The 57,671-nt window shown below is 46.2% G+C and carries 56 protein-coding genes and 2 pseudogenes (2 of these 58 only partly in view); 14 read left to right on the top strand and 44 right to left on the bottom strand.

Annotation, left to right across the window (positions count from 1 at the left end; genetic code table 11):
- A protein-coding gene (locus NSS75_RS04175) for an STAS domain-containing protein (RefSeq protein WP_024120517.1) crosses the window boundary here: on the bottom strand, positions 1-141 show its 5' end (the start). It extends 729 nt beyond the left edge of the window; 141 of the gene's 870 nt are visible here — the first part of the coding sequence; its start codon is at positions 139-141; its stop codon lies beyond the left edge, outside the window.
- A gap of 197 nt (positions 142-338) precedes the next feature.
- Here NSS75_RS04175 and NSS75_RS04170 point away from each other — a divergent pair, with 197 nt between their 5' ends.
- From NSS75_RS04170 to hmoA, 3 genes are all read left to right on the top strand, one after another.
- Positions 339-869 carry a hypothetical protein gene (locus tag NSS75_RS04170; protein ID WP_198097559.1) on the top strand — a complete coding sequence of 177 codons (531 nt, stop codon included), beginning with the start codon at positions 339-341 and terminating at the stop codon, positions 867-869.
- Between the two features lie 95 nt (positions 870-964).
- Positions 965-1,327, top strand: coding sequence for a VOC family protein (locus tag NSS75_RS04165; protein ID WP_024120515.1), 363 nt, complete (start codon positions 965-967; stop codon positions 1,325-1,327).
- A 101-nt stretch (positions 1,328-1,428) separates the two neighbouring features.
- Positions 1,429-1,752 carry a heme-degrading oxygenase HmoA gene (gene hmoA, locus NSS75_RS04160; RefSeq protein ID WP_024120514.1) on the top strand — a complete coding sequence of 108 codons (324 nt, stop codon included), beginning with the start codon at positions 1,429-1,431 and terminating at the stop codon, positions 1,750-1,752.
- Between the two features lie 36 nt (positions 1,753-1,788).
- On the opposite strand, the gene NSS75_RS04155 is transcribed toward hmoA, so the two are convergent.
- The 28 genes from NSS75_RS04155 to NSS75_RS04020 all read right to left on the bottom strand — a co-directional run bounded on the left by NSS75_RS04155 (position 1,789) and on the right by NSS75_RS04020 (position 32,550).
- Positions 1,789-2,484: a DUF421 domain-containing protein gene (locus NSS75_RS04155; protein ID WP_024120513.1), complete on the bottom strand. Its 696-nt coding sequence runs from the start codon at positions 2,482-2,484 to the stop codon at positions 1,789-1,791.
- Positions 2,485-2,559: 75 nt separating this feature from the next.
- Complete coding sequence (gene lplD, locus NSS75_RS04150) at positions 2,560-3,903, bottom strand: alpha-galacturonidase LplD (protein WP_101860604.1); 1,344 nt, start codon at positions 3,901-3,903, stop codon at positions 2,560-2,562.
- Between the two features lie 8 nt (positions 3,904-3,911).
- Entirely contained in the window at positions 3,912-4,799 is an 888-nt protein-coding gene (locus NSS75_RS04145; protein WP_339236101.1) for a carbohydrate ABC transporter permease, read from the bottom strand.
- A 13-nt stretch (positions 4,800-4,812) separates the two neighbouring features.
- The gene (locus tag NSS75_RS04140) at positions 4,813-5,769 is read right to left on the bottom strand and encodes a sugar ABC transporter permease (RefSeq protein WP_095714387.1); all 957 of its coding nucleotides are present in this window, start codon (positions 5,767-5,769) and stop codon (positions 4,813-4,815) included.
- A 52-nt stretch (positions 5,770-5,821) separates the two neighbouring features.
- Positions 5,822-7,330, bottom strand: a complete 1,509-nt coding sequence (locus NSS75_RS04135) for an extracellular solute-binding protein (RefSeq protein ID WP_101860624.1) — start codon at positions 7,328-7,330, stop codon at positions 5,822-5,824.
- Positions 7,331-7,452: 122 nt separating this feature from the next.
- Complete coding sequence (locus tag NSS75_RS04130; protein WP_339236094.1) at positions 7,453-10,026, bottom strand: hypothetical protein; 2,574 nt, start codon at positions 10,024-10,026, stop codon at positions 7,453-7,455.
- Positions 10,027-10,070: 44 nt separating this feature from the next.
- A complete protein-coding gene (locus tag NSS75_RS04125; RefSeq protein ID WP_101860607.1) occupies positions 10,071-12,065 on the bottom strand; it encodes a beta-galactosidase in 1,995 nt (664 codons plus the stop codon).
- A gap of 5 nt (positions 12,066-12,070) precedes the next feature.
- Positions 12,071-12,724, bottom strand: a complete 654-nt coding sequence (locus NSS75_RS04120) for a rhamnogalacturonan acetylesterase (protein ID WP_024120506.1) — start codon at positions 12,722-12,724, stop codon at positions 12,071-12,073.
- A gap of 3 nt (positions 12,725-12,727) precedes the next feature.
- Positions 12,728-13,738 carry an L-glyceraldehyde 3-phosphate reductase gene (gene mgrA / locus NSS75_RS04115; protein ID WP_216394802.1) on the bottom strand — a complete coding sequence of 337 codons (1,011 nt, stop codon included), beginning with the start codon at positions 13,736-13,738 and terminating at the stop codon, positions 12,728-12,730.
- Positions 13,739-13,747: 9 nt separating this feature from the next.
- Positions 13,748-15,586 carry a rhamnogalacturonan lyase gene (locus NSS75_RS04110; protein WP_049809907.1) on the bottom strand — a complete coding sequence of 613 codons (1,839 nt, stop codon included), beginning with the start codon at positions 15,584-15,586 and terminating at the stop codon, positions 13,748-13,750.
- Between the two features lie 49 nt (positions 15,587-15,635).
- Entirely contained in the window at positions 15,636-17,498 is a 1,863-nt protein-coding gene (locus NSS75_RS04105) for a rhamnogalacturonan lyase (protein WP_339236088.1), read from the bottom strand.
- A 121-nt stretch (positions 17,499-17,619) separates the two neighbouring features.
- Positions 17,620-18,249, bottom strand: a complete 630-nt coding sequence (locus NSS75_RS04100) for a YesL family protein (RefSeq protein ID WP_254518095.1) — start codon at positions 18,247-18,249, stop codon at positions 17,620-17,622.
- Complete coding sequence (locus tag NSS75_RS04095; RefSeq protein ID WP_339236084.1) at positions 18,246-18,908, bottom strand: YesU family protein; 663 nt, start codon at positions 18,906-18,908, stop codon at positions 18,246-18,248. The genes NSS75_RS04100 and NSS75_RS04095 overlap by 4 nt, the downstream gene beginning before the upstream one ends.
- A complete protein-coding gene (locus NSS75_RS04090) occupies positions 18,901-19,599 on the bottom strand; it encodes a rhamnogalacturonan acetylesterase (RefSeq protein ID WP_095714378.1) in 699 nt (232 codons plus the stop codon). The genes NSS75_RS04095 and NSS75_RS04090 overlap by 8 nt, the downstream gene beginning before the upstream one ends.
- Positions 19,600-19,612: 13 nt before the next feature.
- Positions 19,613-21,898 (bottom strand): AraC family transcriptional regulator, encoded by a 2,286-nt coding sequence (locus NSS75_RS04085; RefSeq protein ID WP_339236079.1) that lies wholly within the window; start codon positions 21,896-21,898, stop codon positions 19,613-19,615.
- Positions 21,899-21,920: 22 nt separating this feature from the next.
- The gene (gene yesR, locus NSS75_RS04080; protein ID WP_095714376.1) at positions 21,921-22,955 is read right to left on the bottom strand and encodes a rhamnogalacturonyl hydrolase YesR; all 1,035 of its coding nucleotides are present in this window, start codon (positions 22,953-22,955) and stop codon (positions 21,921-21,923) included.
- Positions 22,956-22,970: 15 nt separating this feature from the next.
- A complete protein-coding gene (locus NSS75_RS04075) occupies positions 22,971-23,861 on the bottom strand; it encodes a carbohydrate ABC transporter permease (RefSeq protein ID WP_103672150.1) in 891 nt (296 codons plus the stop codon).
- 3 nt (positions 23,862-23,864) lie between these two features.
- Positions 23,865-24,794, bottom strand: coding sequence for a sugar ABC transporter permease (locus NSS75_RS04070; RefSeq protein ID WP_038954162.1), 930 nt, complete (start codon positions 24,792-24,794; stop codon positions 23,865-23,867).
- Positions 24,791-26,074 (bottom strand): ABC transporter substrate-binding protein, encoded by a 1,284-nt coding sequence (locus NSS75_RS04065; RefSeq protein WP_024120496.1) that lies wholly within the window; start codon positions 26,072-26,074, stop codon positions 24,791-24,793. The genes NSS75_RS04070 and NSS75_RS04065 overlap by 4 nt, the downstream gene beginning before the upstream one ends.
- Before the next feature lie 103 nt (positions 26,075-26,177).
- Entirely contained in the window at positions 26,178-27,293 is a 1,116-nt protein-coding gene (locus NSS75_RS04060; protein ID WP_339236074.1) for a response regulator transcription factor, read from the bottom strand.
- Positions 27,293-29,026, bottom strand: coding sequence for a sensor histidine kinase (locus NSS75_RS04055; protein ID WP_024120494.1), 1,734 nt, complete (start codon positions 29,024-29,026; stop codon positions 27,293-27,295). Before NSS75_RS04055 ends, NSS75_RS04060 begins: the two co-directional genes overlap by 1 nt.
- On the bottom strand, positions 29,023-29,652 hold the full coding sequence (locus NSS75_RS04050; RefSeq protein ID WP_081638248.1) for a YesL family protein: 630 nt from the start codon (positions 29,650-29,652) through the stop codon (positions 29,023-29,025). Before NSS75_RS04050 ends, NSS75_RS04055 begins: the two co-directional genes overlap by 4 nt.
- A 114-nt stretch (positions 29,653-29,766) precedes the next feature.
- Complete coding sequence (locus NSS75_RS04045; RefSeq protein ID WP_049809906.1) at positions 29,767-30,030, bottom strand: YesK-like family protein; 264 nt, start codon at positions 30,028-30,030, stop codon at positions 29,767-29,769.
- 69 nt (positions 30,031-30,099) lie between these two features.
- A complete protein-coding gene (locus NSS75_RS04040; protein WP_024120491.1) occupies positions 30,100-30,645 on the bottom strand; it encodes a GNAT family N-acetyltransferase in 546 nt (181 codons plus the stop codon).
- Positions 30,646-30,768: 123 nt separating this feature from the next.
- A complete protein-coding gene (gene cotJC / locus NSS75_RS04035; RefSeq protein ID WP_024120490.1) occupies positions 30,769-31,338 on the bottom strand; it encodes a spore coat protein CotJC in 570 nt (189 codons plus the stop codon).
- Positions 31,339-31,352: 14 nt separating this feature from the next.
- A complete protein-coding gene (gene cotJB, locus NSS75_RS04030) occupies positions 31,353-31,616 on the bottom strand; it encodes a spore coat protein CotJB (RefSeq protein ID WP_024120489.1) in 264 nt (87 codons plus the stop codon).
- On the bottom strand, positions 31,600-31,848 hold the full coding sequence (gene cotJA / locus NSS75_RS04025; RefSeq protein ID WP_024120488.1) for a spore coat-associated protein CotJA: 249 nt from the start codon (positions 31,846-31,848) through the stop codon (positions 31,600-31,602). The genes cotJB and cotJA overlap by 17 nt, the downstream gene beginning before the upstream one ends.
- Positions 31,849-31,920: 72 nt before the next feature.
- A complete protein-coding gene (locus tag NSS75_RS04020) occupies positions 31,921-32,550 on the bottom strand; it encodes a TetR/AcrR family transcriptional regulator (RefSeq protein ID WP_024120487.1) in 630 nt (209 codons plus the stop codon).
- A 251-nt stretch (positions 32,551-32,801) separates the two neighbouring features.
- On the opposite strand from NSS75_RS04020, the gene NSS75_RS04015 reads away from it, so the two are divergent.
- Positions 32,802-33,785: an amidohydrolase family protein gene (locus NSS75_RS04015; protein WP_216394793.1), complete on the top strand. Its 984-nt coding sequence runs from the start codon at positions 32,802-32,804 to the stop codon at positions 33,783-33,785.
- Between the two features lie 57 nt (positions 33,786-33,842).
- Here NSS75_RS04015 and NSS75_RS04010 read toward each other — a convergent pair whose 3' ends face one another.
- The 8 genes from NSS75_RS04010 to NSS75_RS03975 all read right to left on the bottom strand — a co-directional run bounded on the left by NSS75_RS04010 (position 33,843) and on the right by NSS75_RS03975 (position 39,833).
- Complete coding sequence (locus tag NSS75_RS04010; protein WP_339236065.1) at positions 33,843-34,691, bottom strand: NAD-dependent epimerase/dehydratase family protein; 849 nt, start codon at positions 34,689-34,691, stop codon at positions 33,843-33,845.
- Positions 34,688-35,140 (bottom strand): nuclear transport factor 2 family protein, encoded by a 453-nt coding sequence (locus NSS75_RS04005; RefSeq protein ID WP_024120485.1) that lies wholly within the window; start codon positions 35,138-35,140, stop codon positions 34,688-34,690. Before NSS75_RS04005 ends, NSS75_RS04010 begins: the two co-directional genes overlap by 4 nt.
- An 81-nt stretch (positions 35,141-35,221) precedes the next feature.
- Positions 35,222-35,803 (bottom strand): TetR/AcrR family transcriptional regulator, encoded by a 582-nt coding sequence (locus NSS75_RS04000; RefSeq protein WP_103672145.1) that lies wholly within the window; start codon positions 35,801-35,803, stop codon positions 35,222-35,224.
- Between the two features lie 105 nt (positions 35,804-35,908).
- A complete protein-coding gene (locus NSS75_RS03995; RefSeq protein WP_106021539.1) occupies positions 35,909-36,319 on the bottom strand; it encodes a spore coat protein in 411 nt (136 codons plus the stop codon).
- Positions 36,320-36,455: 136 nt separating this feature from the next.
- A complete protein-coding gene (locus NSS75_RS03990) occupies positions 36,456-37,175 on the bottom strand; it encodes a YebC/PmpR family DNA-binding transcriptional regulator (protein WP_010333282.1) in 720 nt (239 codons plus the stop codon).
- A 169-nt stretch (positions 37,176-37,344) separates the two neighbouring features.
- Positions 37,345-37,524, bottom strand: a complete 180-nt coding sequence (locus NSS75_RS03985; protein WP_095714363.1) for a phosphatase RapH inhibitor — start codon at positions 37,522-37,524, stop codon at positions 37,345-37,347.
- Entirely contained in the window at positions 37,514-38,656 is a 1,143-nt protein-coding gene (locus tag NSS75_RS03980) for a tetratricopeptide repeat protein (RefSeq protein ID WP_101861333.1), read from the bottom strand. The genes NSS75_RS03985 and NSS75_RS03980 overlap by 11 nt, the downstream gene beginning before the upstream one ends.
- Before the next feature lie 154 nt (positions 38,657-38,810).
- Positions 38,811-39,833, bottom strand: a complete 1,023-nt coding sequence (locus NSS75_RS03975; protein ID WP_339236057.1) for a hypothetical protein — start codon at positions 39,831-39,833, stop codon at positions 38,811-38,813.
- A 179-nt stretch (positions 39,834-40,012) separates the two neighbouring features.
- Between NSS75_RS03975 and NSS75_RS03970 the strand changes: the two genes are divergently transcribed.
- From NSS75_RS03970 to NSS75_RS03935, 8 genes and pseudogenes are all read left to right on the top strand, one after another.
- A complete protein-coding gene (locus tag NSS75_RS03970) occupies positions 40,013-41,881 on the top strand; it encodes a T7SS effector LXG polymorphic toxin (protein ID WP_339236054.1) in 1,869 nt (622 codons plus the stop codon).
- Between the two features lie 24 nt (positions 41,882-41,905).
- Positions 41,906-42,112, top strand: coding sequence for a bacteriocin immunity protein (locus NSS75_RS03965; RefSeq protein ID WP_095714359.1), 207 nt, complete (start codon positions 41,906-41,908; stop codon positions 42,110-42,112).
- Positions 42,113-42,357: 245 nt separating this feature from the next.
- Positions 42,358-42,513 (top strand): immunity protein YezG family protein, encoded by a 156-nt coding sequence (locus tag NSS75_RS03960; protein WP_339237555.1) that lies wholly within the window; start codon positions 42,358-42,360, stop codon positions 42,511-42,513.
- Positions 42,507-42,758 carry an immunity protein YezG family protein gene (locus tag NSS75_RS03955; protein WP_339236052.1) on the top strand — a complete coding sequence of 84 codons (252 nt, stop codon included), beginning with the start codon at positions 42,507-42,509 and terminating at the stop codon, positions 42,756-42,758. Before NSS75_RS03960 ends, NSS75_RS03955 begins: the two co-directional genes overlap by 7 nt.
- 73 nt (positions 42,759-42,831) lie before the next feature.
- Positions 42,832-43,224 carry an immunity 22 family protein gene (locus tag NSS75_RS03950; RefSeq protein WP_339236049.1) on the top strand — a complete coding sequence of 131 codons (393 nt, stop codon included), beginning with the start codon at positions 42,832-42,834 and terminating at the stop codon, positions 43,222-43,224.
- Positions 43,225-43,308: 84 nt separating this feature from the next.
- Positions 43,309-43,614 (top strand): annotated as a pseudogene (locus NSS75_RS03945) (hypothetical protein).
- 188 nt (positions 43,615-43,802) lie between these two features.
- The gene (locus tag NSS75_RS03940; protein ID WP_339236046.1) at positions 43,803-44,930 is read left to right on the top strand and encodes a Rap family tetratricopeptide repeat protein; all 1,128 of its coding nucleotides are present in this window, start codon (positions 43,803-43,805) and stop codon (positions 44,928-44,930) included.
- Complete coding sequence (locus NSS75_RS03935) at positions 44,920-45,117, top strand: hypothetical protein (RefSeq protein WP_339192098.1); 198 nt, start codon at positions 44,920-44,922, stop codon at positions 45,115-45,117. Before NSS75_RS03940 ends, NSS75_RS03935 begins: the two co-directional genes overlap by 11 nt.
- 394 nt (positions 45,118-45,511) lie before the next feature.
- On the opposite strand, the gene NSS75_RS03930 is transcribed toward NSS75_RS03935, so the two are convergent.
- From NSS75_RS03930 to srfP, 4 genes are all read right to left on the bottom strand, one after another.
- Positions 45,512-46,549 (bottom strand): PIN domain-containing protein, encoded by a 1,038-nt coding sequence (locus tag NSS75_RS03930; protein ID WP_339236044.1) that lies wholly within the window; start codon positions 46,547-46,549, stop codon positions 45,512-45,514.
- Between the two features lie 748 nt (positions 46,550-47,297).
- On the bottom strand, positions 47,298-48,674 hold the full coding sequence (gene rlmD, locus NSS75_RS03925) for a 23S rRNA (uracil(1939)-C(5))-methyltransferase RlmD (RefSeq protein WP_339236040.1): 1,377 nt from the start codon (positions 48,672-48,674) through the stop codon (positions 47,298-47,300).
- 57 nt (positions 48,675-48,731) lie between these two features.
- Positions 48,732-49,643: a diacylglycerol kinase gene (locus NSS75_RS03920; protein ID WP_010333270.1), complete on the bottom strand. Its 912-nt coding sequence runs from the start codon at positions 49,641-49,643 to the stop codon at positions 48,732-48,734.
- Between the two features lie 151 nt (positions 49,644-49,794).
- Complete coding sequence (gene srfP / locus NSS75_RS03915) at positions 49,795-52,944, bottom strand: surfactin resistance protein SrfP (protein WP_339236038.1); 3,150 nt, start codon at positions 52,942-52,944, stop codon at positions 49,795-49,797.
- A 130-nt stretch (positions 52,945-53,074) separates the two neighbouring features.
- On the opposite strand from srfP, the pseudogene NSS75_RS03910 reads away from it, so the two are divergent.
- Positions 53,075-53,939: pseudogene (locus tag NSS75_RS03910) on the top strand (TetR/AcrR family transcriptional regulator); the annotation flags it as partial.
- Between the two features lie 30 nt (positions 53,940-53,969).
- Here NSS75_RS03910 and gatB read toward each other — a convergent pair.
- The 3 genes from gatB to gatC are packed head-to-tail and all read right to left on the bottom strand — an operon-like array spanning position 53,970 to position 57,177.
- Positions 53,970-55,400 carry an Asp-tRNA(Asn)/Glu-tRNA(Gln) amidotransferase subunit GatB gene (gene gatB / locus NSS75_RS03905; RefSeq protein ID WP_010333268.1) on the bottom strand — a complete coding sequence of 477 codons (1,431 nt, stop codon included), beginning with the start codon at positions 55,398-55,400 and terminating at the stop codon, positions 53,970-53,972.
- A gap of 13 nt (positions 55,401-55,413) precedes the next feature.
- On the bottom strand, positions 55,414-56,871 hold the full coding sequence (gene gatA, locus NSS75_RS03900) for an Asp-tRNA(Asn)/Glu-tRNA(Gln) amidotransferase subunit GatA (RefSeq protein ID WP_339236035.1): 1,458 nt from the start codon (positions 56,869-56,871) through the stop codon (positions 55,414-55,416).
- Between the two features lie 15 nt (positions 56,872-56,886).
- Entirely contained in the window at positions 56,887-57,177 is a 291-nt protein-coding gene (gene gatC, locus NSS75_RS03895) for an Asp-tRNA(Asn)/Glu-tRNA(Gln) amidotransferase subunit GatC (protein WP_024120463.1), read from the bottom strand.
- A 412-nt stretch (positions 57,178-57,589) separates the two neighbouring features.
- On the opposite strand from gatC, the gene opuE reads away from it, so the two are divergent.
- Positions 57,590-57,671, top strand: partial view of a proline transporter OpuE gene (gene opuE / locus NSS75_RS03890; RefSeq protein WP_101861342.1) — the start only. 1,397 nt of this gene lie beyond the right edge of the window; the window shows 82 of its 1,479 coding nt (coding positions 1-82); its start codon is at positions 57,590-57,592; the stop codon falls past the right edge of the window.

The raw sequence follows: 57,671 nt of genomic DNA, 5'->3' as shown, positions 1-57,671 counted from the left end.
CAAAAGCTTTTTGGTTTCTTCACTTAAATGCTCGGCGGAATATAATTCGCCTTGCAGCTGACTTCGTAAACTGAACCATTTCTCAGTAATGTCAGCCGTATGGTCTATGATATATTGATATAGTTTTTGATCGATATTCACGGTCTGTCTCCTTTTTCATAATAGAAGCTCTTATATTATAAAATTATAAATCGGAATTGTGAATGGGACTAGGGAAAAATGGATTGATTCTGCACAATGAGCGCATGCCAATTTCATCCATAGGCAGATTCACCAATATAAGCCCACTCTCATATCCTGTCAAATGTACAGTTTACTATGAGAAAGGACGTTATGATATGTATTATGATCCATATATGTATGATGGGCCGATCTATGATCCATGGTCTCCAGTAGAATATGATTACCGCTACCCAGTTGGATATCCAGGGCCTGGTATCGGCGGAGGCGCCGTACCCGGTATTGGCGGGGGTGCTGGGCCTGGTATTGGCGGGGGTGCCGTGCCTGGTTTTGGCGGAGGCGCTGGGCCTGGTATTGGCGGGGGTGCCGTGCCTGGTTTCGGCGGAGGCGCTGGGCCAGGTGTTGGAGGCGGGGCGCCGCAAGGTCCTCCCCCGCATAAAAAGCCGGCAAAACCGACAAAGCCTCAGGGCTTGCATGGGGCAGCTTATTTAGTTGAACCCGTTCTCATTCAGCCTTGTCTCTTCCGTTTTACCTATGTTTGGTTAACCAACGGCAGCTCATTTTGGTTCTATCCAGTCATTCTTGGAAGAGAATCCGTCGGCGGCTTTTATTGGGATGCCTCACACCACCGCTGGTTTTATTACGCATTGGACACAAAACATATAGATGTCGTAAGCTGCTCATTTTAATGGTAAATCAGCCGGTTCTCCCGGCTGATTTTTCTGTGTTACTTCAGCTTTATAAAGGTTATGATATACATATCTATTGAATTGGAGGTTTCCCTATGATCAAACAAATCGGCACTGTGGCTGTATATGTTGAGGATCAGCAGAAAGCGAAGCAATTTTGGTCGGAGAAGGTGGGTTTTGACATTGTGGCGGACCATCCGATGGGGCCAAACGCAAGCTGGCTGGAGGTCGCGCCCACGGGGGCACAGACTCGTTTAGTCATTTATCCGAAAGCGATGATGAAAGGCGCCGAACACATGAAGGCTTCTATTGTCTTTGAGTGTGAAGACATCTTTGGTACATATGAAAGAATGAAGGCAAACGGCGTAGAATTTCTCAGTGAGCCGAACCAGATGGAGTGGGGCACCTTTGTTCAATTTCAGGACGAGGACGGCAATGAGTTTTTATTGAAAGCATAAGTGTGACGGCGGAGAAAATGCTCCGCCGTGCTCTTTTTTTGACATTGAGAATGAATTTCATTTACAATAACGGATATATGAGCGTGATTGGAGAGAGATAAATGTTTGTTCAGTTAAGAAAAATGACGGTAAAAGAAGGCCATGCTGATAAAGTGATCGAACGTTTCAGCGCTGAAGGAATCATTGAAAAACAGGAAGGCTTAATAGATGTGACCGTGCTTGAGAAAAACGTCCGCCGCGGCGATGAGGAAGTCGTTGTCATGATCCGCTGGCAATCCGAAGATCACTGGAAACAGTGGGAAAAAAGCGATGCGCATATCGCCGGTCATAAAGCGAACAAAGGCAAGCCAAAGCCTGACTATATGATCAGCACTGAAGTGAGCATGTATCACGTGAGAGCTGTTAAACAAGGGACTCATCAATAACGAAATAGAGCTTGGGCTATGCCGCAAGCTCTTTTTTCATGAGGATCTGCTTTCTTCAAATGTGATAGCGTACAGCGGTTTATTAGGATGCCATTCAGCAAATAATACATCCTCAATCTTTTCAATCCCCTGCTTTTTTAGCGTTTGCTTCAGCCACTGTTCGTCTACCCCTGCTTCTCGCAGGTTGTCATACACAATCTCCCCATCAAGAATTAACGTGGTGGGCAAAGACACATTTTGCTGCGGAAGATTCATATCTTTTCTCGTCGGATTGCCAAAATCGGATTTCTGAAGAACGCTGACCATCCCGTTTGTTTCTAATATGGCATATTCCACTTCCTGTATGGAAAAGCAGCCGGCCTGCCTTAAAAGGCTCTGCAGCTGATTAATGTCGAGCTTGTTTTTCTTCAGCATTTCATATTTGAGCTTTCCATTATGGATGACGATATTCGGTTCACCTTCCAGGAATTTTCTGGACCCTTTTACTTTTTGGGTAATGAATTCAATCATATAAATCAGCAGCCCCCACAGCAGCGAAGCGAAAATAATCTCTTTGATCTTAATTTCATGATCGTACACTGCATTTCCGACCAGTTCCCCTAAAATCAATGCAGAAATAAAGTCAAACGGAGTGATTTGAGAGAATTGGGTTTTTCCGAGAAACTTCAAAATGACAAATAAAATGCCCAAACCGCAAACTAATTCTACCGCTACATTGAGATAATCTCCCATGTTGATAGCACCTACTTCTTAAGAGCTACTATCATTATGGTCAACTGCACGTTTTCTAAACGGTCACTGCTCCTATTATAATATCGGCTGGTGCTTTGAAAGCATGTCGTCAAAAAGCTGCTCCGCATCACGGCGGTCGAGCGTGACAAGCGGGTCATTGAGAAACGCTTGAAAAGCGAGGCCGCGGTCCTTTGTTAGCCCCGCTTCCGCCACTGCCTCCTGATTGGATACGTGTCGTGCCGCCAGCATTTCCACACCCTTCGGCAGCGCTCCGGAAACAATCGGCTGGACACGGTTGCGGGTAATGAATGCGTTTGTTTCCACGATCGCATCTAATGGGAGATGAGCGACCTGGCCTTGATTCGGCAGATTCACATTTGTTACAAGTTCGCCCAGTCCGAGGAGCGCCGCAATGATATTCACGCCCTCTTCTCCTGATGCTTTCCTCTCAACACCCTGTTTTTGCTGTGCCATGTGGTCCGTTTCTTTTTGTTTCCGGTCTCTGTCCTGTTTTCTGAAGGATATGGGTGTCAGGTGAAACTTCCATGTCTCAGGCTGTTTGAGATAACAACCGGGGAAAAACTCAGCCAGATGCCTGTCACCGGCAGCGGGGATGGCACCGTACGTTTCAAATAAATCGAATGCAATACGGTGAGCAGAGCGAAATACACTGTCCTTCCAGCTTTCCCCCTCCAGCTCATAGCCGGATTCGGCATAATGCGCACAGAAATCATGGAAAACTGGCAGCAGATCAATATGCCGGTAAGAAGCTGCTGTGACCCATGTAAAATGGTTAATGCCCAGCACATGAACATGGACGTCTTCACGCCGCTTTACCTCTAGTCCAAGCCTATCTGTAACCATCTCCGCCAGCAGTTTTTGCGTGCCGAATACTTCGTGGCAGCAGCCGAACGCTTTTATGCCCGGAAACACTTTATACAGCGTTCTCGTGCAAATAGACATTGGGTTTGTATAATTGATGACCCATGATTCGGGGGCGTAGTCTCTTATTGCCCGGGCAATTTCTGCAAACATCGGAACGGCCCGCAAACCTCTCATAATTCCCCCCGGTCCGACAGTATCACCAACTGATTGATAGATGCCGTATCGCTCAGGCAGATGAACGTCCGTTTCCATGTCATCCAGAGTGCCCGGCAAAATCGAAATAATCACGATATCCGCACCGGATAATACCTTTTTCAAAGTAGAAACCGCCTCGTACCGCCATCTGCCGTCTCCGTTGTTATTGCCGATGATTTCATTTTTCTGCGCCGCTTCAAAATTCAGATCATAGAGCGCCACCGTGCCTGACATTCGGTCATCAAGGGACAAATCGCTCATCAAGCTTCGGGCCCAGCCTTGGGAACCCCCGCCGATATAGGCGATTTTGATCTGATCTAACGTACTGATATGAAACACTCCCTTTCTCAGCCTTTCACAGAACCGATCAGCATTCCTTTGGCAAAATGTTTTTGTAAAAATGGATAAAACGCCAAAATCGGTATGGTCGCGATGACGATGACAGCAAGCTTAATCCCCTGCTCCGGCGGAATGGTATTTTGCATCGTATCGCCATTGGTCGCCGTTAAGTCCGATAAAATCGTGACCTGGCGGAGCACCATTTGCAGCGGCCATTTTGCACTGTCATTGATATATAAGAGAGCATGGAAGAAATCATTCCAAATTCCGACCGCATAAAACAGCGCAAAGGTGGCAATGACCGGCTTCGACAGCGGCAAAGCGATCCGCCAAAAAACGCCGATTTCTGAACAGCCGTCAATTTTTGCTGATTCCTCAAGCTCCTGCGGCAGCTGCTGAAAGAAGTTTTTGATAATAATGAGGTTAAACGGATTGATCGCCATTGGCAGGATCAACGCCCAATAGGAATCCAGCAATCCAAGTGATTTGACAACAAGATACGTCGGAATCATCCCCCCGGAAAACAGCATCGAGAAAATCACCAGGTTTAAAAGCAGATTCCGTCCCTTCACATGCCGCTTCGCCAGCGGATACGCCATCGTAAAGGTGAAAAACAATTGCACGGCTGTCCCGACTACAGTGATGAAGATGGATACGCCCATACTTCTGATAAACGTCGGTGTCGAAAACACATACCGATAAGCGTCAAGGGTAAAGGTTTTCGGGAAAATAAAGAAGCTGCGCTGAGCAAGCTCAGCTTCTGTCGCAAAGGAACCGGCGATAATATACAAAAACGGCAAAATGGTAATCGCGCCGACGCCGCCAAGAAACAAAATGTTGCAGACGTCAAATACCCGTCCGGCTTTTGTGTTGTGCATCGTGTGAATGTCAGCCATACCTCTCCCTCCTCTAAAACAATCCTTCCTGATCGAACTTTTTCGCGATGTAATTGGCACCGAAAATTAAGATAATCCCGACAACCGATTTAAACAAACCGACAGCTGTGCTGTAGCTGTACGCGCCTTGGGTAATCCCCATCATGTAAACGTACGTGTCGAAGATGTCAGCCACGCTGCGGTTAAGCGAGTTTGTCATCAAATACACCTGTTCAAAACCGATATTCAAAAAGCTTCCGATCCTTAAAATCAAAAGAACAATGATGGTGCTTCTGATTGCCGGAAGCGTAATATGCCACATCCGCCTAAACCGGCCGGCCCCATCCATAATCGCCGCCTCATATTGCTCCTGATCCACCGTTGCCAAAGCGGCGAGAAATAAAATCGTTCCCCAGCCTGTCTCCTTCCAGATGCTTTGCATGACAATCATCGGCCGGAACCAGTCAGCGTCTGATAAGAAAGAAATCTGATTCCCTGTCAGGCTCATGACCATTTTGTTGATGACCCCTGTATCGACTGTAAAGAAAACAAAGGTGATGCTGACCACGATTGTCCATGAGACAAAATGGGGCACGTAAATAAGGGTCTGAATGCACCTTTTATACACAGCCTTCCTCAGCTCATTCAACAGCAAAGCCAAAATGAGCGGCGCGGGAAAGGCAAACAGCAGATCAAGGCTTGCCAGCATGAGCGTGTTGCGCAGCAACCGGAAAAAATCCGGATTCATAAAAAAATCTTTAAAATAATCAAGACCGACCCATTCGCTTTTCCAGAAGCCGAGATATGGCGAATAATCCTTAAACGCGATAAGCACGCCCCACATCGGCAGGTATTTGAAAATCAGAAAATAAAGCAGACCGGGAATAAGAAGAAGATAAAGCCATTTGTCTCTTTTGAGCGCAGCCATCCAGCTGATGCCTTTTCCAGCAGTGAGAACTGGTGCGTTTCCCTTCTTCGGCACCGTTTCCATATCTGTTCTCCTTTCGTGATACCGGTGCGCCCTGAACGGCAGGCGCATCGGTTTATTTTGACGATTGATACAATTTGTTTAAGTCCTTCATCAGTTCATTGCCGCCGCTGTTTTCCCAAAGCTTCACCGCATCCTTGAAGCCTTTTTCATCGATTTCTCCAATAATAAATTGCGTTCTCGCATCAAGAATGATGTTGTCAAGCTGGGCTCCTTTTTGGGTATATACATCGGATACAAGCGACTCAGCCGGGTTAAAGACGGCTATTTTTTCTCCTTCAGTGATGATGTCCTTGCGATGCTGGAAGAGCTTTGTTTTCTGATCTTCGATGTAGTACTCGCTTTTCGGGATGGACATGCTGAACTGAGCTAAGCCTTCATGCTCATACAGAAGGGATTTGTTGTTTTTTTCAAGAGAAGTGAATACGCCGTCCTTCAGCTCATAATTACGGCCCTCGACTCCGTTGTTGGTCAGAATCTGTGCTTCCTTATCGTTCAGCTTATCAAGGAAGGACAGCACCTCTTTCAGCTCTTTTTCCGTTTTCACACTTGATTTTGGTATCGCGATCATGCCTGAATATCCTGATGTCGGGAAAGTGCGCTTGCCTTTTGGTCCTTCTACTGTGCCGACGATATCAATGATATCCTTGTTCGACTCATCCGCTTCTTCCATGGCGCTTTGAATTTGCGACGCTCTGGAGCCTGTATCAACGATGACACCCGCTTTTCCTTTTACAACCGGGTCATTCCACTTCGCCGAATCCATAACAGCGAAATCCTTGTTGATCAAGCCTTCATCATACAGCTTCTTAAAGAAGGTGAGCGCCTCCATATATTCCTTCGTTGTAAAATCAGGCACCAGCTTCCCGTTTTCAACGCCGTAGCGATTCGGGGCGCCGAACCAGATTTGCAGAACATCCCACGGGCTTCCGTTGCCAAGCCCCATCCATTTCGGCACGACCATGCCGTACGTATCGTCCTTGCCGTTTCCGTCAGGATCTTTTTCCTTAAAGGCCTTCAGCACTTCATAAAAATCATCAAGCGTTTCCGGCATATCGAGCCCGACGTTTTTGAGCCAGTCGGTTCTGATGATCATACAGGCTCTGATCAAGTCTCTCGATCTGTAGACCCCATACACCTCGCCATTTACCGAGCTGTTCTTGAGTATCTTTTCATCAGCCTGGCTTACATTCTTGTAGTCTTTTAAATAAGGAGACAGCTCCCAAAAAGCACCCGCTTTGACAGACTTAATAAAGCCGGCTGACTTATCTTTAATCACAATCGCATGCGGCATCTCTCCAGAGGCCATGACGATGTTAAATTTATCGTTGTAGGAAGAATCAGGCACCCATGTGACCTTAATATCTTTGCCTGTGTATTTCTCTAACGCTTTTAATGACGGGCTTTTATCACTCGGGCTTTCCGGTGACAGCAGCGGCGCCATGATGTTGATCGTGTTTTTTGAATCGCTCGCTGAATTGGATGTTTCTGAATTGCTGCACCCGGCTATCATCATGGCAGCGAGCGGTAAAGCGAGCCATTTTTTTCGTATTCTTTTTTTCATGATGCGTAAGTCCCCCTTTTTCTCCTTTTTCATTTCTCCTTTGCCACCCCTAATATAAAGCGCTTACATAAATTCTTGCAATCTTCATTTTTTGCATCATTTCTCCTATGAATTGACGGCTGTTATCCTTTTTTGCCGGATGTATCTTTTTTTGCGGGGAGGTATTCACCAATTAATTCAAGTGCCGCAATGACATTTAAACACCATTGGGAGACAGTGTTTGTCGTTACCCACGGAAGCTCTTCAAGCTGAGTCCACGTCTCGATTTGCGCGGGGTTGATCGGAAGCGGCGTATGGCTCAGTTTATGGTCGAGCAAAAGATTCCACGCTTTTTCGGCGAGGTTATGGTCTTGTTTTTTTCTCGCAGCATAGGCTGTCATACCAGCCGCAAACATCGGCCAGTGAAAATGCCCGTCATGGAGCGCCCCTCCGCTTTTTTTGCGTTTTTCTTCATCACTGAATGTGTAAAACTCGCCGAATTCACTCAGCATTTCCTCCCATTCACGGTCATCGAGAAGCTCAGCCAGCTCCATCCACACTTGCGGCGCGCCAAACGCAATGATCATATGATAGCCGCCCGCGATGCCGTCTCCCATGTGATGAAGCATAGATGTCGCCGGATTATATTCAAACGTCGGACCTGATAATAAGCGAAGTGGCAGGCGTTTCAGGCAGCTGATGCCAGTTTGGATTTTCCTGAGATATTCAGGATTCTCAGTCCGCTCCCATTCCGCTATCCAGTTCGAGCAAAACGCCGCCCAGTCCGGCCCCGTTCTGACGTGAGTCGGGTGTTCTCCTTTCTCGTAGAAGGCACGCATCGGATCGGTGTTCACTAGGGCGGCATCGGCGTCCTTCACTTCTGTCAAAAGATCTCCCGTGCGCTCATCCCCCGTCAGATAATAGTAGAATTTATAAAGGCCGGCCATGCTGATTCTCGCTTCCTTGCAGCCGCATCCCCAGTGCACCACGTTATGCCGGGAGCCAAGCCCCGCATATTCTCCGAGATGAAAACAGTCGGTTTCACTTGTATGGCGGGTCATTGCTTCTGCCATTCGGAACAGATCTTCTCTGCCGGAGCGGAAAAACGCCTGCCACAGCCACAAGGTCGGAACGAGCTCATTATTTTGCCACGCGTATCCGCCGAGATCATACCGCCACATATGCCGGACCGGGTCATACGTATGCATGACGTCCCCATAGTTCCAGAACCCGTACCATCTGCGCTGCTCCACTTCTTTTTGATAAAACAAGAAGGCGGCGTCCAGCTGTTCTTCCAGCTCTTTTTTGACCGGATCGGCCGTATCAATTACACTCCAAACGCCAAGCGCTTTTGACTCGTAATAAACGTCCGGCTCACAAATAAGCAATGGCGGTGCCTGCCATTTGTCCGCTAACGCATTCAGCACGTCATCAGACGGCATCTGAGAAAAGCATGACAGGCTGATGTCGTTTGTGTTGGCAATGCCTGTCGGATCAGAGCGCATCTCATCAAACCCTTCGTACGCGCTGACGACATGGGTGTTCCCTGTATAATGCCTGAAATCCATTGCTTCCGCGTCTGGCGGCCAGAGCCAGACGGTCAAGTTCGGTTGATCACCGGCAAGACCTGTTATCTCAAGTGACGACGGATATTTTTCAAAAAAATACCGCAGACCGAGCGCTAAGCCTCCATTTTCGCCGCCCGCATAGCAAAGCCCTTTCGCCCGCGTACCATGCAGCATGTCAACCCACGAATATTCCTTGCCGGTCCGTTTTGCCAGTCGGTAATGATCGCTGGAGTCCTGAACGAGTTTCATATCATTCCAAACTGCGTTCTGTACGCCGTGTGCGAACCAATCCTTGTGCTCTTCACTTGGAGAAATCGGTTCCCCGTTGATGTGCCGCTGATAAAGAGGATGCCGTTCATTCCATTTGCGGGTGCCAAACAGCTGGGCGGGTTCTTTATAAACGCCTTTGTCCCCCGCAAAACGGAAATGGCGGTTGTACGGCTCTCCCTGTAAAAAGAGGTCAAACTGCATGCCAAGCCCTTTGATGAACTCTCGTTTGAAATTCCTGTCGATCAGCTGAGTGTGCATGATATTCATCTCTGAAAGCCCGGCATAAAACGTCAATCTGATAATGAAGGGCAGCCATTCTTCATTTGTCTTTTGGAGTACATGAACCCCCTCAATCTTGATGACAGCTTTTACAGGACCTCTCTGTTCAATGACCGCACGTTTGATAAGACTGACCGATGTTTCATGAAAAAAAACCTTTTCTGCCGCCATCTCCTTTCTCGTTTCCTTTATTGCGGTCAGCCGCCCGCCTGCGGCGATCGGCTTTCCGTTGATCACCAGAGATTGAATGATGTCGGAGCCCGTTTTATTCACAGTGCAGACAAGCGCCCCGGTATCCACTTGGATTGCATCCTTTGACTCGTGGATCATGAGCTTTTTCGCTGGCGGCTGGGTCTCTTCTTTTTGCAGGGTAAAGCCTGTATCGGTTTGTTGACTGAACACAGCCGCATGCTTCGTCCATTTGATGCTCCCGTCCGGCCAATAGGCCGACGGATCGCTTTGCACATAGCGGCTTTCACCCTTTGCATTTACAAGCGCCAGACAGTCTCCCTTTTTCAATTCTCCTCTTTTCCAAGGCACACCCCACGTTACGCCGCTTGTCAGCTTAGGCTGTTCTGATAGCCATTTGATCTTTTTCATCGGTTCTCTCCTTCCATATAAAAAAGCTGATTCAATGCAAAGAATCAGCTGCGATTATCAAACTGAATCACACGGTATTCGTGTTGGCCGACTGACAGTCTCCCCGCTCCGACTGAACGGTTTGCCAAAAGGTCGGTCCCCTCTTCCGGAAGCGTCACACTCCCGCCTTTTCCATTCATATTAACGATAACCCATACAAGGCCGTTTTCTCCTTTTCTCGGGGCAACAATCGTACCGGGGGTGACATCGGACCTGACAGAAACGGCTGCTTCCCCCGCATAGTGCCTGACGAGTGCTTCCAGCATTGCATTCCCTTTTTCGCCTGATGGAAGCGAGCCGAGCATGACCATTTTCCCTTCGCCGTGCTCTCGTTCTGACAGAAATGCATGGCCGGCACCTGGCCCGGATTCAACTGTGCCGAGAGTGTTTCCGCTCTCTATATCAAACACCGCGCTCCACAGCCCGAGCGGCGCCGTCATGCCAAACGCTTTTCCTGTATTGGCATCCTCGTTCATCGGGAACGTGAACAGTGTTTTGATTCCGGCTGTTTTCTCCAGTTCTCCAAGGCCATAATCGGTATGAACCGTATGCTCGCCCGTACGCCCTCCCGTCAGCGGCCCGGCAATCCATATGCCGCCCGCTTCAGCAAATGCGGAAGCTTTTTTGATAAAAGCAGAAGACAGATAAGGCACAAAAGGCGTAAACAGCACACGATAGCCCTCCAGCGGAAAGCCTTCCGGAACGAGATCACGATGAATACCCGTGTTGAGGATGCGCTCGTAAAAGTGTGTGATAAGCGTTCGATGTTGGAGCCCCCGGTGAGGTTCTGTTTTCAGAAACGCTTTCGCCCTGTCGGAATAGGTCATTGCAACCTCAGCCTGAACGGGCACAGTAGAAAGAATGATCGGTTCGATTTCCTTTCTTGCCCGCTCAACCGCCAAAACGTTTTGATAACCAATCGCCGGCTCTCCCCAGGCACTAAGGACGGAACCGTGTGAAATCTCGCTGCCTGAACGCTGCTGGCGCCACAGCCAGTAGCAAAATCCCTCGCTCCCCAAGGCGTAAGAAGACACGGCTTCAGCTTGTAAATATCCATCGGCGTGCGGCATGGCACAGCTTTCGAGCGAGGCTGCATATGACGGGCTTGTTTCCAGAATCCAGAACGGGCGGTCTTTTTTGAAATGCCTCCAAATATCACAATTTAATAAAAATGCAGATGCATTTTCTTGGGAAGCGTACGTATCATAGGAAGCAAAATCGAGATTCTGAAACATCCGTTCATTGTCTGTGCTGAACATGACCGAGCCGTTATGAGTGATTGGCGCATCTGAATAACAGCGGATGATTTTCGCTTGTTCATCCGCAAATTGAGCGATCATCTCCATCGAAAACAGCTGATACATCGTGCGCAATGAAGCGTGATGCAAAAACGGGGCCGGACCCGGCTGCGGCACCTGCTCAAAGGTTTGATAGGTTTCACTCCACACATCGGTTCCCCACGCTTCATTTAACCGTTCAATCACACCGTAACGGTTTCTAAGCCAGTCATGCCATAAGCTTAAGCACGTCTCACACATGCATTCAGCCACATGGCATTTAAATTCATTATCGAGCTGCCAGCCGATCAGCCCCGGCAAGTGTCCCAGCTCTTTGGCGATGCTTGTGGTGATGATGGCGGCTCTTTTTCGGAAATACGGGTTATTTGTACAAGCATGCTGACGGGAGCCGTGTCCCATCACCTCTCTTTTTTCGTTGGTGTGCATTCGCTCAGGCCGGCCGTGCGACAGCCAAATAGGCGGTGTCGGTGTCGGTGTGCACATGATTGTTTCGATGCCGTTTTCATACATCCGGCTGATCATTTCCTTAAAAAAGCTCACGTCAATTTTTCCTTCTTCCGGCTCGATCACAGACCAGGCGAACTCACCAATTCGCACGACATTGATGCCGACCTCCCGCATCCTGTCAATGTCCTGCTGAATCGTCTTTTCATCCCATAGTTCCGGATAATAGCAAGCGCCGTGATATAATTTTCTCCCCAAGTCCTTCACCCTTCTTTGACGATAGATTCTGTTAGTGGCAGGCCCAGCTCTTTCATGCCTTTCGCTACGAGTTTTGCCATTTCATTTGCGCCTTTTTTTGTAAAGTGCGTGTAATCGTCAATCCCTTCTGAAACCATAAAATAGGTGTATACTTTTTCTTCGCCCTTCTCAGTAAAGAAAGCGAGACTTTTTTCCATTAGATCAATGAGCTGGACATTCTCCTCAGCGGCTGTCTGCTTCATGGCAATGCAATAATCAGGAAAGTCGTTCAAAAACACGCCGTTTTCATAATGAAAGCGGGCTACTGGGGTAATGAGAAGCGGATGCGCGCCTTTTTCTCTAGCGCCTGCGATATACTGCTTTAAATATTGTTTATAGGTGGTATAGGGCTCGGTGTAGCGCTCCGGCTTATTTTTCGACGCGTCATTATGGCCCATCTGCACAAACAGCCAATCATCCGGCTCAATCACATCAAGGATCGCCTGAAGCCTGCCTTCCTCCACAAAGGTTTTTGAGCTTCTGCCGCCGATCGCTTTATTGATCACCTGAATATGCTCCGGCAGATGCGAACCGAGAAACTGCCCCCAGCCCCCTTGATTTGTACTTTCTCCATACGTTTGGACAGTCGAATCACCAGCAAGATAAATATGATGTGCCATGTCTCATTCCCCCTCGTTTTTTTCACTTAATATAAACTCAATGGCAAAAAGCTCCTCGTTTGAAAAGTCCGCTGATTGCAAGGCTTGAACGTTTTCCTCTATTTGTTGCGCCCGGCTTGCTCCAATTAAAACGGAGGTCATCCGGGCATCCTTCAAAAGCCATGAGAGCGCCATTTGCGGGAGCGATTGTCCCCGTTCTTTCGCAATATTATTCAGCCTTTGCGCCTTACTGACCGCCCTTTCGGTTATGTGCTCCGTCTGCAGGAATGGACTGTTCGCATCCTTTGCTCTTGAGGTTTCCGGGATGCCTGAAACGTACTTTGTCGTGAGAAGCCCTTGAGCGAGCGGCGCAAACGCGATGCAGCCGGCTCCCTTTTTGTCCAGCACATCAAGCAGCCCTTTTTCCGGATCTCGGTGAAACATCGAATATCGCGTCTGATGGATGGCGAGCCGGACTCCGAGCTGTTGTAAAAGATCGGCGGCGCGCTCTGTCTCTTCAGGGCTGTAGTTTGACAGTCCGACATACAAAGCTTTTCCTTGACGCACAAAGCCCGCCAGCGTCTCCATCGTTTCCTCAAGCGGCGTTTCAGGATCAGGACGGTGCGAATAGAAGAGATCCACATAATCAAGCCCCAGCCGCTTTAAACTTTGATTCAAGCTGGCAGTCAAATGTTTTTTCGAGCCGCCATTGCCATACGGCCCCTTCCACATGTCATAGCCGGCTTTAGTGCTGATGACGAGTTCATCACGGTAAGGCGCAAAATCCGTTTTCAGCATGCGCCCGAACATCTCCTCAGCGGAGCCGGGCGGCGGGCCGTAATTGTTGGCCAGATCAAAATGGACGATGCCTGCATCAAATGCGGCTCTCAGCATGGACCGCGCGTTCTCCGGAGAATAGGCAGCGCCGAACTGATGCCAGAGGCCGAGAGAAATAGCGGGAAGCCTTAATCCGGTTCGCCCGGCTTTGTGATAGGTCATTTTGTCATAGCGTTCAGTCTTTGCTTCGTATCCCATACATTCCTCCTAAAGCGGCGTCTCCGCTTTGTTTCCCGCTATGTACAGAGCGGGCTTCGGCGGTTTTTTCATTCCTGTTCCGAGATAAAAGCTTGTGTGCGGCGGCTGGTTGTACGCGGTGTTCTGCCAAGCGATTCCAAGCCTGTAAACCGGATCGTGCATCAGTGTGTAAAAACGATGGCGGGTAAGGTGTGTCGTTGTATAGATACGGAGCGCACTGCTGTCTTCGGTTCTCCAAATGACCTCTTCCCGCCAGTCTCCGAACAGGTTGGCCTGAAGAACCGGGTTTCCTTTTGTCCCGTTGTTGGACAGCACACCTTCCGGCTGAAAAATCGTATTTAAACAGCGGTTTTCAGCATCCCACTTTTCAATCTTTGGTTTGCCGATCGTTCCATTCCATTCATGATCCAACAGCTCCCTGACCAAGTCCCCGTCCCACCAAATGGAGAAATTGGCGGAAGCAGGCGCTTTGTCGCTGATTTTTTCTCCTTTGCTCGTATAGAGCCCATATGACATTCCTTCATTGCCCGGCGGATCGATTCCCCAGACGAGCGATCCCTTGTACCGAGGGTCAATGTGAGCCGCCATTCCTCTGCCGACATCTGTTCCGGCATGGACGCCCCATAACACCTCGCCCGTTCCGGCATCACGCAGCGACAACCCATACGGCTTGCTTGCGTCCTCATGAACCTGAAACACTTCAAGCCCTTTGCGTGACGGATCTAGATCGCCGACGTGCATGGCGTCTCCGTGTCCGAGTTCCGTCGTGTACAGACCGGTTCCGTCATGATCAACCGCCATGGCGCCGTAAATAATTTCATCCTTTCCATCTCCATCAACATCGGCAACGCTCAAGCTGTGGTTGCCCTGTCCCGCGTATGCTTCATGCCCCGGCTGATTGGAATCAAACGTCCAGCGTTTCTTCAGCCTGCCATTCCGGAAATCATAAGCGACGAGTACTGTTCTCGTATAATAGCCCCGTGCCATCACCAGGCTCGGCCGCTCTCCATCCAAATAAGCGATTCCGGCGAGAAAACGGTCCATGCGGTTTCCGTAGCCATCTCCCCAATCCTCCAGTTTTCCCCGAGGCGGTTCATAATCGACAGTCGTGAGCGCTTCACCGGTTTCCCCTTTAAACACTGTCAAATATTCCGGACCTGACAGAATACGGCCCTGCTCATTCCTGAAATCGGCATGCGCTTCACCGATGATGTTTCCTTTGCCGTCTATTGTGCCGTCGGCTGTTTTCATAGCGATTTCTGCTTTTCCGTCACCGTCTAAGTCATAGACCATAAACTGCGTGTAATGGGCGCCTGCTCTGATATTTCTGCCGAGGTTGATCCGCCACAGAAAAGTGCCATTCAGTTTATAGGCGTCAATGAGGACGTCTCCGGTATATCCGTCGTGGGCGTTATCTTTTGAGTTGGACGGGTCCCATTTCAGGATGATTTCATATTCTCCGTCCCCATCCACATCTCCGACGCTCGCATCATTGGCGCTGTAGGTATACGGTTTTCCGTCCGGCGTCACGCCGCCTTCGGGTTTGTTAAGCGGGAGCTCGAGAACGTTTTCCCGCCAAACGGGAGCTTCTTTCGAAAGCCTTTCTTCCCGGCCTTTATAGACAGCCGCCACTTGATAGAGAGAGTCCTCCGTTCCCTTTTCATCCAGAAAATTGGTGCTATCCGAAATCGGTTTGCCAGTGATCCGATCTCCGTTCCGATAAATGTGAAAAGTAACAGTCTCATGATCGGTTCCGAGAAAACGCCAGCTCACAAATACGCCTTGCTCCGTTTTGACCGCGATTAGGCCTCTGGTCAGGTATTCCATTTGCCTCTTTTTCGGTTTCATTTTAAATGGGAACGGGCCAAGCGTGCGGCCCGTTCCTTCCCCCCTTCTGTTAAGGCGTATACATATTCGGTTTAGACTGTGCCGCCATGCCGTCTCCTAAAAAGAAGCTTGTATGCGGCGGCTGGTTATACGCGACATTTTGCCAGGCAATGCCGAGCCGGTACACAGGATCATGCATCAGCGTATACAGCCTGTGCTCGGTCGGAATTGTGGTGGTGTAGATGCGGAGCGCACTGCTGTCCTCGGTTCTCCACACAGCTTCCTCCCGCCAGTCACCGAGCAGATCAGCCTGAAGAGCCGGTGTTGCTTTTGTAGAGTTATTGGAGGCAGCACCTGATGCAGTCAGCAGGTTTTTAGAAACGCCGTTTTGATAATCCCATTTATCGATCCTGTTGCTGTCCAGCTGTTCCCGCAGCAGGTCACCGTCCCACCAGATGCCGAAATTGGTTGACGATGGCACACTGCTGCCGATTTTGGCGCCTTTCGATGTGTAAAGGGAACCGTTCGCCCAAACCTCCTGTCCCGGATAGCGCGGATCAATATCAGCGGCCATGCCCCGGCCTACATCCTTGCCGGCGTGAACACCCCAAATGATTTTTCCTGTTGCGGCATCCCGGAAAGATAAGCCGTATTGCGCGTTTTTGTCCTCATGAACCTGAAATACTTCAAGCCCCGGACGGCTCGGATCAAGATCTCCGGCATGCAGCGCGTCTCCGTGGCCTAAGCCTGTCGAGTACATGCCTTTGCCGTCATGGTCAACAGCTATTGAGCCGAAGATGATTTCATCCTTACCGTCTCCGTCCACATCTGCAATGCTTAAGTTGTGATTGCCTTGTCCGGCGAAAGCTTGATTACCCGACTTAGAGGAATCCAGCGTCCAGAGCTTTGACAGTTTTCCGTCTCTGAAGTTATACGCAACAAGCATGGTTTTGGCGTAATAGCCTCTAGTCATAATCAGGCTCGGACGCTGTCCGTCGAGATACGCAATGCCCGCAAGAAAACGATCGACCCGGTTGCCGTAGCTGTCACCCCAATCTGATACATTGCCCCGTGCCGGTTCAAAGTTTGAAGTGACAAGCTCTTTTCCCGTTTCACCTTGAAAGACAGTCAGGTACTCAGGACCAGAAAGCACACGCCCCTGCTCATTTCTGTAATCGGCATTCGCATTTCCGATCACTTTTCCCTTGCCGTCTTTTGTTCCGTCAGCGGTCTTCATCGCCACTTCCGCTTTTCCGTCACCATCCAGGTCATACACCATAAACTGAGTGTAGTGTGCGCCCGCTCTGATGTTTTTGCCGAGACCAATTCGCCATAATCTTGTTCCGTCCAGCTTATACGCATCAATAAACACTTCACCCGTATAGCCGTCCTGTGAATTGTCCTTTGAATTGGACGGATCCCATTTGAGGATCAGCTCATACTGCCCATCGCCATCCACATCGCCCGTACTGGCATCATTGGCACTGTAGGTATAGGCTTCGCCCTTTGGTGTCGTGCCGCCAGCCGGTTTATCAAGCGGAACGGAATGATACGGCTGTGCCCATACAGAGGCTTTTTCAGAAGCGGCCTGCTCGGTTCCGTTTACAACAGCCCGAATGAAATACGTTGAGCCCGCTGTTCCGTTTTTATCGATATAATTCGTGGATTTGACAGGCGAAGCATTCAGCTTTTGTCCGTCTCTGTACACATTAAACGTCACAGATGCGTTTTCTGTCCCAAGAAACCGCCAGCTGACAAAAATGCCGCCATCCGTTTTGACTGCCACAAGGCCCCGGTTCAGCGCTTCCATCTGCCGCGCCGCTCCTTCTGCTTTGACAGGAAACACAGAAGCCCCCAGCATCAACAACACCAACAATGTGAGTGTGGTAAACATGCTTTTTCTTCGTCTAATCATCAGACAGCTCCTTATCATTTGTCTGTAAGCGCTTACTTAAATTGGATTTTATGCGCTTGAGGAGCTGTCTTCAATGTCACTTTTTTGCATAAACGTTTTTGATTGGCTGCACTTTTTTGCCCGTTTGTCATTTTTTTGTTTATCCGGCCTGATGGCGGTGCTGCGCCTCTGTTTTTTGAAACCCTCTGAAAGCAAAAAACATCGACACGAGCCCAAATAAACTTGGGCCGTAAAATGGGATCAGGCCTGGAAGCGTATACAGCAAATAAAGCACAAATCCGCAGCCGATCAGCATGCAGCCGGTGGTCAGCGGCCGCATGGCGCCAAACAGCAGCGCTTGCGGAATATATTGGCGAAGCGGAAGCTCGTAATGCACATAAAGAGGAAACACATACATGAGCGCGACGGTGTACAAAAGCCCCGCCAAGAGGGTGCAGCTCGTCACGGTAAAGGACAGCCAATCCGCACTTGCCGAAAAATAATAATAATTAGCCGACAAAATAAGCAAAAGGGCAAAAAACGCAAGTCCAATCGCATTGACCTTCAGAAACTCTTTTTTGTAGGTATCCAGAAATAACGCAAATACCGGGACATCTTTTTGTCCCATCAGCCATTTCCGTATGACGGCACACATCGCGGCTGTGCTCGGCGCCCACCCGAAAAGAACGCCGCCCAAAAGTGTAAACAACAGCCACAGCCCGTTCAGCCACGCGATTTTCACAACCGCTTCACAGCCTGCATAAAGCGCATCCGTCACAGTCGTCTTCATCTTCTCACCGCTTGGTGCACAGACAAATCACGATAAGCGGCTTTCATCGGCGCCATTTGCCTCAGCCCGATTTTTCCTTTTGTTAACACAGGTCCGAATGTGCTTCCGTCATCCTGCCACTCCAGAATGGGCAGATCATTGATCGAAAAATGCACATACCCTTTATCCTTAATAAGCTTCATATGATACGGGGAATCAGCGTCGTCCGGAGAAGGCAGCGGATCAGCTCCCATTGCAGCGAGGTGGAAACCGCGGCTTTTTCTTATATTGCAGGTGCGGAACGCTCTTTCCTCCGGGTATTTTCTGCGGAAATACGACAGATGGAGCGCATTGATGTCTCCGGAATGGTATTCGGGGTACTTTCCTGTTCTTTTCTTGAGTCGCGGGTCAAATAAGTCCTCGCCTCCGATGCCGGCAGCCGCGAAAAACAGCATACACAGCCCCGGCTGTTCAATCGGGTAAAAATCCCACTTCACAATGAGGCCGTCGGGAAATGTTTCCGGGCACCAATAAACAAAGTGCGCTTCGTCCTGTACATGTGACAGGTGCATACGGTGATCTTCGAATGAAACCTGCCCGCCTCCCTCCATCCGCCAGTCCTTCACATCGCTTGCTGAACGGAGCGGATTGCGGTACAGGCATGCGCCTTCTTTATACATGTTCTTTCCCCTCCCGGCTCACGAGATGGTCCTTCAGCGGAAAGCCGATTTCTTCGATGCCTTCAGCAACGAGCTTCGCAACCTCCATGGCCCCTTCTTCTGAAAAATGCGTATTATCCTCAATGCCATCTGGATAATTAGGATGTTCATTCGGCTGAAGCCATACGAACAAACGCTTTGACTCCTCCGGTCCGTATGCTTCATAAAGCGCCTTCGTTTTCGTTAACAAATCAATGACCGGCACATCAAGCTCCTTCGCTAACGCTTTCATCGCATCCGGATACTCACCGAGCGTGTGCTCAATCCTTCCGTTTTCATCAAAGCGGCGGCGCTGCACCGATGTAACGAACACAGGCTGTGCTCCTTTTTCTCGTGCTGTTTCCGCAAACAAAGTGAGAAATTGCTGATACGTCGAGTACGGCTTCGTCCCCCGCGGTTTCTGGTCATTGTGGCCGAATTGGATAAACAAATAATCGCCTTGTGCTATGCACTCAGCAATCGCCTGAAGCCTTCCTTCCTCCACAAAAGAGTTGGTGCTCGCTCCCCCTTTGGCGTGATTGCGCACTTTCACCTGTTCAGTGAACAATTGACCGAAAACCTGCCCCCAGCCTGCCATCGGCGCTTCATGCGGCGGGCAGTCGCTTACGGTGGAATCCCCTGCTAAAAACACCTGAATCGGTTTTTCCATCACATGTCCTCTCCTTTCACGGCGTTTCCTGATACATTTGCCTGAAAACTCCCGGCGGCATGCCGACCTGCTTTTTAAAAATCCGGTTGAAATAATTGTGGCGATAGCCGACTTCTTCTGACACATCATGAATTTTTTTATTCGTATTTACCAGCAGTTCTTTTGCTTTTTCAATTCTGATACGGGTCACATAATCAATAAAATTAACGCCCGTCACTTGTTTAAAGGCCTTGCTCAAGGTGTAAGAATTCATGCCCAGCGCATCCGCACAGCTTTCAAGAGAAAGATCCGCCATATACTGCTCATGAATCATCGCAATCACACGTTCTGCCACCTGTTTTTGCTGTCTGTTTTTCCTGCCTTCAAGCTTGGCGAGGTACGGGGTGACAACCGCATCCATCAGCCAGGCAGCCGCCTGGACAGGCTCATGCAGCTCGGATATTTCCCGAAGCATATCCCTGTTGCCAAACAGCTCGCTCGGATGAAGGCCGGAATGCAGAATATCCTCCTGGATGCGGGAGAACAGCTGAATCAGCGCAGAATGCACTTGTCTGTCGCTGACCGCCTTTTCGGCCAGTTCATCCATACATAAGCGAATCAGCTCTTCTGCTTCCTCTTTTCTTTCCAGCCGAATGGCCTGAACGATTTGCTTTTCAAGTTCAAAAGGATAGCAGGGTGCGGATGGCTCAGCCTGAAAAACATCATCCTGCAAATCTATGATCTGTTGGCAATTGGCAAAACACCTGCGGGACTTGCCGCTTTTCACATCCTTAAACAGAGATGGGATATCCATAATACGGGCCGATTGCCTGCTCATTGTTCCGGTCAGGTTTAGTCCCGTGACAGCACCAAATATGCGGGCCAGCTCTGAAACATATCCCCTCAGATCCGAGCCGCTCGTTTTCATCACAAGCACGGTGACGGAAAGGCGGCCAATATCAAGAATTGAAGGTTGAAAACGGCGGTTTGCCGCAAGTTCCTCATGTAAATTGGTCAGTGTAAACACAGCAAGCTGTTCATCATCGGCATAGAACATGCTCTTATCACCACGAAGCCCTGTCACCTGAAGATCAAGCACGTGAAATACGTGTTCCCCGATGTCCCAGCCCGCATCCTCCATCCGCGATCTGAGACTGTCCTCTGTGTCATAGTAAAAATCACCTTGGAGAAGGTGCTGCAAAAAACTCTTTTTCATATGCGGCGTCTGCCGGAGCAGCTGCTCTTGAAGCTTTCGGCTCTCTAGGGAAAGATCATGCCATCTCTTTTCTATCCACTTAAATTCGTCCTGGCCTGACGCCTGCCATGTTTTCCTCTCTCCTCCCGTAAACAGTCCGAGCAGATGCTGAATCGGGCGATAGATTTTCTTTGAAGCGTACCACGTCATGCACACAGCCAAGCCGATACAAATGACAAGCATCACAATAATCACCTTTGATAAAAACACCATCGGCGCTGTAATGGCTGAAAGAGGCGCTGCAGAAACAAAGGTCCACTTCTGATGCATTCGCTTCATTTCTCCATAGGAGACGGAATACACCGTGCCGTCCCAATCCATCTGAAAATGGCCTTTCTTGTGAGGCTGTTTTTTCACCTCATTCATTAAAGCATTTTCAAAATCCTTTTCTCCTCTATGGAAAAGCACCTCTCGCTTTTGATCCAGAAGAAGCGCGCTGCCTTCAGGGTAAGGAGACAAACTTTGCAGGAGCGCCTCCATTTCTTTCGGATCTACCGTCAGCATGATCGCGCCAAACGGTTTCTCAGCCGCACCCGGAATGAGCTGAATCAGCGCGGCGTCTTTTCCCGATCGGCTCCAATAAATACTCCGATCGGAGTCGAGAAGCGAGCGGTATTTGCGAAGCATATCCTGTTCTGTCAGTGCGCTGTATTCGGGGCTCAGCACAAGAGGCCGGGGGCTGTTCAGGAAGATAGAAGCCTGCTGAATCAGCGGCTGCTGGTCCCGCAATAGAAACAGCTTTTTCGTTAATTGATAGGAGAATGTAAAGTCTTTCTCCAAATCCTTCTCGGCCAACCCGTTCATCAGCGAGGAATCGTATGCCATTTGGGCAAGCGTCAGCTCAAGGTCTTCCAGCTTCTCATCCATCCGGCTGACTTCACGCGCCACTTGTGTTTCATGCGACTTTTGCAGCTCTTTCTCCACCTTATCGATAGACAAAAAGTAGATGGCCCCGCCTGTCAGCAGTCCGGGAATACAGGCAATCAGCAAAATGAAAACAAAGTTTCTTTTGAAATACGTTCCCTTCCAGTGTGAAACCCGTTCTTTCTGTTGAGGCTGTTTTTTCATCCCTTTCCCCCCGCCTCCGTCTTTACTGATATACGCGTTTTTTCGTTCTCAGCACATCAGCGAGAAATGTGAGTGCAAGTCCCTGACCCCAGCCTTGTATTCGTTTGTAAGGCACTTGTTTGTATCCTTCCGCATTTTTCATGACGGCTGTGCCCGCGGATACTTTGCTGACACGTCCGTCCTCTTCCACCGCATCCAAAATGGCGGCAAGTGATTTCTGCGCGTATTTTGTATAGAGCTTCCCGCTCGACAGCAAAGCAGAGGCAATGCCCGCCGATGCGGAAACCTCCAAATACGAATCCGGATCATCCAAAATGGTATGCCACAGCCCTGAATCGTCCTGCAGCCGGACAAGCGCGCTCAGCTGGTCTCTGAGCGATCCGTCAATGATCATAAAAGAAGGATGCGTCACCTCAATGAGCGGGAGCGCTTTTGCCATCGTGAGCGCAGCCCAGCCATTCGCCCGCCCCCAATAAATCCCCGACAGGTGGTTTTGCGCTTTGTTGTCCCAGGCATGGTAATACAGATTGGTTACGGGGTCCTGCAGCACGTCCTCATGTCCATGAAACTGGCGCAGGCCGTCCTCGAAGTAATCCTCACGCTCCATCACACGGCCGATTCTCAGCATAAACAGCCCCGCCATCATCAGCGTGTCCGCCCACGCCTGCTCAGGAAACACATAATCCGCCGAGTTCACCGTATGCTGAAGAATACCTTCTCCAAAGCGCGGCGCATGATGAAGCACATATTCCGCCATCTCGCCAGCCGTTTCCAAATAGACGTGATCTCCCGTCACCTGATGCAGAAACAAAAGCGTATGGCCGATTGATACACCGTTGATCGACAGCGGCGGCAGCCCATCCTCAAGCTGTTCATCCACCCACGTTTTTAACAGTTTGATATACTCCTCGTTTTCCGTCGCTTCATACGCCTCCGCCACGCCGTAAAATGCGACGCCGCCTGGCCAATCCCACGAAAAATCCATTTGAAATGTCCGTTTCACGATTCGGTCAATCACGGATGTGACCTTTTCTTCATCAAAGATAAGCTGTGCCATCTGCAACACTCCTTTTTATTTTAATCCGGTCGTACTGATGCCCTGAACGATATATTTTTGAAACAGAAAGAATACGAGAATCACAGGCAGCAAAGAGACGGCCGACATGGCAAACATCGCGCCCCAGTTCGAAGCGGATTCCGTATCGAGGAAAAGCTTCAGCGCAAGTGAAACAGGATAAAGCTCCGGCTTATTCAAATATAAGAGCGGCTGAATCAGCTCCTCCCACTTCCAATAGAAAGAAAAAATCGCAGACGTCGCAAGCGCCGGTGCAATGAGCGGCAGAATGATCCGCCAAAAACAGGCAAAGCGTCCGCACCCGTCGATTCTCGCTGCTTCATCCAGCTCCTCAGGGATCGTCCGGATAAACTGGATCATCAGAAAGATAAAAAACGCATGCCCGAAAAATTGCGGAACAACAATCGGTTTAAATGAATTCAGCCAGTCTAATTTCGCAAACATAATGTACTGCGGAATCATCAGCACTTCATGCGGCAGCATTAACGTCCCCATCATACAGGCGAACCAAAATGCTTTTCCTTTAAACGGGATGCGCGCGAAGCCGTAGGCAATGACAGCCGATGACAGGACGGCTCCGATTGTAGACAGCCCGACAATGATCGCCGAGTTTTTAATAAAGGTCAAAAACGGCTGACCCGCAATGCCCTTCCACCCTTCAGCATAGTTGCTGAGAATAAAAGGATCCGGAATGAGAGAATGAGAGGTTGTGAAAATACTGGAGCTTTCTTTAAAAGAACTGACAAACAGCCAAATGACGGGATACAGCAATAACACCGCCAGTGACGCCGTAAAAACATGGAACAGAATGCGTTTTGGCCTGATGCGCCCGGCTTTTTTCCCTTCAAACACCGGGGCTTGCCTGACAGGCTGGTTGACCGGCTCCATCCGTTATTCCTCCTTTGATTCGTAGTGAACCCAATATGATGATGTTTTAAATAAAATCAGCGTAATCAGCCCGACAATGATCAGCATGATCCACGCCATCGCCGAGGCGTAGCCCATTTGAAAATAGTTAAACGCCCGCTGGAACAAATAGAGTGAATACAATAGCGTCCCGTCAAGCGGACCGCCCTCGCCTTTTGAGATGATATAGGCTGGGGTAAAGGTCATAAAAGCAGAAATCGTCTGCATGACCAGGTTAAAGAAAATAATCGGCGTCAGCATCGGAAGCGTGATCCTAAAGAAGCGCTGCACGCGGTTTGCGCCGTCCACGCTGGCCGCCTCCAAGTACGATGCCGGAATGTTTTTCAGCCCGGCCAGAAAAATCAGCATGGATGACCCAAACTGCCAGACGGACAGCAGAATCAGCGTCCATAACGCGCTTGTCGGGTCTTGGTACCAGAGAATTTTTTGATCGATCCCGACAAAAAACAGCAGCGCATTGATGACCCCGTCATTGCCGAAAATATTGCGCCACATAATGGCAACAGCCACACTTCCGCCGATGATAGAAGGCAGATAAAACAGCGTCCTGTAGATAGCCGTCCCCTTTGCCGCATTGTTTAAAATGACGGCAATAAAAAGCGCGAAGCCGAGGCGGAGCGGAACCCCGGCAAGCACATACGTGAAAGTGACCTTCAGCGACTGCCAATACTTTTCGTCACCCGTAAACATTTCCTTATAGTTATCGAGCCCGATCCATTTCGGCGCCGTAAACAGGTCGTAGCTTGTAAAGGACAGAAACAGGGACGCGCCCATCGGAATCACCGTAAAACAGAAGAAGCCGATAATAAACGGAGAAATAAAAGCATATCCCGCCAGATTGTCTTTTCTCATACTCCGGCTTATTTTCATTCTGTCAGCCCCATTTCCCGTCAATTATTCCTCTCTAAAATGTCATTGGCCTGCTTCCGGAACGTTTTGGCGGCTTTTTCCGGCGATACCTTCTGATACAGAATCTGATCAGATGTATCCTTCAGCAGCTTAATAACCTCCGCGCTTCCCACCGGCTCCGGCGGATCGGCTTTGCTGATATTTTTCGACGCGGCTTCCACATATTCCACAATGTTGGCCTCTTCCTCATTCAGCTCCGGTTTAATCGCATCTGCCACCTTGTCGGATACCGGAACGCCCCGCTCGCCTTTAATCAGCTGGTTCGCTTCTTCATTATTCACGAAGAAATCAATAAACTTCGCGGCCTCTTTTTTATGCTCTGAGCTTTTCGGAATAGAAAACAGCATACTCGGCTTCAGCGTCAGCGCTTTGTCCTTCATTTGCTGCGGCGGCAGATAGAGAGAAAGCGGTGAGTCTGTCAGCCGGGCAAAGCCTAAATATTGATTCGAGTAGTTCCATGTAATGGCTGATTTGCCTTTGACAATAAAGTCATCTTCCATCCCCTTAATTTGGGCGCTTTCGTCCGGTGTTGGCGATGTTTTTGCTTTGACCAGTCTCAGCTGCCGCTCAAAATAGTCAACAAACAGCTTGTCATCCTGATACGCAAGGCCCGTGCCGTCCTCTTTATAAAAACGCTCACCCTTTGTGCGCAAATAATACGGGAAGAAAATATCAGGCGGGTGCATTCCGTTAGATCCGTATACGCCGGCTTTTTCCTGCAGCTCATACGCCAGCTTCTCATAATCCTTCCACGTCCAGTTTTCCTGATGAATTGAAACACCGGCTTTCTTCAGCAGATCATCATTGGCAATCACAGAAAGCACGTTGACCCCAAGTGTAAATCCGTAAAGCTTTTCGTCAATTTTTCCGCCGGACAGCATATTTTCATCGATTGAACTGACATCAATTGTTCCGTCCTTCATATATGGCGTTAAATCCTCAAGCTGATTTTTCTTTCCGTATTGCGCCAAATATGCCGTATCCATTTGAATGACATCAGGCAGCTGGCCCGCGGCAGACATTGGCGCAAGCTTCTTCCAATAGTCATCCCAGTTCGCAAATTCTGCTTCAATATGGACGTGCGGATTCTTTTTCTCATATAATTCAATGACCTTTGTTGTATAGTCATGCCGCGGCTGTCCGCCCCACCATGCGATTCTGAGCGTAATGTCTTCCTTTTTCCCTGATGCTTCTTCACCCGCAGAACATCCGCTGAAAAACAAGACGCACACAAGTGACAGCAGCACGTAATAAACCTTCTTCACATCAATCCCCCCTTTAATGTAAGTGCTTACATTTTATTTTAAAGGGTTGTGACGGGGCGAAACACTCAAAAAACAGTGGCAAAAGTTAAAAAAACAGAGATGGCTACCCTGCGGAAGCGCCTCCCTGTTTTCTTCTGAATTCTGACGGTGTCAGACCGGTATATTTTTTAAAGACGAGACTGAAATACTTCGGATTATCACCGAATCCGATTTCTTCCGCGATTTCTGATACACTCACATCCCGCCTCAGCTTCATCTGCTTCATCGCATGCTCAAGACGCACCCGCGTAACATATTGGGAAAACTTTTCACCTGTCTCCTGCTTAAAGATTTTCCCCAAATAATCAGGATTCATAAACAGCATATCTTTTGCTGCCCATTTCAGAGAGAGATTCGGATTGCCAAGCTCGTCGGCGACAAGCCTGGTGATTTTAGAAATCAAATCACTCCGCTTTTGGTCACCGGCCGTTTCAGTTGCTTCCCGGAACAGCTGTCCTGCGTCCTGCAGCTCCCCCGTCCGGCTGATGATCACTCGGCAGCCTGCAAAGCCGTCCGCCGCCTTTTTCTCCAGATCAGGCGTGACCTCCTCCACGGCAAACACCGCACGTCCTCCGCTGCAGCAAAAAGCTGTCAGCGCGGAACCAAACGCCTCTCTGGCGGCAGAATCTTCAGGCTGAGTGTTCTGCGCGATGATAAGGCGAATCTTCTTTCCTGCAAGCGAAGGCGGCGGAGACAGATGGGTAACACCGGCAATCAAACCTTCCAGGTATTGATCAGCCGCAAAGGAACGGATATGATTCAGCTCATGTTTCAGGTGGGCGGCTTTCTTTTTCCGTACATCATGCAGCTTCAGCTCGGCGATGATTTCCTCTAATGAACGGATAATCTGCTGCTCATTACAGGGCTTCAGCAAATAATGCCTTATCCCGTATTTCATCGCTTCCTTCGCGTACTCAAACTCCCCAAAACCAGACAGGACGATAAATTGCACGGACGGGCAGACGGCTGACACCTTTTTGATCAGCTCAAGCCCATCCATACCGGGCATTTTTACATCAGTGACGACGATATGCGGCTGCTTGTTTACGATCTTCTCATACGCTTCAATTCCGTTCTGCGCTTTGCCGACTAAAGAAGCGCCAAGCGTCTCCCACTCAATGATCCCTGCCATTCCGTCAAGAATGATCCTCTCATCATCAGCAAGCAGTATTTTGTACATCACACCACCTCATTTCGGCACGGTATTGTCAGCAAAATCGCCGTTCCCTTCCCTTTTTCACTTTGAATGCGTAAGCCATACGGCTCCCCGAACATCAGTCGGATGCGTTCATGAATATTCCAGAGCCCGATCCCTCTTCCGCCCGTTTTTTCAAGAATACGTTCGTCCATGCCGGGCCCGTTATCTTCGACAGTAATACAGACGCAGTCCTCCGTTTTTTTCGCTTGAAGGCGGATGGCGCATGGCCGAGTAAAAGGCTCAAGCGCGTATTGAATTGCATTCTCCGCCAGCGGCTGGAGTGTCAGCTTCGGAATTCGGCAATGCTTCACCTCATCGGCGATGTCCAGTGTGAAGTTCAAGCGCTCCTCAAACCGGAACCGCTGAATCGTCATATAGTGAAGCACAATATCCGCCTCCTCCTGAAGGGTCACTGTATCTTCTTTGATGTGAATGCTGTTTCGCAGGAGAAAACCGAGCGATTCCACCATTTGAGAAATTTGCTTCTGCTGATTCGCTTTCGCCAGCCAATTGATGGACTCAAGCGTGTTATACAAAAAATGCGGGTTGATCTGGGCTTGCAGCGCCTTCAACTCTGTTTCTTTAATAATAAGCTGCTTTTCCACATTTTCTTCCATCAGCTCATTGATCCGCTTCATCATCACGGTAAAATGGCGGTTCAGCGTTCCGGCCTCATCTTGTGTATGTTCCGGCAATGACAGCGACACGCCCGCCTCAATCCCGCCGTGCTGCACCGATTTCATTGCGGATACAAGCTGCTCGATCGGCTCTGTGATGCTGTTGGCAATCTTCCGCCCGAAAAGCAAAACCACACTGAAAAACAAAAGAAAACACGTACCGATCACCGTTTTCATAAAGGAAATTTTCGCGAACATCTGATCAAAGGGGATGACATTGTAGTAGCTCCAGTTTTGATAGGATGATTGAAGGAAAGAAATAAAATAACGTTTGCCATTCTTTTTTACCAAGTCATAACCAGGATGCCGCAGCGTCTGCTTTGTCATCTCAGGCGTAAGCACCGATGCATGTGCCGAATACACCAGATTGCCGTCCTTGTCTGCGATCATCATGTCTCCGACCGAATCGCCCCAATCCTTCGGCAAGTCACGAATCATCTGTTTCACATTCACTTGAATCAGCACCATTCCCAAGCCATTTAAACTCAGCTGATGAAACGATCTGATTTGCCGCGCTGAAATCAGTACAGGATCTGAACTGCCTAGGGTCATCCAAAGATTTCTGCCTTTTTGCGCTTTCGCCCGTTCAAATACCTCTTCCTGCTGCTGCTTCATAAGGTCCGATGAACTGCTTCCGGCGGAATACTCTGAGCCGCGGGCATCAATCAAATGAATCGAATCAATGTACTTTTCATCGCCGGCATATTGCGCAAGCTGATCCCACAGCTCCTGCTTCATTTGATACTGGTCATACGTATCATCACGGTTTTGCATGCTGAGAATGCGCTGAATTTGTTCATCGGTAATGATTTCATATGATACATCTTCAATTTTCTTCAGCTCGTCTTCAATCCGTTCAGAAGACATCCGCAGCACTTCCGAGGATTTGCGGTAAATCTGCTCATCATAGACATGAAAAGCGTACTGCACCCCGCTGTATACAAACAGAAAGGACACGGCCATGATCAATGACAGAAACACAAACAGCTTATCCTTAATCTTCATTCGCCTGTACCAGCCCGCGACTCTTCCTTTCATGCCGCCTTTTCTTTCTCCTGACGCTGATCTATTGACATAAATGCTGTAAAGGACAGCTTCGTTAACAACAAGCTCAGCGCGCTGCCGCTGAAAAACAGCAAAAACGTCACATGAAACAGCACTAGAAACAACATTCCGACCGCACCCGCTGCCATCATCAGTGTCACCAATGGCCGGCTGAAAGCAATCAAAAAGCTGATGCTCAGCACCTGTCTGAGCTTTACATCAAAATGAGAAAAGACCGGAAACACATATAACAGCACAAACACGAAAATCAATCCGATGCTCATAAACACATTCACCAGCACAGGCTGATTCATCTGAGCGGCAATCCGTATATCCGCAAACAAAAACAAGCCGGCCGTCACAAGAATGAGCCCCAACAGCTGAGCTGCACCCCACTCCTTCTTAAACGTCCGGATAAACACAGAAAACACCGGGACATCCGTGTTCCCCTTCGCCCACTCTCTCGCCACTGAAAACATCGCGGCCGTAGCAGGCATCAACCCAAACACGACGAGCCCGGCAAGAGAAAACAAGATCCACAGCACATTTACATAAGCCAGTCTCATCACCCATGTACAAAAACGATTCAGCCCATTTGTCAGGCTATGTATCATCGACATCACCTTCCTACTACAGAAAACGCTTTCATTGCAAAGTAATATGTATTTCTCCACTCGAAAGAAAATTCCTGCCGCCCCGTAAAAAATTCGACATCTTTTGAGACGGCACATGTCTTACCTTCTCCTGATTTGCCTTTTCAACAGCCGGAACACTGTCTCGATCAAGTACCCGGCAAACGCTCCGACTATCACATGAATCCCAAGCATGCCCAGCGCCATGCCATCCCAGCCGCCGACAAAAAAGATGCTGCACCAAATTGTGATCACACCGAGAACAAGCAGCCCACCCAGTATCCATTCCGGCCATTTATTTTGCGGCATCCTCAACCGCAGAAAAATGGAGACACAAGCGGAAATACAAGCCGTCGCAATGGCCATCACATAAAAAAGATCATCCGCCCTTTCCTCCCTTTTCAAAAAGGCAAAAAAGCCCCCTAAAAAGGACGCTTATTCTGACTTGTTCAGTTCTTTCTCAAACAAATGAAACCCCGAGGCATCTGATCCCTTGAATTCATATCCCATTCTCCGGTAGAAGGAATGCAAGGCGTCGTTATCAGCAACACAATCAAGACGGATCCGCTGTTTCCCCGGATACTCAACACCCGTCTCCGTCCATGTGAGAATCTCGGCCCCAAGCCCATTCCCCGCAAACCGGCGGCTGACCGCCAGACGATGCAAATAAATGGACTCTTCGTGCCCCTCGTCTCCCCAAAGCGTTCTGTCCCACTCGCTCGGCTCAGGCAGAAGCATCACTACACCGGCCAGCTCTTGATCTTTCTGGAACACAAACACATGTCCGCTTTCAATTGAGCCAACAATATCATGTGAGTCATGCCCCTCCAGCAGCCCGCTCCATTGGTCAGAGCCCTGGTCCCGCAGCCATTCAGCCGTACGGACGAGCAGTCCCGTTATTTGCTCTGCATCCTCACGATCTGCCAGGCCGGCGTAAAAATCATTTGCGACAGTTTCTTTCGTAATCTTAAAAGATGTCATAAAGGCCCCCCGATCAAAACTAAACTTACATGCATACCTTCATTATAATGCAAGCAAACGACAAAAAAACAGAATATTTTGTCTGTATGTAAAAGGACGCATGAAGGGAGCCCTCGCTGCCTGTTAAAAGAGTTTCTTCTTATCCCGTTCTTCTTTTAAAATCTCAACCGCTTCCCTGAAGCGCATAGAATGCACAATTTCACGTTCACGCAAAAACCGCAGAGAATCGTTCAAATCAGGATCATCCGAAATATCAATCAGCCACTGATACGTCGCACGCGCTTTTTCTTCTGCTGCGATATCTTCATACAAATCCGCAATCGGATCGCCTTTCGCCTGAATATAGCTTGCCGTAAAAGGCACCCCCGCCGCATTGTGATAAAAAAGCGCGCCGTCATGATTCGCGTAATGATCGCCAAGCCCGGCTTCTCGCAGCTGCTCCGGCGTCGCATCTTTCGTCAGCTTATACACCATCGTCGCAATCATTTCCAGATGAGCAAACTCCTCCGTGCCGATATCTGTTAAAAGGCCGATGACCTTATCAGGAATGGTATAACGCTGGTTCAAATACCGGAGAGCCGCGGCCAGCTCGCCGTCCGCTCCGCCATATTGCTCAATCAAATACTTTGCCAGCGTCGGATTGCACGTGCTGACCTTGACGGGATATTGCAGCTTCTTTTCATACACCCACATTCAAGCATTCCTCCTTATACTTGCCACGGCCATGGCCCTCGATTCCAATCCCAATCCTCACCCGCGGGGCTGTTGCCGTACTGCAAAAGCGGTCCGTAAGATGATTCGAACTGTCTTTTTAAGTGCCTCGAATAACCGGAATATTGATTAAATTGCTTTAGCGCGTCTTCATCATCAGGATGTGTATCTAAATACAGACTCAGCTCAACAAGCACAAAATCGGCTGCTTGAATCTGCTCAAGCTGGCGGTAATATTCCGCATCAACCTTTTTTGTCATGTGTGTCTCCCCCTCGATAAGGATTTTCATAAAAATCATAGAGATCCTTCCAAAGGGTGCCTTTCCTTAAAGCCTCCATCGGTGAAAACTGCTCCATATGCTCAGGCTGAAAGGTCATATAGAGGTTAGGCGGCGTTCTGTAATATTTCTTCCCTATGGGCGGACAGGGATCAAAACGGCTGTGAAAGGGCGTGTATGATTTAACAGGTGTAAACGGCTGCATATCCTTCATTCTGGCTCCTCCTTTCTCAAAAACAATGACCTTAATAGGTATGAGGCAGGAGGCGTCATTATGACAAAAATCTTAATAAGGAAGCTTGATTTGTTTTTCTATACCCGCAATCCGGAGAGGTCCCAAAAGCGTTAAACGTGTTAATTGATTTGCCATAAATAAAGGACTGTACTTCATGCCGCTTTCCAGCCAGGAACAAATCACCCCGATATGGGCGGAGGTGATATAGCTGACCAGTATCTCTTTCGGAATCTGAAGCTGTTTCTCAGATTCTTCAATGGATGAAAGCAATTCTTCGTAAATTCGTTTCTGAACGAATTCCGCCATCAGACTTCTGAATTGAGGAAGCCCTCTGTCACTCAGCATCACTTGAAAGTACTCGGCGTGTTCATGGATGTACTCAAAGAGCCTCACAAATGAAACAGGCGGATGATCCTCATCCATACTGACCGGTTCCACCGGCGTCTCAGGCTTAACCTGCCGGATCAAATCATCGAGAACCTCCGTCATGCTTTGAAACAGAAAATCCTGTTTATCCCGATAGTGCAAATAAAAAGTGCCGCGGGTCAGATCCGCTTTTTCAGTAATTTCCTGAATCGTAATCGAATTGGCTTCTTTTTCTTTCAGCAATGCGATCAAAGCGTCTCTTAAATATTTGTTCGTTCTTTTGACTCTCGGATCTACTTTATGCTTTTTAGACATTTTTTACCTCCTTGTCTAACTTTTATTTTCTTCTGGACAAATCATCAGCTGATGTCTTCTTCTAAACGTTTGCACGTTCTCTATTTATTGACCTTTTCCCAAAATCTACTGTACCATGAACTTACATCTTGTACATGATGTAAAGTAATAAACACGGTGTTCATTACCTATTGAAACGAAGCTTCGTGACGTAAAATGAGTGCACTCCATCTGATCTACACCAGACATGAAAAAGAGAGGAGCCTTTTGACATGAATGGAAAAATCGCATTAGAAGAGCACTGGGAATCTCCTGATTTTCCGGCAACGGGAAGTCACAATTTTACTGACGATGAATATTTCAGCGCTGTCCAAAAACGATTGCAGGAATTCGAGAAACGGATTGAAGACATGGATAAAAACGGCATCCAAACGTCGATTCTCTCATTAACCCAGCCGGGGATTGAAGGAATCACCGATCCTGACAGAGCTGTGAAACTCGCCAAGCAAATGAACGATCACGCTGCGGAATTCTTCGTTTCCAAACATCCAGACCGTTTTAAAGCATTTGCGGCGGTTCCGCTTCAAGATCCTGAAGAAGCAGCGAAGGAGCTGGAGCGGGCAGTAAACGAACTCGGTTTTGTCGGCGCCTTGGTCAACGGCTACAGTAATATCGGAGACGAAAATACCGCTCAATATTTAGACGAGCCACAGGTACGCCCTTTCTGGGAGAAAGCTGCACAGCTTCAGGTTCCCGTCTATCTGCATCCGCGTATTCCGCTGCCAAATCAGCAGCGTATCTATGAAGGCTACGAAGGCCTCCTCGGCTCAGCATGGGGCTTTGGCGTTGAAACAGCAACACACGCCATCCGCCTGATTCTGAACGGCCTGTTTGACGAATACCCTGATTTGACCGTAATTCTCGGACACTTAGGCGAGGGTCTGCCGTTTACGCTGCCGCGCGTCGAACACAGACTGCGCCATCAGCGCCCTGAGACCCATGGAAACCATAAAAAAGCGCCGACTGAATACCTCCGCAAAAACTTTTATCTCACAACAAGCGGCGTATTCAGAACACAGGCATTAATTGATACATTGTTAGAGGTCGGCTCAGACCGCATCTTATTCTCGGTGGACTATCCGTATGAATCGATGGAAGAAATCTCTTTCTGGTTTGACCACTGTCCAATCAGTGAAACGGACCGATTGAAAATAGGCACCGAAAACGCGGCCAGCCTTTTTAAACTCAATAGCTAAAAAGAAGACCTTCGGCAGAGCCGAAGGTCTTTCTAGACTGTTCAGTCCAAAATGAGATCAGCGCGTCCAGTACGAAGCGTGATCAGCCGCAAACTCATCCAGCGAGCGGGGCTCTTTTCCCGTGACACGCTTCACTATATCCGTCACCCGGTGTTCGGCACCATGGCGAATCGCTTCTTCTAATTCCGCCATAAAGCGGGCGTAATCCGCAGGCAAACCTGCTGTTTCCATCCTGTTTTGCAGTTCGGAAGAAGAAATGCTGACATGCGTCACCGGACGTCCCGCCGCGGCTCCGATGATCTCCGCCGCTTCAGCGTAGCTCAGCGCCTCAGGTCCCGTCAGAATATGATGAGTATTATGAGGCGCAATGTCAATCAAAGCACGCACTCCTGTTTCCGCAATATCATCAGCATCAATAAAACCAAGTTTCCCTTCACCCGCCGCCGTGATGATTTGCCCCTCAGTTTGAATGGACATGCGATGCTGGACATTGATGAAGTTTTGCATGAAGTATGACGGCCGCAGCACCGCCCATTCCGGAAACCCGCGTACTGCACGATGCAATGCCCCAAACACAGGACCATCCTCAGAAACAGCGGACGCGCTGAGCATCACCACACGTTCAGCACCGAGCCGCTTTGCTTCCTTTAAAAATGGAAGCACATAAGGAGACGGATCAAACACACCAACCGGCGCAACGAGGTAAATCCGCTTCACCCGCTCCAATGCAGGCGTAAAGCTGGACTCATCCTTCCAATCAAAATATACATACTCCGCATTGCTAATCTCGCCCTTTTTCCTGCTCGCGATGCGAACGCTGTAACCCTGCTCAATTAACCGTTTAGCAATCCGGCTCCCTGTCGTGCCGGTTCCTCCCGTAATCAGAATCTGATCGTGACTCATCATTTTTCATCCTCCTCTGTTTGTATAAATGTTTCAATGGTTTCTCCAAACGTCTTATTGACGACAAGCGGATTCCAATAATCCTTATAATGCAAAATGCTGCCGTCCTTCGTTTCAATCACACTGATATAGGTTTGCCGGTAAGGCAGCCCAGTCGCAATCGCATATCCTTCACATTGAAACTCCGCAATGATCGTGTTTGTATCAGCCGAACGATACACTGTCGGAGCAGTAAACGCAGAAATATGAATGTTATCAGGAAAATCCTTAATATAATCGTAAATGGCCGCCTTCCCCTCAATTCTTTCCGGAAATCCCTCTGGCGCATAGGGAAACTCCAACACAGCATGTTCATCCCACAGCTCTGTCCAGCTCTCCATATCCTTTTCAAGCATATATTGCATAAATTGATTCAGTGTGTCACATGCTTTTTCGTATTCCGTCATCATCATGGATCATCACCTCGTATTTTATTTTAGACCACTCAGTCCGAAAAATGCGTCAAAGGGCTAAGCACCCTTTATCAAAAAAAGTCAATCAAGGACAGATAAACTCACTTCAACATAATCCTGAAGCTGGTCAAAATCAGCAGAAACCTTAGCGATAAACGTCAGAGACAGCCTGCTCTGGTTTAAATAACGGGCAAGCGCCGATATATCAAGATGTTCCTTCAATTCTCCTTCAGCCTGTGCCCTTCTCAGTGCCTGATAAAAGGCCGCCTCAAGCTTTTTCGTCTGCCCTTCAAAGTACTGGGCAAGGTCCGAATCATGCGGGATTTGTTCAATAGCGCTGTTGATGATAAAACAAGCCTTTGAACGTTCAGGATCTTTCAGGACATTCACACCCTCCTGAAAAATATCACGAATGGCTTCCTTGACAGAGCCCGGTGCCTCAAGCCTTTCCACAACAGCCGCGTTTTTTCCCTCAAGATACGTTTTCACAGCGGACAAAAACAGATCCCGCTTCGTTCCATACGTATCGTACAAACTCTGGCGCGCAATGCCTAAATGAGAGAGCAGCTCCTGAAGAGACGTGCCTTCGTAGCCATACTCTCCAAAAACCTCTATCGCTCTGCGTAAAACAAGCGCGGTATCGAATTCTTTATTCCTACCCAAACGAATATCACCTCCTGCAAGATGATATTACCTTTTCCAGACTGAACAGTCAAGAAAAAGAAAAAAACACCCTTGATCAGCAAGAGTGTCCGTTCTCCACGCTTTTTATTTATGGCCGTCTTTTCCCCAGTGCCCCATTTGGTGGTGATGGTGCCCGTAGTTACCATCATGATGCCCATAATTTCCGTCCTCATGATGGCCGTAATTTCCATCCTGATGGTGTCCGTAATTTCCATCAGGGTAATGCTGGTGATGTCCATCATTATCATAATGCATTCCGTAGCTCGGATAACTCATTGAGCTCGGATAGCCTCCGCTTGGGTAGCCGCCGAATCCTCCAGACATGTCATAACCCGGGTAGCCTGCGCCTCCATAACCTGGTTGGCCCATCCCCGTATACATGCCATGGCCCGGATAGCCCGCGCCTCCGTACATGCCGAATCCCGGACCGCCTGCACCATAGCCTGGGTAAGCGCCAAAACCGGGTCCGCAGCAGAAGTGTCTTGTATCAGTCATATCCAATCTCTCCTTCACATAGGTTACAGTCCAGCGTATGAGAAGAGCTTGCAGATCGTATAGACACCCGCCTATAAACGGATAAAACAATTTCCCGGACAATAAAAAAAGCAGACCATGACAGTCTGCTCCTTTTTTATTCACCAAGATCTACGTTATGATACACCTGCTGAACGTCTTCCAAGTCCTCTAACGCGTCAATCAGCTTTTCGAACTGTTCTTTCGCGTCCTCAGGAAGTGTCACTTCACTTTGCGCAAGCATGGTCAGCTCCGCCACCGTAAATTCCTCAACGCCCGCGTTTTTAAATGCCTCCTGCACCGCATGGAATTGATCCGGCTCCGCATAGACGATCACGCTGTCATCCTCTTCTAAAATATCGCGAACATCGACATCCGCTTCCATGAGAATTTCAAGCGCTTCGTCAGCTGTTTTGCCTTCCACACCAATAACAGCCGTCGCGTCAAACATGTAAGCGACAGATCCGCTCACACCCATGTTTCCGCCATTTTTCCCGAACGCCGCACGCACTTCCGGCGCCGTACGGTTCACATTATTCGTCAGCGCATCAACGATAATCATTGATCCGTTCGGCCCGAAGCCCTCATAACGAAGCTCATCATAATTTTCTTCCGCTCCGCCCTTCGCCTTCTCGATCGCACGTTCAATGATATTTTTCGGCACACTGTAAGTCTTCGCGCGCTCAAGCACAACCTTCAGCGCCTGATTGGATTCCGGATCAGGCTCGCCCTGCTTTGCCGCCACATAAATCTCACGGCCAAACTTTGCGTAAACCCGACTCGTATTTGCGTCCTTAGACGCCTTCTTCTCTTTAATATTGTTCCACTTACGGCCCATGATGTTCCACTCTCTTTCATTTATATCAATCTAAATACTGTTATTCACTTTAACCATTATACCTCAAATGCTTTGGTTGTTTCGAGTGTCTTGCGTTAGAAATAGAAGGAATGCGGTAGTTTAAAAGTACGAGACGACACAAACTTCCAATAAAGCAAGAAAAAAAGCCCTAGCTAAGGGCTTTCTTATCCGGATCAGTCATGACATGATGAGGGGAATGATCGATATACGTCGTGTTTCGATCCGTTGATTCCTTAAAATCGCCGGACTGTGTCAAGAAAGGAACCGCAATGCTTCCGCAAATAAGGGGAACAGCAAGACACATCATCACTTTTTTCTTAATAAGCATATAAACACTCTCCTTTTTGAATATCCTCTTGCGCTTGCAGCACTTTTCGGTAAAGCACAGCAGCATCTTCAAAATGACAGCGGCTTTCAAATACAGATGCCGCACTTTGGGCACATGCTTCCACATAGGCGTGCAGATTCTTTTCTTCAAAGCAGCTCAATACATCATGAATCCTGTCTTCATCCATAACATCTTTGTACAACGCCTGTAAGAACGTATACAATTCTTTATAGTATTTATGGTGAAGCATACTAGGATATTTTTTGATATATTCTAAGCCTTCATCTATAAACTGAAACGCCTGCTGTTTTTGTCCAGCTTTACATAATGTCCAGCTTAACCCAAACAGTACTTTCGGCAGCAAGTCAGGGACCGTTTCTCTGCTTACTTTCGCCGCTTTTTGGAAGTGCTCAATTGCCAAATCATATCTTCCTGACCTGTCATAACTGTTGGCGATGTTCAATAAAGAGATGCCAATGAACCTGTCGTTTTGAATGTCCATTGCCAGCTCCAGCGCCTTTCTTAAATGCGGGAGGGCTTTATCATAACATCTGAAGTCATCATAATTTCCCGCTACGATAAACAAGCTTTGTATTCTTCTCATGCTATATAACGGATGATCTTGATAAATGTCTAAGGCTTGAAGGATATGATGCATCGACACATGAGTTTGTTTCATATTGTAATATGCTTCTGCCACTTTAAAATGAAATTCCGCTTTCTCGATTTCATCTGTTACAAACGGAAGCTCCTTCTCCGCCTCACGGTAAGATCCAATCGCTTCAACATATTCTTTCTGATCAAATTCATACATGCCGCGGAAAAACAAAGAGTAGTATTTCAAAAGACCTGTGAGTTTTTTCTGAGGGGCTTCAATCGTTTCTAAAAGCTCTGTCACTGTAGGGCGATTCCCGTATGTTTGTCCCGGCTCCAAATAATCCAGCATCAGCTGGTGCCGAAAACACATCAGAGAATAATAGATCAGCAAATCCTGATCCTCTTCCATCTGCTGAATGTCCTGCTCCACCTCCGCTTTCAGCACCTCAGCATCCGGAACACTGAACTGGCGAATCATCTTGTACCATTCATTAATCTTAACACCAACACGCGAAGACGGTATGGCTTGACTCAACGGCTTCCCTCCTTCTCTGTGAGATATGTCATATTCTATCAATCCCAAATTTTGAAAACAATATGAAAGGAAGAAATTGTTTTTTCATCCTGTCAATTTGTTTTCTCGGCAAAAAAAGACCCTTTATGCAAGGGTCCAATATCATTTTATTTCATCACTTATTGTCAACCACAACAATATCCTGAACTTTCACCTGTTCCTCAGGCAAATCAAACTGATAAAGCATCTTCTTGGAATGGATATCAAACACACCCACATACCCGCCAATGCCCTTTTTATGCTCTTCCTGAGCAACAACATACAGTTGACTCCCCTTAAACTTTGCATCCATATAAGGGAATTTTAAGCCGTATGTGTGAAAAGAAAAGTCCTTCCCATACTCAAGCAGGTTCGCTTCCCCCTCTTTGTCTTCGTACGTCACATAAAAACTGCCGCTTTCTTTGTCATAGTACACGGTATCAGCATATTCAAGATCATCAGGATAAGAAATATAATTTGTCTTCCATGTCCCTTTTTCAATCACAGTCAGTTCATGCTGCGAGCTCGCGACAATAAATTCCTCCGAGTCTGCGAATTTATCAGCGTATGAGGCTAAGCTCAGGGTCTCTATGATTTCCTCTGTGTTTCTGTCAATCACGTAAATTGCCATGCCTTGAATGACATAAATATAATTCTCGTCACTCGACCCCATCGTGACAAGTGAAGGCAAGGTGAGGCTATATTCCTTTTTCGTTTTTTTGTCATTTATATGGATGTCATTCCCCGTCGTATCAACGTTATAGGCCTTAACAGAGACATCCTTTCCCTCATACCAAAACGCAAATGGATCTGACAGCGGATGCTTTTTTATGGCATCCTTCTCCAGCGTGTAATAAAAGGACTCATGTTCCGCTAATAAAACAATGTCTGTTGATGCGTAAGACTTCATTTGGATGTACGGCACATCCGCCACCTTGAACGTGCGCCTATTAAATCTTTCGCCTGTTGAGGTTGAGAGCAGCGTGCTTTCTTTTATAAGAGGGTTGGAATAGATAAAAAAGATGCGGTCTTCTTCGGGATGAATGGCGGAAGTTTTGACAGGAATATTGCTTTTATTATGTAACTGAAGATACAGAGCAAACAGGATGATGCATATCATAAACCCTAATAAACCGAATATAATGCGTTTTTTCTTCATCAAGATGCTCCTTTAACTGTCTATCAATAATCATTTCGACTATGTTTACACAATCCCTTCGTGAATAAAGACACATGCCAAATGACTCATTTTTCCATCGAAACACGTTTCCACAGCCATTCTTATCCCGTGCCGTGGTAAAATTTTGATATTGAGCGAACAAAAGAAGGGAAAAGGTCATGAAAGTACTTGAAGCGAAAACACTGCTTTCTGAAGCGACAGACCGCGCGAAAGAGTATAAGGAACTAAGAACGCAAATGGTCAATTTGAGAAAAGCCTTAAAAAGCGTCGCTGATCTCAGTGACAGCGAATTCTCAGGAAAAGGCGCCAGCAACATCAAAGCCTTCTATCACGACCACGTCGGCGTCACCGACCAATGGATCGACTACATCGACATGAAAATCGCATTTTTCAACAGCATCGCCGGAGCCGTCGAGGATAAAGCCCTCTCTGACGCATACATCGAAGAATCCTTTCTGGAACACGAGCTGGCAAACGCCCACCAAAAGTCGAAATCCATTATGTCCGAACAGAAAAAAGCGATGAAAGACATCCTGAACGATATCAACGACATCCTCCCGCTCGACCTGTTTTCAACAGAAACCTTCAAAGACGAGCTGGCAGATGCCAATGACAAACGCAAAAAAACGCTAGAAAAGCTAGATGCTTTGGACGAAGACCTGCAGACAGAATACGCCCTGTCAGAACCAAACGAACAATTCATCAAGTCCGATTTCCAAAAGCTCCAAGAAGCAACAGGCAAAGGCAAAAACGCCACACCCATCCACTACAACGCCAAGGCGTACCGTGAGAGTGACATACATAAGAAAAAAGGCGACTTTGAAATACGGACTGAGGCTTACTTGAAGATTAAGAAAGAGGAAGCGAAGGAACGCGAGATTGAGAAATTGAAGAAAAAGCTTGCGGATGGTGTCTCAGATCCGGATGAATATTTAGAAATTGCGAAGAAGATTGGGTATGAGAACCTTAAGCCTGCACAGTTACAGTATGTGGCACAGCTTGAACAAGCAAAACAGCTCGAAAAAGTTGGCGAAACCACTTGGGGAATTTTAAAAGGGGGCGGAGTTGCTCTTTATGATATCGGGAAAGATACGGTAACAGGCGTCAAAGATTTAGCTGTTGGCGCATGGGACTTCTCCCAGCTGTCTGATGAACAAAAGCTCGCCAAAACTGTCTCAACAATATTAAACACACCTTCCTATGCAAAAATCATATGGACAAACATAGCTGATTCATGGAATGATAAAATGGTTAATGGTGATGCATACTCACGATCGCATTATATTACCTATGCGGTCGGAAGCCTAGTTGGACTAAAAGGCGCTGGCTCTGCTGTAAAAGTAACAGGCAAACTTGGTAAAACAGGTGCTGCCAAAGTCGATAAAGTGCTTGAAGCTGGAGAAAAAGCTACTACTAAACATGTAAAGACAGGAATAGAAAAAGGAAAAAACTTCATCAATTCTTTTCCTAAAAATGAATATGAACCTGCCCTTGTAGGAATAGCGCAAGACATTAGTAATACTCACAATGTTAAGAATACCCCCTTATTAAAGAAGATTATAGAAGAAACTAAAGAATCTAGCATTCTATTCACCAAAAGAAACATCCCAGGTGTAGCAACTGGTAAAGTAACTCCAAGTAGAGGGCTGCAGCTTCAAGAAAGACTGATGTACAATAATGGTAAATTAGGGGTTATTCCTCAAGAAGTACGCAAACAACTTCTTGGGAAGGAGTTCAAATCATTTGATGAGTTTAGAAAAGAATTCTGGAAATCTGTAGCCAACACTGAATATGCAAATGAATTTAATAAAAATAATATAGCTAGAATGAAAAATGGGAACTCCCCTATCGCACCTAAAAAAGAGCATTATGGTAAACATAAGTCATATATTTTACACCATAAACAACCTATTGATAAAGGTGGAGATGTGTATAATTTAGATAACCTAATTATTACTTCTCCAAAGATGCATCAGGAGATACTAGATCCAGCTTATCATTTCGGAAAAAAAGGAAGTAAAAACTAAAGTAAAGAAAAGGAGAATAAACCCTTGAATAAAATGTCAAAAGAAGAATTAGTCTCATTGGTGAAAAAAATTATGAATCCTGAATTAGAAGATGAGGTTATTGGTAAATACATCGATTTATTAGAAGAAAATGTCCCTCATCCTGCACCAAGTGATTTAATTTTTTGGAGCGAAGAAGAATACACAGCCGAGCAAATTGTGGAAATTGCTCTTAACTATAAAGAAGAGTAATCACACTATAATCCGTAACCTTCAATTATAATCAAGATGTTTTGTCCAATTAGAACCTCAATAGGGACATTTTAAAGTTTTCATGACTTAAAAGGTACCCTCAACGCCCAGTGGTATGAGGATCTATAAATCCAAGATAGCTCTTCTATACTGGGCTATTTTTGATTCTAGAGGTACTTTTTTGGAAACAGAAAAAATGGGCGTATTATATCAAAAAATAGCGAACATATTAATGAAATGATTCCATAGAATGGAATAAAGTTTCTCTATACGCAGAGATTTTAGATGACTCTAGAGAAGTATACTTTTTCTTTAATACAAAAAATAGTGAAGAGTTCATTTATTCGCATGACATTCCCGAATATTATCAAGTAAGTGCACAAATTTTGATAACTTGTTAATCGAACTACAAGATTTATTTGATGAACTAAGGGATGAATGGAAAGCGAATAACTCAGATGTGTGGACTAACCTTACGCTCAAGCTAGATTACACTGGAAAATTTTCAATAGACTATGATTATGAAAATGTTATTGAATCTACGTTAGACGACTACCAAAGACAAATGATCTGGGGATACACTAACTTGGGTATTTCCCCTATGGACAAAGAGGATGGGGAATTTATAAAGAACTATCTGAATTAGTGATGACGTTTACATCTGATGCAATTTCCATTACCCTCTTTTGAACCATTATGCTTGAGTAAGGGGTGAAAAATTGGAAAAACAAAGTTTTGTATCGTTTTGGATAGGGTACATAAAAAATTCATCCTCTTTAAATGATTACGTTAACCTAAAATACAATGAAGATGAAGGCGATTTTCTCCCTTCTCAATTTTTAATTGACTTTGATATAGATATCGATGATTTAGATGAAGACTTTATAGAAAAAGTCGCACATGAAAATAGTTGTAATAATTTAACTACACTAATTGGCGGCTGTTCGTACGATAGTGTCATCTTACCTCGTTTAGTAGGTACTGCAATTCCTGAACAAATCAATGCTGCTGTTCTTTTATATAATTTTGAATATGACGGCAGGGAGAAAGAAATAAACGATAAAAATAAAAACTATTCATTTAAATTTATTGGTGCAGTATCCTATGTTTAAGTAAAAAATTCTAAATAAATATGAAGCCCTCTTACTTGAGGGCTTTATTTTTATCTCATCTCACTTTATAAAAGAAGCATCACCTTGACAGTAAGAAAAGAATTAATAAAACAAATAAATTTAACAATCACAGTAATAAAAACAATAAATCAAAAGAATCCAACTCCAATGATGAAAAACATATTAAAAAGATATGAAGAGGCAAAAGAATTTATCCAACAATCAACAGAGGAATAATTCGAAGAAGACTTCTGTAAAGTTAAAAATAAACTAAATACTCTGACAAGAGCATATCTAGAATCAGCTAACGACTACATGAATCCTATGCTCAGAGAAATGCATAAAACAGAAAAGCTGCTAAAAAAGTATGATGAAACTGGTAAGTCATAATCACCGCAATCTAAAATTCGAAAATTGTGCTTGCACTAACCCACACAAAACCAAATATAACGCAAACACCCAAACAGCCATTTGCGGACAGCACCGAAAACTTTTTTTGCGGTCGCTCAACCCCTTCCTATTAAATTTCAGTATTGATAAAATTTACATAATTAGTGAGAAGAGGAAGGGTGAGAAGTTTGGGCACAATTTCGTCTCCGCACGTTGGGATGAAAATTAATGAGTGGAACCGGCATATTCAAAAGTTTAATGTGACAGATGCTGAAATGCTTAAAGCTGAGATCGAACGGGACATTGACATCATGGAAGAAGACCAAGACCTCTTGATTTACTATCAGCTCATTGCATTTCGTCATCAGCTTATGATCGACTATGTGATTCCATCTGAAGGAAACCAAATGGAGTTGTCAGAATATTTAAAGAGAATTGAAGGAACCAATAGGAAGATGGAGAAACTCGTTGAATACTACTATTACTTTTTTCAAGGAATGTATGAATTCAAACAAGGCAATTTCTTGACTGCCATTACATTCTATCAAAAAGCGGAAAACACAATACCTTATATTTCGGATGAAATCGAGCGGGCGGAATTTTATTTTAAAATGGCTGAAGTGTTTTATCATATGAAACAAACCCACGTATCCATGCACTATTCTTCTCAGGCGTATAGCATCTATAAAACGCACGACCTTTACTCAGTCCGCCGCATACAATGCCATTTTGTGATCGCAGGAAACTACGATGATCTAGAAAGTCATGAAAAGGCGCTCCCTCACCTTGAACAAGCACTAAAAGGCGCACGGCTGCTTGAAAGCAAAAACAAGCGGATTTACGGCCAAGCTTTATTCAATATCGGAAATTGTTACCTTAAAATGGGCGAATTGACGAAAGCAGCAAAATACATGGAGAAATCGATACTGCAATTTAAAAAATCAAATTTCAACAACTTGACACAAGCTTACCACGATTTAGCCTTAATTTATTTTCTTCAACATAAACAAGAACAGGCAATGGATTGTTTCAGAAAAGGCGTACGCTTCGCATGTAAATTCGATGATGACCTATTTAAAATTATGTTTGAAGGATTGCAGGCGCTGTTTATCAAAAAAGGAGAAGCGTCCATTTTATTAAATGTTTTCAACAAATTAGAGACATCCCAAGGATATCCTTATATGGAAGAGTTGGCATTATTAGCCGCAAAGTTTTATACTGAAATTGGGCAGATGGATGATTCTGTTATCTGTTTCAAAAAGATGGTTCATGCCCGCAAACAAATTCAGAGAGGGGATTGTTTGTATGAAATTTAAACTGACTTTGTGCGCTGTAATTGCTTTGATCGGTGTAAGCTTTATCAGTTCTTCCTTAGGAAATGAAGTAAACGTAGCATCCAGAAACATGACAAGCAAAGCTGCAAACGATTCAACGAACTCCCTGGCAGACGAAGCCATCTTTGACAAGGAAATGACGATTGCAGAAAACGGAACGCTTGGTTAAGGACAAGACGTAGCCAAAAGCTACGTCTGCAGGCTGTCGAGAGCCTCGACAGCCTTTCATTTCCCCTTAAAATATCCATTCTCCTGTAATAAAAGAAAGTAAGACTGCAAAAGGTGAAGTATTCCCTAAGATTAGACAGGTTTTTAAAAGTATCACCCAGCTATCGCCTATTCATATCGTGCATAAATGTCACATATCTTACCTTTACCTTGATACTTCCTCTAATAGATCATTTACTAAGAAAATAAATACCTCCCGTATTTACAGGTGGTAAAAGTCTTTGTTGCTAATATCTATATCGGCAATATAAGAAAATATATTTTTCATCAGTTTTAATCACCTTAGTCTTGATCTTTAATTGCATAAAACAATTTTTTGAACCCATTCATAATTACTAGATATACTCGCTATTTAATTGAACGTAATCTATAAATTCTTTATCATCTAATAAATACGTTATATTACTCTGTATACATATATTTGTACTGCTACTCTCTGAAATCATACCATCACCAGAGTCTCCTTTTTCATATGTTGGATCGACTGTTTCAATACTAAAACTCACATCAACTTCAATATAAAAGGATACTAGCATTGCATTTTCTTCTATGTCTAGAGAAACTTCACTCAAAGTTATACTATAGTCCTCAATATAGCCATCAGTACCCCAACCATTAAAATATTCACCCTCAAATTCTGAATTAATAAGCATATCATCAACAGTGTTTTGAAGGTAATCATTTCTCTCAAAAAATTGTGTTAATTCATCCTCTAACAATTGTTTATCATACTCAAAATTATCAATATAATAATCTCTTAAATTGTCTTCTTCACTTTCTAAAAATGCCGATAATGAATTATAGTAGGAAAAATTTTGTACATCCGCTGCTAAATCCTCGTGGAGGCTGTTTTGATGCTTGTTAGCAAAATCCTTATGATTATTTGATATAAATGCAATATTATCTGGTTCATTATCATCACAATATTCTATAATACTTTCCCATATAATAGCATCTTGAAAAGAAACTTTGTTTTCATCAAATGGCTTTATATTATTAAAATATTTTATTGAAATTTTTTCAGTAATATCCTGTGACGTAGGGTAATCAATAATTATTATGTTATTTTCTTCAATTGTTTTATCCAAGAAATCCTTATACTTTTCAGTAATTTTATCAGCTTTAAAACTTTCAAAATCAATTATCCCTGATGCCCCTAACTTTATCAAATCACTTTTTGTACTCTTTACCTTTTTAACAAGCGGCCTAATCTCATCTCTATACTTTTTTAGAATTTCATAATAATTGAACTTTGTAATGCAAAGATCTACAGGTTCATGTCGAGTATATTTGAGTAACTTTTTCATATCTGAAGATTTGAAAAAGAAATCATTAAAAATTATATTGGTATCCAAAATTATCAAATAAGACATTTACAATCTCCTTATTATGAATTCTTCTTTTTACAATTCACCAAGAAAAGCTAATTGTTCCTTTGTTGACATTTCAATATCTCAAAATAAAAGTTAATAAAAATCTACTAACGATGTTCAACTTTGCTAGTATCTTATTAATTTAAATTATATTTTTTTCAAAAACTTTATTACCTTGCTTTCAACTAGATTTTCTAACAAAATTCACATTGTGGTACTATCCAATTAATTGGTATTATTCTCAGTAATAAATTGATATGCCTTCTTTTAGAATAGCCTAACTGGAAATTTTGCACGTTAAGTTCCGGAATAGCTATTTCTAATAATCCTTTCGATCTTAAACTAGGGAAACATATGCAAACCGGTTGACCTCTGTATTCAATGTGTAACGACCGCCTGCTGAATTTTTGTTAATATTAAACAAGTAATGTTACTTTGAATGTTTCCCCTTTTAAAGCATGGAATAGTCTAAACCTTAATTAGATTTAATTTTTATTTGCTCCATAAGATAATCTAGGTATGATTTCAACGGATAAATTTTAGTTTAGTGTGAATTTTATCCACTGTTTTCACGTTTGTGAAGGAATCAAGCATAACCGAGATGTTACACCGTCTAGTTGGTCGAATTGGAAATTAAGGAATACGGATCTTACAAAATTATTATCACTTTTCAAACAAATTTCTTTAATTATCTAATACGAAAAAGCTCGTCTAAATATTAAGGTTTAAACGAGCTTTTCAAACCCTTTTATATTTTTTTTAGCACAGCCACACACTCCACATGATTCGTATGCGGAAACATATCTACAGGCTGCACCTCACGCGTCACATACCCGCCATCCTCAAGCACCCGCAAGTCTCTCGCAAGCGTACCCGGATTACAGGACACATACACCACCCGCTTCGGTTTCATCTCCACAATCGTCCGCAGGAGTGCTTCGTCGCAACCTTTTCTTGGCGGATCTACGACTAGCGTATCGGCCGTGATGCCTTCTTCATACCATTTTGGAATTACGGTCTCGGCTTCCCCGACCGCGAACTCTGCGTTTGTGATGCCGTTTAATTCAGCATTCCGTTTGGCGTCTTCAATTGCTTCTGGCACAATCTCTACGCCGTACACTTTTTTCGCCTGCTTCGCCAAAAACAATGAAATCGTGCCAATGCCGCAGTAGGCGTCGATGACGGTTTCTTCACCTTGCAGCTCCGCGTACTCAAGCGCTTTGTCGTAGAGCACTTTTGTCTGCTCTGGGTTGACCTGATAGAACGATCTGGCGGAGATGGCGAATTTGACGTCTCCGATGAGATCGTAGATGTATTCTTCACCCCAGATGACGTTTGTTTCGTTGCCGAAGATGACGTTTGTTTTGTTTGGGTTGATGTTTTGCACGATTGATTTGACGTGCGGGAACGCTGCTGTGATGTCTTCGATGATCTTCGCTTTGTGCGGGAAGTCGTTCGTTCTTGTGATGAAGACGATCATCATTTCACCCGTAACGACGCCGTATCTAACCATGATGTGGCGGAGCCAGCCTTTGTGGCGTTCTTCGTTGTAGGCTTTGACGCCGTATTTGGCACAAATGTCTTTGACGGCTTGGACGGCTTCGTCGTTTTTAGATTGCTGGATCAGGCAGGCGCTCATGTCGATGATGTCATGGCTTCTTTGCTGATAGAATCCGGCGACGAGCCCGCCTTCCCGTTCTCCTACCGGCACCTGTGCTTTGTTCCGGTAGTTCCAAGGGTCTTGCATGCCGAGTGTCGGGTGCACGGTGACGTTGGACAGGTCCAGCTTGCCGATCCGTTCTAAGACGTCTTTGACTTGTTTTTGTTTAAACAAGAGCTGGCCTTCGTAGGTCATGTGCTGAAGCTGGCAGCCGCCGCATTGCTTGTAAATCGGGCATGGGGCGTCCGTTCTATGCGGGCTTTCTTCCTTCAGCTCAATCAGGCGGCCGAAGGCAAAGCCTTTTTTGACACGTGTGACTTTGATTTGGGCTTTTTCTTCCGGCAGGGCGTTCGGCACGAAGATCGGGAAGCCTTGGACCTTTGCGACGCCCGCTCCTTCGTGAGTCAAATCCTCAAATGTCACGTCGTAGTATTCGTTTTTTTCTACTGGGGGTTTCATTTTCATGTATGTTCACCTCTTGTTTTAAGCGAAAGAAAAACTTGGCTCATTAAAGCCAAGTTTTTAGTCATCCAGCTGTTCCGCTTTCTCCTTCGGCATGACAACGTGAATGTGTCTATACAGATTCACGAATTCGCCCGGCAGCATGCCGCCGTACTCGCCGTCCAGGTTCAGCTGCATCTTTTCTGATACATTGACTTTCACGCGGTTCGCTTTTGTATAAATAATGTGCTGGTCGTTGATGTGTTCGCCGCGGAGCGCCATCGATGCGACTCTGATAAATTCAGCAAGGTTTGCTTTCTTTAATATCATCAAATCAAACATGCCGTCATTCAGGCTGGAATCCGGCGCGAGTTTTTCGAACCCGCCGACGGAATTTGTCAGCGTGACCAAAAACAGCATGATTTCACCTTGAAACAGCTTGCCGTCATATTCAATCTCGACTTCTGTCGGACGAAGTGAAGGCAGCATTTCCATACCCTTTAAATAATAAGCAAGCTGGCCGAGCATCGTTTTGAGTTTGCTTGGGACGTCGTACGTCAGCTCCGTCAGGCGGCCTCCGCCGGCGATATTGATAAAATACTGACCGTTGACCTGTCCGATGTCAATCGGGCGGGCAACGCCGTTAATCACCGTATCCGCCGCTTTTAAAATATCCTCTCGCGGAATGCCGAGCGCTCTGGCAAAGTCATTTGTTGTGCCGACAGGAATCACGCCGAGTGTCGGACGATTGTCTAATGGGGCAAGCCCGTTGACGACCTCGTTGATCGTTCCGTCTCCGCCTGCCGCAATGATTAGGTCAAACTCACGCAATGCCGCTTCCTTGGCAGCGTGCGTTGCGTCTCCCGCGCATGTTGTGGCATGGGTGGAGGTTTCATAGCCGGCTTGTTCAAATTTTTGCAGGACCTGGGCAAGATGCTTTTTAAAGACCTCCCGTCCCGAAGTCGGATTGTATATTATGCGTGCACGTTTCATTATCTCATCATCCTACTTAAGAGTATCCGATCCATTTTTACACTAACAACCTTTAATTATACTATGAGTTAAAAAAATCGCAACAAAATGTACATAATCTTACAGAAGGAAACGCACAAAAGCCTCAGCATAGCTGAGGCTTTTTGTTTTTTTACTCTTCTTCTGTTCCCGGTTTTTTCTTGCGGAACTTCGCCAATACTTCGTATACGATTGGCACGATCAAGAGCGTCAGAAGCGTCGAACTGATTAAACCGCCGATAACCGTTACGCCGAGTCCTTTTGAAATGACCTGGCTTCCGCCTTCGAAGCCGAGAGCTAATGGAATCAAGGCGCCGATTGTCGCGATGGCTGTCATCAGGATCGGACGGAGTCGTGTGGAGCCGGCTTCTAAGAGCGCTTCTCTCGTAGACAGCCCTTCCGCTTCCTTATGAATCACGCGGTCAATTAAGACAATGGCGTTTGTAACAACGATACCGATCAGCATCAGCATACCGATCATCGAGTTCAGACTGATTGTCTCACCTGATACGTAAAGTCCGACCAGGGCACCAATGATTGTAAACGGCAGTGAGAACAGAATCGCAAATGGCGCTAATGCTCCGCCGAATGTAATCACAAGCACAAGGTAGACGATCGCAATCGCTGCTAGCATCGCTAATCCAAGCTTTGTAAAGGAATCCGCGATATCTGCGGAAACACCGCCTGTATCGATTGTTACGTTGTCAGGCATGTCAAGCTTATCAATTTTCTTCTGTACATCAACGGATACAGCTGTCACGTTATCTGATGCAACCTCACCAGTGACATCAGCATACACTTTTCCGTCACGTTTAGACACCGTATCAGATGTTGTGCCTTCTTTTACTTTTGCCACATCACCAATTTTGACTTCTTTGCCAGTGGCTGATGTGATCTTTTTGTTCTCTAAATCTTTGACACTCTTATACTCGTCTTTTTCGGTTTTAATGTTCACGTCAAGCTCTTTACCGTCTTTTTTCACGGTTGTGAGCGGGTCCTGTGCTGTCTCTGACATTAGGGCCTTAGAAATTTGAGAAGCAGTTAAACCGAGTTTGCTCAGCTTTTCTTGGTCAGCCACAAATGTGTACTCATCATATGTGCTGGAAAGGCCTGAGTTTACGTTCTTCAGATCCTTTTCATCCTTCATGACCTTCTCAATGTCTTTGACAGTGTCTTTAATGTCATTTTCTGAATCGCCATACACATAGTATGTCAATTCATTGTTATTGCCTGAAGAGCTGAAGTCCTGTGACTTCCATTCTCCGCGGTCAGACTGCTTTTTGATTTCTTTCAGCACGTTGTCTTTTTCTTTATCAAAGTTCGGCGTGTCGCTGTCATATTTGATATAGAACAATGCGCTGTTTGAATCTCCTCCGGCAAGCGGGCTGCCAGAGCCTAATGAATACTGAACCGTATCGACATGCTTGCGGTCAAGCAGGATTTTTTCTGCTTTTTCAGCTTCATCTTCCGCTTCTTTTTTCGTTTCACCCGGTTCAGGGCTGTATGTGATCTGCATCGTTTTTTCTTCCTCTGACGGAAGGTAGCTGGCACCGATTAACGGTACAAGGAACAAGCTTCCGAGCAGCATCAGAACGGCGATGATAGACGTGATCCATTTGTGGCTCAGCGCCCAGTTCAATACTTTTTTATAGATGTTTGCGAGTCTGCCAGGTTTGTGTTCTTTCGCTTTTACAGGCGCTCCCGTTAATGATTTTTTGAACAGGCTGTGTGCGAGCATTGGCACGAGCGTGATCGAAATCAACAGGGATGCGGCAAGCGCAAATACAATTGTTAAGGCGAAAGGAATAAACAATTCACCAATTTGTCCGCCTACCAGTGCGAGCGGCAGGAATACCGCGATCGTCACAATAGTGGATGACATGATCGGTTTAAACATTTCCTTCGTTGCTTCACGGACCAGAGCTTTTCCGCGCAGCGGTTCATCTTTCAGCCTCATGCGGCGGTAAATGTTTTCGATCACAACAATGGAGTCATCAACAACCCGTCCGATAGCAACGGTCATTGCACCGAGCGTCATGATATTCAGTGTGATATCAAGCTGTTGCAGCACGAAAAGTGCGATCAGCAATGATAATGGAATAGAAATAATTGAAATTAATGTTGATTTGATATCTCTTAAGAATAAGAGAATAATCACAATCGCAAAAATAGCACCGAAGATGGCTTTGCTTAACATTGTTTCAACTGACTGTGTGATCGGCTCTGCCATGTCGAGTGTTGCGCTGTAGTTGAAGCCTTTATGGTCTTCTTTGAACTGCTTCAGCTCATCTTTGACATTGTCGGCAACCTCTACCGTGTTGGCATCGTTTGCTTTGATGATGTTGATGCCGATGCTGTCTTTTCCATTTGTGCGGGAAATTGATTCAGCTTTTTTGACATCTTTAATCGTTGCAATGTCAGATAGCTTGACCGTCGGCACGTCTGTGCTTACGCTTTGCTGCGCCTGTGCTGCTGCCTGCGGGCTTTGAGCCGCTTGTGCGCTTTGTGCTGCTGCGGCGCTGCTGCCTGCACTAGATGCAGATGCCATTGGAATTCTCATATTCTTCAAATCTTTAATGGTTTCAATATCGCCGCTGACGACGACAGATTTTTCTTTATTTCCGAATGTGTACAATCCAAGCGGCGTTGTCACATCTGACCCCTGAATCACTTGCTTAACTGTATCTTCATCAAGGCCGTATTCTTTCAGTTTGTCTTCTTTGAAAGAGAATTCAACCTCTTCCACCTGCTGGCCTGATACTTGGACTGAAGCAACGCCTTCTATGCCTTCAAGCTTAGAAACGAGGCTGTCCTCCACTTGTTTTGTCAGCTTTTGCAGATTATCTGAATCACTGGACACGCTCAGCGTCAGAATTGGGAAGGAGTTCAAACTGTAGCGTGAAATGTCCGGGTCTTTCGCGTCATCAGGCAGGCTGACGTTTTCTAATGCTTCAGCCGCTTCTGTTTTCGCTTTGTCCATATCTTTCTCATAATCATATTCAATCATAACCGACGATGCATTTTCATAGGACGTCGACGTAACAACGCTCACGCCGTCCAAATTCTGCACCGCTTGTTCAACCGGTTTTGTTACTTCATCAGCGACTTGGCTAGGCGTCGCTCCCGGATATGTCGTGCTGATTGTCAGGTAGGGCATGTTTACATCAGGAATGGATTCTTGCTTCATATTCATACCCGCGTACAAGCCGGCTGCCGTTACAATAATCGTCATCAGCCATACGGCGAATTTGTTTTTCAGAACGAAATTAATAACGTGATTCATCATATCCTCCATTGTGTTTTTATTGACTGACTGGTCATTCTATATAATACTAAACGGTATAACGCAACATCGTCAACTCATATACCAGAAAATTTTTCTAAATTTTTCAAGGATTAAGGGGAAGCACGTCATGAATGAGAAAAAAGAGAGACTCATAAAAACAAGCATTCGTTTATTTGCGAAAAAAGGATACGCTTCGACGACCATCCAGGAAATCGCCAGTGAATGCGGCATCTCAAAAGGCGCTTTTTATCTGCATTTCAAATCAAAAGAAGCGCTGCTATTGTCTGCCAGTGAATATTACATTGGCATGTCTATGAAAAAAATGAAACAAATGGAAGAGGATCTCGCCGGACAGCCGCCTAAAGATGTGCTGAAAAAGCAAATCAGCGCCCAGTTTGAGGATTTTCGCGATCATAAGGATTTTATTGTTCTGTTGCTTACTGAAAATATCATTCCGGAAAACCAAGAAGTGAAGCAATACTTTTACAAAGTCACAGCCGAGACAGATAAACTGTATCGGAACGCTTTGCTTGCGACTTATGGCAAGGAAACTGAGAACTACCTCTCAGACCTCTCCATCATGGCAAGAGGCATTGTGCACTCCTATATGAATGTGATGGTATTTAATGAAGAAATCAAAATTGATGCAGACAACATATCTGAATTTATCATGGAGAGACTGGATGATCTTGTACAGGGGCTAAGCCGTTCCAGCCTGAATCCGCTCATGCCAAAAGACATTTACAGCCTGGTGCCGGCGGATAAAGGCCAGATCCTTCAGGACATTCAAAAAGTGAAAGAAAACAGCGCATTGCCTGAGGACATCATCGTTTCGCTCGATGTGATCGAGGAAGAGCTGTCACAGGAAAAGCCGCGCAAGCCGATTATTAAAGGCCTGCTGTCAAATTTGACCGGAAGTGATTTCGAAGAAGTTGAAAAGCTTCGCGCTTTGATCTCTATCTTTATTTCTATTTGATCATAAAAAAGCAGCTCCCTCTGCAATGAGGAGAGCTGCTTTTTCATTAGCGTTTTTTGATTTCTTCAAGCAGGATTTTGTTAACCATCGGCGGGTTGGCTTGTCCTTTGGACGCTTTCATAATTTGTCCGACAAGGAAGCCGATCGCGCGGTCTTTCCCGTTTTTAAAGTCTTCAATCGACTGAGGATTGTTGTCAAGCGCCTCTGTGACAAGCTTCAGAAGCACGCCTTCATCAGAAATCTGCACAAGGCCTTTTTCTTTCACAATCTTCTCAGCGTCGCCGCCTTTTTCAATTAATTCCTTGAACACTTTCTTCGCGATTTTAGAAGAAATTGTTCCTTTTTCAATCAATTGAATCATGCCGGCAAGGCCTTCCGGTGTCAGCGCAACATCAGAAAGCTCTTTTTGCTCAGCGTTCAGATAAGCTGACACTTCACCCATGAGCCAGTTTGATGCTTGTTTTGCTTCAGCGCCTTTTTGAACTGTTTCTTCGAAGAAGTCTGCCATTTCTTTTGTCAGTGTCAGAACCATCGCATCATATGCAGGCAAGCCAAGCTCATCGATATAACGCTTGCGGCGTTCATCCGGAAGCTCAGGAATGCTTGCTTTTACGCGCTGCTTCCATTCATCGTCAATGTAAAGCTCGACAAGGTCAGGCTCAGGGAAATAACGATAATCGTCAGAACCCTCTTTGACACGCATAAGAATGGTTTTCTTCGTTGCTTCATCGTAACGGCGAGTTTCCTGCTGGATCACACCGCCGGACAGAAGAACCTGCTCCTGGCGTTTTTCTTCATGCTCAAGGCCTTTTTGAACAAACGCAAAGGAGTTCAAGTTTTTCAATTCCGTTTTTGTGCCGAATTCCTCTTGGCCGATCGGACGAAGAGAGATATTGGCGTCACAGCGGAGTGAACCTTCTTCCATTTTACAGTCAGACACGCCTGTATATTGGATGATGGACTTCAGCTTTTCAAGATACGCATATGCTTCTTCCGGCGTGCGGATATCCGGCTCAGATACGATCTCGACAAGCGGCGTTCCCTGGCGGTTGAAGTCAACAAGAGAATAGCCGTCGCCTGTATGCGTCAGTTTTCCGGCATCTTCTTCAAGGTGAAGACGTGTGATGCCGATACGTTTCGTTTTTCCGCCGACTTCAATTTCGATCCAGCCGTTTTCGCCGATCGGCTTATCAAATTGAGAAATCTGATACGCTTTCGGGTTGTCCGGATAGAAATAGTTTTTGCGGTCAAACTTTGTATCCGTCGCGATTTCACAGTTCAGCGCCATAGCCGCTTTCATTGCGAATTCCACGGCTTCTTTGTTTAGTACAGGCAGGACACCCGGATACCCGAGGTCGATGACGCTTGTCTGTGTATTCGCCTCCGCGCCGAATGGCGTCGGAGAGCTTGAGAAAATTTTTGAATTTGTTTTTAATTCAACGTGGACTTCAAGTCCGATTACCGTTTCAAAGTTCAATTCATTTCACCCCTTACAGTTCAGGTTTTGCTTTATGATGGTCTGTCGCTTGTTCGAATGCATGAGCGACGCGGTATACAGTACTCTCGTCAAAGTGTTTTCCGATGATTTGCAGGCCGAGCGGAAGTCCGTCAGCAAATCCGCATGGCACGCTGATACCCGGAACGCCGGCAAGGTTGACCGGAATCGTTAAGATATCGTTTGCGTACATTGTGAGCGGGTCTTTCGTGTTTTCACCGATTTTAAACGCAGGTGTCGGTGTAGTTGGTCCAACAATGACATCATATTTCTTAAATACGTCTTCGAAGTCTTTCTTAATCAAAGTACGCACTTTTTGCGCCTTTTTGTAGTACGCATCATAGTAACCTGAGCTTAAAGCGAATGTTCCAAGCATGATACGGCGTTTCACTTCATTTCCAAAGCCTTCAGCGCGCGTTTGCTTGTAAAGGTCGATCAGGTTTTCCGCATTGTCCGTGCGGTATCCGTAGCGGATGCCGTCAAAACGTGCAAGGTTGGCAGACGCTTCAGAAGATGACAGCAGGTAATACGTCGCAAGCGCGTATTTACTGTGCGGAAGAGATACTTCTTCCCATGTAGCGCCAAGGCCTTCTAGAACTTTGAGCGCTGCAAGAACAGATTCTCTCGCTTCTTTGCCGACGCCTTCGCCAAGATATTCTTTCGGAACCGCGATTTTCAATCCTTTGATATCGCCAGTTAATGAAGAAAGAAAATCCGGAACGTCTACATTTGCGCTTGTAGAGTCCATTTTATCAACACCTGAAATGGCTTGCAGCAAGAATGCGTTGTCCTCAACCGTACGTGTAATCGGCCCGATTTGGTCTAATGAAGACGCAAATGCAACCAATCCGTAACGGGACACGCGTCCGTATGTAGGCTTTAATCCGACAACGCCGCAGAAAGAGGCAGGCTGGCGGATGGAGCCGCCTGTATCAGAGCCAAGAGAAAACGGAACTTCTCCCGCGGCAACTGCAGCCGCAGATCCGCCGCTTGAACCGCCGGGAACCGTATCTAAGTTCCAAGGGTTTTTCGTCAGCTTGTAAGCTGAGTTTTCTGTTGATGACCCCATGGCGAATTCGTCCATGTTCAGTTTTCCAATTGTGACCGCTTCAGCATCTTGAAGGCGCTGAACGACAGTTGCGTCGTAAATCGGGTCAAAGTTTTCGAGAATTTTGCTGGAGCAAGTTGTGCGCAGCCCTTTTGTTACGATATTATCTTTTACGCCGATCGGCATACCAAAGAGAAGACCATGCTCAGAACGGCTGTCAACCGCCTCATCGAGTTCCTTCGCATACGCGCGCGCTTTTTCTTCATCTAATGCCAAAAAGGCTTGTACCTTATCATCTACCGCTTGAATGCGTTTATAAGATTCATCGACCAGGTCAGAAATCTTAATCTCTTTTTTATGTATGAGCTGTTTTAATTCTGTGATTTTGTGATCAAATAATGACATTCTTGTGTCCCTCCTTTAGTCCAGAATTGATGGCACACGAATATAGCCGTCTTTGTGGTCAGGCGCATTTTTCATGACATCCTCAACCGGAAGACCTTTACCCGCTTCATCTTCTCTCATGACATTTTTCATTTTCAGCACGTGAGTTGTAGGCTCAACATGGTCTGTGTTGACTTCATTCAGCTCCTCGGCAAATGAAATGATGCTGTCAAGCTGTTCAGTGAACATTTTTGCTTCTTCTTCAGTAATCGCAAGTCTCGCAAGATGCGCAACGTGCTTTACTTCTTCTATTGAAATTCGTGACATATGATCCACCTCCACATATTTCTCCGTTAAGTCATATAATACTGATCATATCAAAAACAAGCCCTCTAAAGCAACAAAACGCCTTGGGGCGGGCCTGTGTTTTCGAGACAATACCCTATATATTTTATACTAAAAAGAGGCGAAGGAGAAACGAAATATTTTTCTGAAAATTTTTACTTTAATTATTTTTGAAAGCGTTTTAATCTTTATTCCCTTCTAGGTTTGCCCCGGTATTTCCCGCTGACCGTCTATGTTTCATCGCTTGAATGGGTGGGAATACTTTGTTAGGTTAAGTTACCAAGTGCACCTGCAAAAGAATATCTTTTGTGTCGCACTTGCGCCAGGCTGCTTAACTGGCACCATCAATTTGAGAGGTGATGCAAAATTATTAGAATTGAAGAGAGGGTAAAACGTGAGTATTGAAATTATTATTTCTTTAGGAATTTACTTTATTGCCATGCTGTTAATCGGCTGGTATGCATTTAAGAAAACCA

This window comes from Bacillus sp. FSL K6-1012 (genome assembly GCF_037964915.1).
GTDB classification, from domain to species: Bacteria; Bacillota; Bacilli; order Bacillales; family Bacillaceae; genus Bacillus; species Bacillus halotolerans.
This window is presented reverse-complemented; position numbering and strand designations above follow the sequence as displayed.

Bases quoted from the DNA above. Each gene is read 5' to 3' on its own strand.
- NSS75_RS04165 (WP_024120515.1), top strand. From the start codon at position 965: ATGATCAAACAAATCGGCACTGTGGCTGTATATGTTGAGGATCAGCAG.
- NSS75_RS04040 (WP_024120491.1), bottom strand. From the start codon at position 30,645: ATGACATCTTTTAAGATTACGAAAGAAACTGTCGCAAATGATTTTTAC.
- mgrA (WP_216394802.1), bottom strand. From the start codon at position 13,738: ATGGGATACGAAGCAAAGACTGAACGCTATGACAAAATGACCTATCAC.
- NSS75_RS04145 (WP_339236101.1), bottom strand. From the start codon at position 4,799: ATGGCTGACATTCACACGATGCACAACACAAAAGCCGGACGGGTATTT.
- gatC (WP_024120463.1), bottom strand. From the start codon at position 57,177: ATGTCACGAATTTCAATAGAAGAAGTAAAGCACGTTGCGCATCTTGCG.
- NSS75_RS04020 (WP_024120487.1), bottom strand. From the start codon at position 32,550: ATGTCTAAAAAGCATAAAGTAGATCCGAGAGTCAAAAGAACGAACAAA.
- NSS75_RS04005 (WP_024120485.1), bottom strand. From the start codon at position 35,140: ATGATGATGACGGAATACGAAAAAGCATGTGACACACTGAATCAATTT.
- NSS75_RS04170 (WP_198097559.1), top strand. From the start codon at position 339: ATGTATTATGATCCATATATGTATGATGGGCCGATCTATGATCCATGG.
- cotJC (WP_024120490.1), bottom strand. From the start codon at position 31,338: ATGTGGGTGTATGAAAAGAAGCTGCAATATCCCGTCAAGGTCAGCACG.
- srfP (WP_339236038.1), bottom strand. From the start codon at position 52,944: ATGAATCACGTTATTAATTTCGTTCTGAAAAACAAATTCGCCGTATGG.
- NSS75_RS04085 (WP_339236079.1), bottom strand. From the start codon at position 21,898: ATGAAAAAACAGCCTCAACAGAAAGAACGGGTTTCACACTGGAAGGGA.
- yesR (WP_095714376.1), bottom strand. From the start codon at position 22,955: ATGGCACAGCTTATCTTTGATGAAGAAAAGGTCACATCCGTGATTGAC.
- NSS75_RS03975 (WP_339236057.1), bottom strand. From the start codon at position 39,833: ATGAAGAAAAAACGCATTATATTCGGTTTATTAGGGTTTATGATATGC.
- NSS75_RS04075 (WP_103672150.1), bottom strand. From the start codon at position 23,861: ATGGAGCCGGTCAACCAGCCTGTCAGGCAAGCCCCGGTGTTTGAAGGG.
- NSS75_RS04140 (WP_095714387.1), bottom strand. From the start codon at position 5,769: ATGGAAACGGTGCCGAAGAAGGGAAACGCACCAGTTCTCACTGCTGGA.
- NSS75_RS03990 (WP_010333282.1), bottom strand. From the start codon at position 37,175: ATGGGCCGTAAGTGGAACAATATTAAAGAGAAGAAGGCGTCTAAGGAC.
- cotJB (WP_024120489.1), bottom strand. From the start codon at position 31,616: ATGACAAAAAAGGTTGATGCGGAATATTACCGCCAGCTTGAGCAGATT.
- NSS75_RS04055 (WP_024120494.1), bottom strand. From the start codon at position 29,026: ATGAAAGGAAGAGTCGCGGGCTGGTACAGGCGAATGAAGATTAAGGAT.
- NSS75_RS04135 (WP_101860624.1), bottom strand. From the start codon at position 7,330: ATGAAAAAAAGAATACGAAAAAAATGGCTCGCTTTACCGCTCGCTGCC.
- NSS75_RS03995 (WP_106021539.1), bottom strand. From the start codon at position 36,319: ATGACTGATACAAGACACTTCTGCTGCGGACCCGGTTTTGGCGCTTAC.
- NSS75_RS04155 (WP_024120513.1), bottom strand. From the start codon at position 2,484: ATGGGAGATTATCTCAATGTAGCGGTAGAATTAGTTTGCGGTTTGGGC.
- NSS75_RS03930 (WP_339236044.1), bottom strand. From the start codon at position 46,549: ATGTCTTATTTGATAATTTTGGATACCAATATAATTTTTAATGATTTC.
- NSS75_RS04110 (WP_049809907.1), bottom strand. From the start codon at position 15,586: ATGAAACCGAAAAAGAGGCAAATGGAATACCTGACCAGAGGCCTAATC.
- gatA (WP_339236035.1), bottom strand. From the start codon at position 56,871: ATGTCATTATTTGATCACAAAATCACAGAATTAAAACAGCTCATACAT.
- NSS75_RS04120 (WP_024120506.1), bottom strand. From the start codon at position 12,724: ATGGCACATCATATTTATCTTGCTGGTGATTCGACTGTCCAAACGTAT.
- NSS75_RS03970 (WP_339236054.1), top strand. From the start codon at position 40,013: ATGAAAGTACTTGAAGCGAAAACACTGCTTTCTGAAGCGACAGACCGC.
- NSS75_RS04060 (WP_339236074.1), bottom strand. From the start codon at position 27,293: ATGTACAAAATACTGCTTGCTGATGATGAGAGGATCATTCTTGACGGA.
- NSS75_RS04100 (WP_254518095.1), bottom strand. From the start codon at position 18,249: ATGAAGACGACTGTGACGGATGCGCTTTATGCAGGCTGTGAAGCGGTT.
- hmoA (WP_024120514.1), top strand. From the start codon at position 1,429: ATGTTTGTTCAGTTAAGAAAAATGACGGTAAAAGAAGGCCATGCTGAT.
- NSS75_RS04095 (WP_339236084.1), bottom strand. From the start codon at position 18,908: ATGTATAAAGAAGGCGCATGCCTGTACCGCAATCCGCTCCGTTCAGCA.
- cotJA (WP_024120488.1), bottom strand. From the start codon at position 31,848: ATGAAGGATATGCAGCCGTTTACACCTGTTAAATCATACACGCCCTTT.
- NSS75_RS04105 (WP_339236088.1), bottom strand. From the start codon at position 17,498: ATGATAAGGAGCTGTCTGATGATTAGACGAAGAAAAAGCATGTTTACC.
- NSS75_RS03985 (WP_095714363.1), bottom strand. From the start codon at position 37,524: ATGCTTATTAAGAAAAAAGTGATGATGTGTCTTGCTGTTCCCCTTATT.
- rlmD (WP_339236040.1), bottom strand. From the start codon at position 48,674: ATGAAAATGAAACCCCCAGTAGAAAAAAACGAATACTACGACGTGACA.
- NSS75_RS03920 (WP_010333270.1), bottom strand. From the start codon at position 49,643: ATGAAACGTGCACGCATAATATACAATCCGACTTCGGGACGGGAGGTC.
- NSS75_RS04130 (WP_339236094.1), bottom strand. From the start codon at position 10,026: ATGAAAAAGATCAAATGGCTATCAGAACAGCCTAAGCTGACAAGCGGC.
- NSS75_RS04010 (WP_339236065.1), bottom strand. From the start codon at position 34,691: ATGATGAGTCACGATCAGATTCTGATTACGGGAGGAACCGGCACGACA.
- NSS75_RS04045 (WP_049809906.1), bottom strand. From the start codon at position 30,030: ATGGCCATTGCGACGGCTTGTATTTCCGCTTGTGTCTCCATTTTTCTG.
- NSS75_RS03935 (WP_339192098.1), top strand. From the start codon at position 44,920: ATGAAATTTAAACTGACTTTGTGCGCTGTAATTGCTTTGATCGGTGTA.
- NSS75_RS04015 (WP_216394793.1), top strand. From the start codon at position 32,802: ATGAATGGAAAAATCGCATTAGAAGAGCACTGGGAATCTCCTGATTTT.
- NSS75_RS04050 (WP_081638248.1), bottom strand. From the start codon at position 29,652: ATGTCGATGATACATAGCCTGACAAATGGGCTGAATCGTTTTTGTACA.